The 57,671-nt window shown below is 51.4% G+C and carries 47 protein-coding genes and 4 pseudogenes (2 of these 51 cut by a window edge); 31 read left to right on the forward strand and 20 right to left on the reverse strand.

Annotation, left to right across the window (positions count from 1 at the left end; genetic code table 11):
• From AACH44_RS13910 to AACH44_RS13925, 4 genes are all read right to left on the reverse strand, one after another.
• Nucleotides 1-1,053, reverse strand: the 5' end (the start) of a protein-coding gene (locus AACH44_RS13910) for an RHS repeat-associated core domain-containing protein (RefSeq protein ID WP_338659291.1). It extends 3,315 nt beyond the left edge of the window; only the first 1,053 of its 4,368 coding nucleotides appear in the window; the start codon lies at nt 1,051-1,053; its stop codon lies beyond the left edge, outside the window.
• Complete coding sequence (locus tag AACH44_RS13915) at nt 1,046-1,489, reverse strand: DUF1795 domain-containing protein (protein ID WP_338659292.1); 444 nt, start codon at nt 1,487-1,489, stop codon at nt 1,046-1,048. The genes AACH44_RS13910 and AACH44_RS13915 overlap by 8 nt, the downstream gene beginning before the upstream one ends.
• A gap of 25 nt (nt 1,490-1,514) precedes the next feature.
• Nucleotides 1,515-3,365 (reverse strand): type VI secretion system tip protein VgrG, encoded by a 1,851-nt coding sequence (locus AACH44_RS13920; protein ID WP_338659293.1) that lies wholly within the window; start codon nt 3,363-3,365, stop codon nt 1,515-1,517.
• A 112-nt stretch (nt 3,366-3,477) separates the two neighbouring features.
• The gene (locus AACH44_RS13925; RefSeq protein ID WP_338659294.1) at nt 3,478-3,996 is read right to left on the reverse strand and encodes an Hcp family type VI secretion system effector; all 519 of its coding nucleotides are present in this window, start codon (nt 3,994-3,996) and stop codon (nt 3,478-3,480) included.
• Between the two features lie 1,075 nt (nt 3,997-5,071).
• Between AACH44_RS13925 and AACH44_RS13930 the strand changes: the two genes are divergently transcribed.
• Both AACH44_RS13930 and AACH44_RS13935 read left to right on the forward strand, forming a co-directional pair.
• Nucleotides 5,072-6,049 carry a DUF1852 domain-containing protein gene (locus AACH44_RS13930; RefSeq protein WP_261850035.1) on the forward strand — a complete coding sequence of 326 codons (978 nt, stop codon included), beginning with the start codon at nt 5,072-5,074 and terminating at the stop codon, nt 6,047-6,049.
• Between the two features lie 27 nt (nt 6,050-6,076).
• Entirely contained in the window at nt 6,077-7,108 is a 1,032-nt protein-coding gene (locus AACH44_RS13935; RefSeq protein ID WP_261850036.1) for a methionine synthase, read from the forward strand.
• A gap of 90 nt (nt 7,109-7,198) precedes the next feature.
• Here the strand turns inward: AACH44_RS13935 and AACH44_RS13940 are convergent, their stop codons facing one another.
• From AACH44_RS13940 to AACH44_RS13965, 6 genes and pseudogenes are all read right to left on the reverse strand, one after another.
• Nucleotides 7,199-7,420 carry an acyl carrier protein gene (locus AACH44_RS13940; protein WP_005970017.1) on the reverse strand — a complete coding sequence of 74 codons (222 nt, stop codon included), beginning with the start codon at nt 7,418-7,420 and terminating at the stop codon, nt 7,199-7,201.
• A gap of 17 nt (nt 7,421-7,437) precedes the next feature.
• Complete coding sequence (locus AACH44_RS13945) at nt 7,438-8,871, reverse strand: AMP-binding protein (protein WP_338659295.1); 1,434 nt, start codon at nt 8,869-8,871, stop codon at nt 7,438-7,440.
• Nucleotides 8,868-9,986 carry a membrane-bound O-acyltransferase gene (locus tag AACH44_RS13950; protein WP_261850057.1) on the reverse strand — a complete coding sequence of 373 codons (1,119 nt, stop codon included), beginning with the start codon at nt 9,984-9,986 and terminating at the stop codon, nt 8,868-8,870. Before AACH44_RS13950 ends, AACH44_RS13945 begins: the two co-directional genes overlap by 4 nt.
• Before the next feature lie 129 nt (nt 9,987-10,115).
• Complete coding sequence (locus AACH44_RS13955; RefSeq protein WP_261850058.1) at nt 10,116-11,252, reverse strand: D-alanyl-lipoteichoic acid biosynthesis protein DltD; 1,137 nt, start codon at nt 11,250-11,252, stop codon at nt 10,116-10,118.
• 862 nt (nt 11,253-12,114) lie between these two features.
• Nucleotides 12,115-12,522: pseudogene (locus AACH44_RS13960) on the reverse strand (LysR substrate-binding domain-containing protein); the annotation flags it as partial.
• 91 nt (nt 12,523-12,613) lie between these two features.
• Nucleotides 12,614-12,937, reverse strand: coding sequence for a PTS lactose/cellobiose transporter subunit IIA (locus AACH44_RS13965; protein ID WP_261850039.1), 324 nt, complete (start codon nt 12,935-12,937; stop codon nt 12,614-12,616).
• Nucleotides 12,938-13,420: 483 nt separating this feature from the next.
• On the opposite strand from AACH44_RS13965, the gene AACH44_RS13970 reads away from it, so the two are divergent.
• The 6 genes from AACH44_RS13970 to ybcJ all read left to right on the forward strand — a co-directional run bounded on the left by AACH44_RS13970 (nt 13,421) and on the right by ybcJ (nt 20,160).
• Nucleotides 13,421-14,437 (forward strand): iron ABC transporter substrate-binding protein, encoded by a 1,017-nt coding sequence (locus tag AACH44_RS13970; RefSeq protein ID WP_338659296.1) that lies wholly within the window; start codon nt 13,421-13,423, stop codon nt 14,435-14,437.
• Nucleotides 14,438-14,576: 139 nt separating this feature from the next.
• Nucleotides 14,577-16,154 (forward strand): ABC transporter permease, encoded by a 1,578-nt coding sequence (locus AACH44_RS13975; RefSeq protein ID WP_261850041.1) that lies wholly within the window; start codon nt 14,577-14,579, stop codon nt 16,152-16,154.
• 2 nt (nt 16,155-16,156) lie between these two features.
• Nucleotides 16,157-17,197 (forward strand): ABC transporter ATP-binding protein, encoded by a 1,041-nt coding sequence (locus tag AACH44_RS13980; protein WP_261850042.1) that lies wholly within the window; start codon nt 16,157-16,159, stop codon nt 17,195-17,197.
• A 140-nt stretch (nt 17,198-17,337) separates the two neighbouring features.
• Complete coding sequence (locus AACH44_RS13985) at nt 17,338-18,885, forward strand: sensor domain-containing diguanylate cyclase (protein ID WP_261850043.1); 1,548 nt, start codon at nt 17,338-17,340, stop codon at nt 18,883-18,885.
• A 166-nt stretch (nt 18,886-19,051) separates the two neighbouring features.
• Nucleotides 19,052-19,915, forward strand: coding sequence for a bifunctional methylenetetrahydrofolate dehydrogenase/methenyltetrahydrofolate cyclohydrolase FolD (gene folD / locus AACH44_RS13990; RefSeq protein WP_261850044.1), 864 nt, complete (start codon nt 19,052-19,054; stop codon nt 19,913-19,915).
• Nucleotides 19,916-19,947: 32 nt separating this feature from the next.
• Nucleotides 19,948-20,160 (forward strand): ribosome-associated protein YbcJ, encoded by a 213-nt coding sequence (gene ybcJ / locus AACH44_RS13995; protein WP_261850059.1) that lies wholly within the window; start codon nt 19,948-19,950, stop codon nt 20,158-20,160.
• Nucleotides 20,161-20,252: 92 nt separating this feature from the next.
• On the opposite strand, the gene cysS is transcribed toward ybcJ, so the two are convergent.
• A complete protein-coding gene (cysS, locus tag AACH44_RS14000) occupies nt 20,253-21,638 on the reverse strand; it encodes a cysteine--tRNA ligase (RefSeq protein WP_261850045.1) in 1,386 nt (461 codons plus the stop codon).
• 288 nt (nt 21,639-21,926) lie between these two features.
• Nucleotides 21,927-22,358, reverse strand: a complete 432-nt coding sequence (locus tag AACH44_RS14005) for a DoxX family protein (RefSeq protein ID WP_261850046.1) — start codon at nt 22,356-22,358, stop codon at nt 21,927-21,929.
• A 414-nt stretch (nt 22,359-22,772) separates the two neighbouring features.
• Between AACH44_RS14005 and ppiB the strand changes: the two genes are divergently transcribed.
• The 6 genes and pseudogenes from ppiB to AACH44_RS14035 all read left to right on the forward strand — a co-directional run.
• Nucleotides 22,773-23,267: a peptidylprolyl isomerase B gene (gene ppiB / locus AACH44_RS14010; protein WP_338659297.1), complete on the forward strand. Its 495-nt coding sequence runs from the start codon at nt 22,773-22,775 to the stop codon at nt 23,265-23,267.
• A gap of 10 nt (nt 23,268-23,277) precedes the next feature.
• Nucleotides 23,278-24,000, forward strand: coding sequence for a UDP-2,3-diacylglucosamine diphosphatase (lpxH, locus tag AACH44_RS14015; protein WP_261850048.1), 723 nt, complete (start codon nt 23,278-23,280; stop codon nt 23,998-24,000).
• 178 nt (nt 24,001-24,178) lie between these two features.
• A complete protein-coding gene (purE, locus tag AACH44_RS14020) occupies nt 24,179-24,688 on the forward strand; it encodes a 5-(carboxyamino)imidazole ribonucleotide mutase (RefSeq protein WP_261850049.1) in 510 nt (169 codons plus the stop codon).
• On the forward strand, nt 24,685-25,755 hold the full coding sequence (gene purK / locus AACH44_RS14025) for a 5-(carboxyamino)imidazole ribonucleotide synthase (RefSeq protein WP_261850050.1): 1,071 nt from the start codon (nt 24,685-24,687) through the stop codon (nt 25,753-25,755). The genes purE and purK overlap by 4 nt, the downstream gene beginning before the upstream one ends.
• A gap of 534 nt (nt 25,756-26,289) precedes the next feature.
• Nucleotides 26,290-27,579, forward strand: coding sequence for an HAAAP family serine/threonine permease (locus tag AACH44_RS14030; protein ID WP_261850051.1), 1,290 nt, complete (start codon nt 26,290-26,292; stop codon nt 27,577-27,579).
• A 160-nt stretch (nt 27,580-27,739) separates the two neighbouring features.
• Nucleotides 27,740-27,859, forward strand: a pseudogene (locus AACH44_RS14035) (IS1 family transposase); the annotation flags it as partial.
• Nucleotides 27,860-27,916: 57 nt separating this feature from the next.
• Here AACH44_RS14035 and pstB read toward each other — a convergent pair.
• From pstB to AACH44_RS14050, 3 genes are read right to left on the reverse strand one after another with little or no spacing between them, the layout of a single operon-like run.
• A complete protein-coding gene (gene pstB, locus AACH44_RS14040) occupies nt 27,917-28,732 on the reverse strand; it encodes a phosphate ABC transporter ATP-binding protein PstB (RefSeq protein WP_261850052.1) in 816 nt (271 codons plus the stop codon).
• Nucleotides 28,733-28,747: 15 nt separating this feature from the next.
• Complete coding sequence (gene pstA, locus AACH44_RS14045) at nt 28,748-30,394, reverse strand: phosphate ABC transporter permease PstA (RefSeq protein WP_338659298.1); 1,647 nt, start codon at nt 30,392-30,394, stop codon at nt 28,748-28,750.
• On the reverse strand, nt 30,391-32,559 hold the full coding sequence (locus AACH44_RS14050) for an ABC transporter permease subunit (protein WP_338659299.1): 2,169 nt from the start codon (nt 32,557-32,559) through the stop codon (nt 30,391-30,393). The genes pstA and AACH44_RS14050 overlap by 4 nt, the downstream gene beginning before the upstream one ends.
• Before the next feature lie 216 nt (nt 32,560-32,775).
• Between AACH44_RS14050 and ppk1 the strand changes: the two genes are divergently transcribed.
• The 4 genes from ppk1 (at nt 32,776) to AACH44_RS14070 (ending at nt 37,250) form a co-directional block, all read left to right on the forward strand.
• Entirely contained in the window at nt 32,776-34,848 is a 2,073-nt protein-coding gene (ppk1, locus tag AACH44_RS14055) for a polyphosphate kinase 1 (RefSeq protein WP_338659300.1), read from the forward strand.
• Complete coding sequence (gene ppx, locus AACH44_RS14060; protein ID WP_261850056.1) at nt 34,848-36,383, forward strand: exopolyphosphatase; 1,536 nt, start codon at nt 34,848-34,850, stop codon at nt 36,381-36,383. Before ppk1 ends, ppx begins: the two co-directional genes overlap by 1 nt.
• Before the next feature lie 231 nt (nt 36,384-36,614).
• Nucleotides 36,615-36,803, forward strand: a complete 189-nt coding sequence (locus tag AACH44_RS14065; protein WP_005970064.1) for a YjfB family protein — start codon at nt 36,615-36,617, stop codon at nt 36,801-36,803.
• 231 nt (nt 36,804-37,034) lie between these two features.
• Nucleotides 37,035-37,250 (forward strand): YfgG family protein, encoded by a 216-nt coding sequence (locus AACH44_RS14070; RefSeq protein ID WP_261850082.1) that lies wholly within the window; start codon nt 37,035-37,037, stop codon nt 37,248-37,250.
• A 183-nt stretch (nt 37,251-37,433) separates the two neighbouring features.
• Here the strand turns inward: AACH44_RS14070 and AACH44_RS14075 are convergent, their stop codons facing one another.
• Nucleotides 37,434-37,859, reverse strand: a complete 426-nt coding sequence (locus tag AACH44_RS14075) for an organic hydroperoxide resistance protein (RefSeq protein WP_261850083.1) — start codon at nt 37,857-37,859, stop codon at nt 37,434-37,436.
• Between the two features lie 159 nt (nt 37,860-38,018).
• Complete coding sequence (locus tag AACH44_RS14080; RefSeq protein WP_261850084.1) at nt 38,019-38,468, reverse strand: MarR family winged helix-turn-helix transcriptional regulator; 450 nt, start codon at nt 38,466-38,468, stop codon at nt 38,019-38,021.
• A gap of 220 nt (nt 38,469-38,688) precedes the next feature.
• Between AACH44_RS14080 and mgtE the strand changes: the two genes are divergently transcribed.
• Nucleotides 38,689-40,167 (forward strand): magnesium transporter, encoded by a 1,479-nt coding sequence (gene mgtE, locus AACH44_RS14085; protein WP_261850085.1) that lies wholly within the window; start codon nt 38,689-38,691, stop codon nt 40,165-40,167.
• A gap of 64 nt (nt 40,168-40,231) precedes the next feature.
• On the opposite strand, the gene galK is transcribed toward mgtE, so the two are convergent.
• Complete coding sequence (galK, locus tag AACH44_RS14090) at nt 40,232-41,395, reverse strand: galactokinase (protein WP_261850086.1); 1,164 nt, start codon at nt 41,393-41,395, stop codon at nt 40,232-40,234.
• 9 nt (nt 41,396-41,404) lie between these two features.
• The gene (gene galT / locus AACH44_RS14095; RefSeq protein ID WP_261850087.1) at nt 41,405-42,445 is read right to left on the reverse strand and encodes a galactose-1-phosphate uridylyltransferase; all 1,041 of its coding nucleotides are present in this window, start codon (nt 42,443-42,445) and stop codon (nt 41,405-41,407) included.
• 529 nt (nt 42,446-42,974) lie between these two features.
• On the opposite strand from galT, the gene galR reads away from it, so the two are divergent.
• The 7 genes and pseudogenes from galR to AACH44_RS14120 all read left to right on the forward strand — a co-directional run bounded on the left by galR (nt 42,975) and on the right by AACH44_RS14120 (nt 46,179).
• On the forward strand, nt 42,975-43,985 hold the full coding sequence (gene galR / locus AACH44_RS14100) for an HTH-type transcriptional regulator GalR (RefSeq protein WP_261850088.1): 1,011 nt from the start codon (nt 42,975-42,977) through the stop codon (nt 43,983-43,985).
• Between the two features lie 454 nt (nt 43,986-44,439).
• Nucleotides 44,440-44,571: a hypothetical protein gene (locus tag AACH44_RS21260; RefSeq protein WP_261850089.1), complete on the forward strand. Its 132-nt coding sequence runs from the start codon at nt 44,440-44,442 to the stop codon at nt 44,569-44,571.
• A gap of 7 nt (nt 44,572-44,578) precedes the next feature.
• The gene (locus AACH44_RS21265; protein ID WP_425606579.1) at nt 44,579-44,851 is read left to right on the forward strand and encodes a carbohydrate porin; all 273 of its coding nucleotides are present in this window, start codon (nt 44,579-44,581) and stop codon (nt 44,849-44,851) included.
• Nucleotides 44,852-44,859: 8 nt separating this feature from the next.
• Nucleotides 44,860-45,085: pseudogene (locus tag AACH44_RS14110) on the forward strand (glycosyl hydrolase 53 family protein); the annotation flags it as partial.
• Nucleotides 45,072-45,443, forward strand: a pseudogene (locus AACH44_RS14115) (beta-galactosidase); the annotation flags it as partial. The pseudogenes AACH44_RS14110 and AACH44_RS14115, both read left to right, overlap by 14 nt.
• Before the next feature lie 92 nt (nt 45,444-45,535).
• On the forward strand, nt 45,536-45,679 hold the full coding sequence (locus tag AACH44_RS21270; RefSeq protein ID WP_425606654.1) for a Beta-galactosidase C-terminal domain: 144 nt from the start codon (nt 45,536-45,538) through the stop codon (nt 45,677-45,679).
• Nucleotides 45,680-45,831: 152 nt separating this feature from the next.
• Nucleotides 45,832-46,179 carry a glucose PTS transporter subunit EIIB gene (locus AACH44_RS14120; RefSeq protein WP_261850090.1) on the forward strand — a complete coding sequence of 116 codons (348 nt, stop codon included), beginning with the start codon at nt 45,832-45,834 and terminating at the stop codon, nt 46,177-46,179.
• Between the two features lie 319 nt (nt 46,180-46,498).
• On the opposite strand, the gene AACH44_RS14125 is transcribed toward AACH44_RS14120, so the two are convergent.
• Entirely contained in the window at nt 46,499-47,464 is a 966-nt protein-coding gene (locus AACH44_RS14125) for an aldo/keto reductase (protein WP_261850091.1), read from the reverse strand.
• A gap of 263 nt (nt 47,465-47,727) precedes the next feature.
• Here AACH44_RS14125 and AACH44_RS14130 point away from each other — a divergent pair, with 263 nt between their 5' ends.
• From AACH44_RS14130 to AACH44_RS14150, 5 genes are all read left to right on the forward strand, one after another.
• Complete coding sequence (locus AACH44_RS14130) at nt 47,728-48,918, forward strand: NupC/NupG family nucleoside CNT transporter (protein WP_338659615.1); 1,191 nt, start codon at nt 47,728-47,730, stop codon at nt 48,916-48,918.
• 246 nt (nt 48,919-49,164) lie between these two features.
• Nucleotides 49,165-50,400 carry an MdtA/MuxA family multidrug efflux RND transporter periplasmic adaptor subunit gene (locus tag AACH44_RS14135; RefSeq protein WP_261850093.1) on the forward strand — a complete coding sequence of 412 codons (1,236 nt, stop codon included), beginning with the start codon at nt 49,165-49,167 and terminating at the stop codon, nt 50,398-50,400.
• Nucleotides 50,400-53,522 (forward strand): MdtB/MuxB family multidrug efflux RND transporter permease subunit, encoded by a 3,123-nt coding sequence (locus tag AACH44_RS14140; RefSeq protein ID WP_261850094.1) that lies wholly within the window; start codon nt 50,400-50,402, stop codon nt 53,520-53,522. The genes AACH44_RS14135 and AACH44_RS14140 overlap by 1 nt, the downstream gene beginning before the upstream one ends.
• The gene (gene mdtC, locus AACH44_RS14145) at nt 53,519-56,599 is read left to right on the forward strand and encodes a multidrug efflux RND transporter permease subunit MdtC (RefSeq protein ID WP_261850095.1); all 3,081 of its coding nucleotides are present in this window, start codon (nt 53,519-53,521) and stop codon (nt 56,597-56,599) included. The genes AACH44_RS14140 and mdtC overlap by 4 nt, the downstream gene beginning before the upstream one ends.
• A 420-nt stretch (nt 56,600-57,019) precedes the next feature.
• Nucleotides 57,020-57,671, forward strand: partial view of an MFS transporter gene (locus AACH44_RS14150; protein WP_261850096.1) — the beginning only. 749 nt of this gene lie beyond the right edge of the window; 652 of the gene's 1,401 nt are visible here — the first part of the coding sequence; it begins with the start codon at nt 57,020-57,022; its stop codon lies off the right edge, out of view.

Raw genomic sequence — 57,671 nt, forward strand, 5'->3', positions numbered from 1 at the left:
GCTGAGGGTCGCGACTTCACTCCAACTATCGTGCCAGCCGTGGCCCAGCAAGCCAGTGTGGGGGCTACCAGAGCGGTAGGTGCGTTCAAACAACAGAGGAATGGTCTGGCCCAAGTCCAGATCGAGGCGTTTTTCAATGACCTCGCCACTGGCGATATAGACGGGGTCTTTCAGGAAGCCGCGAACGGATTCGGTGACACGCGCCAGTCCTTTACTGTTCTTAAAACCATTTTTGGCACACTCTACGGCACTACGGAGTCCTTTCAGGGCGAATGATGCCCCGGCCTGCATGCCCCTCAGCACCGCCATCGGCCCTTTAGTGAAGAGTTTGCCCAGTCCCCGAAACAGGCCCCGGCTGGGGGGCACCAGAAACTCCACCGCGAGTATCAGCGCCTTCTGCCAGCCACTGAACTCATCCTGAACCTTGAGCGGCGAAGCCTGACCGGAGCCGAAGAACACTGTTGAAGCCCCCTCTTTGAGGGTCGCGCCGCACACAGTTTTATCCCCCACCCGTGCGGCATGGTAGCCCTCAACGAACACGGTTTCACTGCCCTGGGCAATCAGTTGCGGGCCGTTATGTTTATCGCAAAGCACCGCATCGATTTCGGCGCGGGACACTGGGTTGCCCTCGACAAACACGGTCTTTGAACCACCTTTGACCATACCCGACGCAGGCATGACACTGTCTACCATGGCAGCGGTCTTTCGACTGACATCGGAGATTAAGCCACTCAACGCGAATACAGCCCCGAATCCAAGCGCCAGTTTGGCTGCACCGATAACCAGAGCCAGTCCTGCTCCGCCCGTTACCCCGGTTAACAATACCAGGCCGGCAACGACAGCAGAGGCAGCGGCAAACGCGACGGCGGCGACCAGCGCCCCAGCCACCGCACCAAGCAGCGCCCCCAGAAAGCTGCTGTGTTTGATAGCCTTGCCCGGTGAGGTCGGCGGCGAGCCGCTGCCGGGTGCCGGTAAATCAGGCGGTAACGTCGGTCGATTGCCCGCGTGCATCGCGCCCACCCGTGCAATACGGGAGAGGATTTCATCACGCATGGCGGCCAGCCTTATCCTCCGCTGTGGCAGGTTCAGCCGCATTAAACGTCTCAATCACGGCCAGCAGCTCCGCTTTACGGGCATCACTCAGCACCCCGGCAGCGGTAATGGTGAACGTCAGCAACAGGTTACCCCGCACCTGCATCACCACTACCTGATGCATTTTCCCTTCCGGTGACTGCCAGGTGTATTCCAGTGCGGGAGCAGGCACGCCTGCCAGCGTCAGTTCCCAGGACAGCACCTCGTTGTAACCCGTGAGATGGGTAGAAAACTGTTCCAGCGTTTTTTCATAAACCGTTTCCGCTGCCTGACCGGGTTCCGTCGGGGTGCGGTTCACCACCAGGTTAGTGGTTTCATCCGGCAGGACAAAAACGTGCAGGGATTCATCACGCCACTGCGCAGGAATAGCCAGCGTGCCTTCGTTCATCTGGTACATGTTCACGTGTCCTTGTTCTTGTTGTTCAGTTCAGGTCGATTTGCTGGCCATTGATGACAATGTGAGTGCCCTTGATGTTGATGACCCCGTCTGCACCGATACCAATAAAGCCCTTGTCCGTCGCTATCAGGATGCCCCCCTTCTGCGACTGGATGGCAATGTTGTTTTTCACCTGTAGGCTGTCGTGCGCCTCATCTTGTGCTTCCGTGTCACCAATGACCGTGCTGCGACCGCCGCTGATGGCGATGCCCTGTTGCCCCTGGATTTCGGTGGACTGGTCTTTCACCACCGACACCGCCTGATTACCGCCCACGCTTTCCTCATGGTCAGCCGTGACGGTGGTCTTACGGTTGTTCAGCACTACTGTGTTCATGTCTTTCTGAGCATGGATGAACACTTCTTCCTGCCCGGCCTGGTCTTCAAAGCGCAGTTCGTTGAACCCGGCCCCCTTGTGCGTTGAAGTGCGCAGTGAGGTGCGCGTCTTGTTGGCGGGCAGCGGGTACGGCGACGGATTGGTGGCGTGGAAGGTTCTGCCGGTGACAATCGGCTGGTCCGGGTCACCTTCGAGGAAGCTGACAATCACCTCGTGGCCGATACGCGGGATGGCTATCAGCCCGTACTGACCGCCCGCCCAGCCCTGACTCACCCGCACCCAGCAGGAGCTCTGGTCGTCACTGGCGCCGTAGCGGTCCCACGGGAATTGCAGTTTGATGCGGCCGTATTCGTCACAGTAGATTTCTTCCCCCGCCGGGCCGACCACGGTGGCAATCTGCGGGCCGTCCACCATCGGTTTGTACGGCAGGTCGGCACGCCAGGTCGATTTGGCACTGATAACCTCAAAGCTGTTGCTGTAGGTGGTGGGTTCGCCGCCGCTTTCCTCTTCCAGCGCCTGCGGTTGTTGCCCGCTGTGCGTTATCGCCACCAGTTGCCAGCCACTATTCAGCGTCGGGTTAGGGTGCTCCGTCAGGGTAAAGCTGCTGCCCGGCATCAGCATCGCGGCATTCGATTCGCCAGAGCCGGTCATCGCTCCTGCTCTTAACGCATCCAGCCGGTAGCCGGTAAAGGCTTTGCCGCTTGGGTCTTGCTTGAAGCGGCCGGGGTAGTCGAAGTGCTGATAACTTTCGCGCTGGTGTTCTAGCTCGCTGCCCATCTTGCTGTGCAGCAGACCATAGGCGGGGGTTTTGAAGCTGTAATCCTTGAGCGCGACTTCGGCGGTACTGACACGCTCGGCATAGCGGAAACGACGGACATAGTCGCCTTCGCTCAGGCCCTGTGTAGCAAGGTTGAAGAACAGTTCCGGGCCTTTACTGAGTGCGCCTGCATCATCCGCAAAAACGACGCGGTGTTTACTCTCTTCAAACTCATGGAAGAAATACAGCCCTTCCTCTGCCGCCAGTCGGGTGACAAACGCCAAATCGCTTTCCCGATACTGCACGCAGTATTCGCGCGGGGCGTGGTCGTGACGCAGTGCAAAGGCATAATCGGTAATGCCGGACTCTTCCAGCAATGTACCGATAATCGCCTCCGGCTTTTGCGCCTGAAAAATACGGGCGTTGGTACGCAGCCCCAGCCGCCACAGCGCGGGACGTACTTCTGCCTGATAGCGGGTGCGACGAAAGCCGGTGTCGCCCTGGGCAAAGGCGCTGACCATGCCGCTGACCCGGCGCTTCAGTTCGCCTTCGTACCACACCAGCAGCTCACAGGGCTGGTCGAGTACTGCACCAAAGTCGATGCTGGGCAACGGGCTGGCCAGATTCAGCGACAGGGCAAACGGCTGGTTCAGTGCCTCGCTGAGCTGAAAATCCACCACGGCAAAGGTCGAGGCAGGCAGGGCGCCGACCGTTACCGTGAACTGTAATCCTGTACTGTTTGCCACGTTGATTCCCTCGCTTTGAACATCGTGTTGTCTGCACTCAGGTCTGGAGAATCAGACCTCAGGACAGTACACGCAGAAAACCCGGGACAAGCCCGGGTTGAATACAACAGGATTACGCTTCGACCGGCGCACGCCAGTCATCAGAACCGGAAGTGCCGGCAACGGTGTGTTCCCAGTCGATTTTGCGGTAAGCCAGCGACACTTCGATTAACTGGGTGTAGTCCAGTTTGGACGGGTCCTGACAGTGTGGCATCTGGCAGTTGATGTCCACGATGGTGGCGTCGGTCAGCACGGTAGAGAAGAAGTGCTCCTGCTTGCCTTCCACGGAGGTGCGATACCACTTCAGGGTCACAGTGGGCAGCATTTCACCGGTAGACAGCGCGTTATACAGCAGCGGAACGGCTTTGTTCAGCGCCACGGTGAACTTGAACGGTTTATGCACACGCTGGCCGGATGGCTGACCGGACTGCGGGTCGGTTGGTACGGTGACGACGTGTTTGAATTCCTGTACCAGCATTTCATCTTCGTGGCCCTGCACGTAGATGTTGCCGACGGAATCAGAGGTGAACGCCCCTGCGGTGATGTTGCCCTGGGTTTTCCCTTCGATGCTGATATAGCATGGAGTTGGCATAGTAATGCTCCTTGTTGTTGAACGGACTGTGTTGTTAAACGGATTGAATAACTTCACACTCCGTATAGCAATTCCCATGCCAATTTTTATCTAATTGTTTTTACTATAAATTCACTTAACTCAAATTTCTCCTAAGCCAAATTTGAGCAAAAAGTTGCGCGGACTTCGCGAATCGTTTGCAAACATTGCGCAAAAAGTGATTTACACCAGAAAGTGAGCAAGAAGTTGCGCAGAATGTGCAGTTATGCTGAAAATTTGAGTTAGGGGTATGAGATGGCCGTCTATTTGAAAGGTATGAGCGATTAATGGAGAGAATATCCTCATAAATTTATCAATATAAAGCAGGGTAATAATCTCTCCAGTCACCAAAGCAGGCGAAGAAAACGTATTTCTCAATCATCGCCCAAAGGGTTGGCTGAGTCCTCAATATGGAGATCGGCTATGCCACTCATCTTCACCATCCGGATGATTCCACGGGTATGGCTACCTTTGCCTTCTTACCTCGGTTATTCAAACCACAATGAAGAAAGCTCTATCACCATCACAATGCCCAGAATCACCTGAATCAAGAGGATAAAAAATGCAAGAACGCCAAGCACTGTGATTTTTCTACGAAGGATAAACGTAATACCGGAAAGTACTGCGCTAAACAGGATGGTTGCACGGAGCCAGAAGCGCCCGCTTCCATGTCTTTTGATAACAGACAACGTGAGTCTGTTCTACGCGATGGGTGGCCGCTTTTCTCAGGTAGCTCAGCATCGGCGAGAACATCTTGTTGATCGCGTTATCGACAATCTGTCCAGCTATCCGTTCCTAATCGCATGGATTCCATGCGGTACATCCTGTAAGACAGAGGGCTTCTGCGCTAACGTTTCTCCCGCTCGCACACCTGATCATGAATATAATTCACGTTTGATGAAATTAACTCTCTTTTACTCATCCAATGACTCTGGCATAAAATGTGCAATATTAACTTATTAACAACATGAAGACTGCTGAATAAGAAACAAACAAAACCATTTAAATCAACAAATTAATTCAGCTTTCACATCAAAATTTAGGATGTAAGAACACAATGAACAAAGATTTTACATTTACCCTTAAAAGCATTTGTTTCGATGAAAATTATAACCCTTCTGAAAATACGCGCATCACGACCAACTTTGCGAACCTGGCCAGAGGAGAGAAGCGTCAGGAGAACTTACGCAACACGTTAGTGATGATTGACAAGCGTTTCAATTCTTTGGCGCATTGGGATAACCCCAAAAGCGATCGTTACTCTGTCGAACTTGAAATCATTTCCGTCGAGATTGATATTGAAGGCAATGGCGATACCTTCCCAGCCATTGAAATATTGAAAACAAATATTGTTGATAAAAAAACAAACGAACGCATTGAAGGCATTGTAGGGAATAACTTTTCTTCTTACGTGCGAGACTATGATTTTAGCGTATTACTGCCAGAACATAATAAGAGTCACCCCGGATTTAGCACGCCAGATAATTTTGGCGATTTGCACGGGAAATTATTTAAATGTTTCACAAATTCAATTTATTACAAAAATAACTTTAATAAACAACCCGTTATATGCCTCAGCATTTCAAGTAAAAACACTTATCATCGGACGGGAAATCAGCATCCTGTTTTGGGCATCGAATACCAGCAGAATGAACCTTCCTTGACCGATCATTATTTCGGAAAAATGGGATTACAGGCTCGCTACTTTATGCCTGCAAATAGTGTCGCACCTTTGGCTTTTTATTTTTCTGGTGATTTACTGAGTGATTACACAAATCTTGAGCTTATCAGTACCATCAGCACGATGGAGACGTTCCAAAAGATTTATCGACCTGAGATTTACAATGCTAACTCAGCAGCAGGGCAATGCTATCAACCTACTCTGAATCATCAGGATCATTCATTAACAAAAATTGTTTATGATCGGGTAGAACGCAGTCAGTTGGCTATTGAGCAAGGAAAGTTTACTGAAGAGCAATTCATCAAACCCTACAAAAATATTCTTGAACAATGGTCTGCTCACTACGCGCTTTGATTCACCAAAACAATAAGGTCACCTGTTATGAAAAGATTGCTCCCCACGTCAACGGCTGGCAGTTTGCCCAAACCCTCTTGGCTCGCAGAGCCTGAGAAACTGTGGTCTCCCTGGAAATTACAAAACGACGAGTTAATTGACGGGAAAAAAGATGCTCTGAGTTTGTCGCTGTTTGATCAACTGCGCGCAGGTATTGATATAGTCAGCGATGGTGAACAAACGCGCCAACACTTTGTGACAACGTTCATTGAGCACCTTAGCGGCGTGGACTTTGAGAAGCGTGAAGTCGTTAAAATTCGTAATCGCTATGACGCAAGCGTACCGACCGTGGTCGGTGCGGTGACACGTCAAAAACCCGTTTTTGTTGAAGATGCCAAATTCTTACGTCAACTTACTAAGCAGCCGATTAAATGGGCTCTGCCAGGGCCGATGACGATGATCGATACGCTGTATGATAACCACTATAAAAGCCGCGAAAAACTGGCCTGGGAATTCGCCAAAATTCTCAATCAGGAAGCGAAAGAGCTAGAAGCCGCGGGTGTGGATATTATTCAGTTCGATGAGCCAGCCTTTAATGTGTTTTTTGAAGAAGTGAATGATTGGGGTATCGCCGCGTTAGAAAGAGCGATTGAAGGGCTGAAATGTGAGACGGCGGTACACATTTGCTACGGGTATGGCATCAAAGCCAATACCGATTGGAAAAAGACGCTGGGATCAGAGTGGCGGCAATATGAAGAAGCGTTTCCTAAACTGCAAACATCCAATATCGATATCATCTCGCTGGAATGCCACAACTCGCGTGTTCCCATGGATCTGCTTGAACTGATTCGCGGTAAAAAAGTGATGGTTGGAGCCATTGACGTGGCAACCAATGCCGTCGAGACACCAGAAGACGTCGCCAATACGCTACGCAAAGCACTTCAGTTTGTCGATGCCGACAAACTCTACCCTTCAACCAACTGTGGTATGGCTCCTTTATCTCGTCGGGTAGCTACAGGCAAGCTTAATGCGTTAAGTGCTGGCGCAGAAATCATCCGAAAAGAACTCTCGGCTCAATAACACGATAGACACCTGTCTTATGTAAGAAAAAGACCCCAGATAAACCTATCCAGGGTCTTTATATCGTGTAAAACCGCCACCGTTTTAAGCTTAGCCGCGGTTCTCTTCAATGTAGCGTGCCAATTCTGCTGGGGTCTTTAGAACAGTAGCGACTTCAGTTGGCGGGATCACGCAGCCGTAGACGTCCTGCACTTCCAGCACCAGATCGACCGCCAGAATCGAGTCGAGAATATCGGACTCAATCAGTTCATCATTAAAGCCCACTTTACGGGATAAGATCTTTTCAAACAGCGCGAGTATTTCTTGTTCCATAATTTTTCCTGGGATAATTAAATCGTGCGGGCATGGGTATCCAGCAGTTTACGGTCAATCTTGCCGTTAGGATTCAGCGGCAACGCATCTTGGATAATAATTTGGGAAGGCACCATATAGGGCGGAATCACCTTAGAGAGCGAGGTTTTAATCGCCTCTGGTGCTAAGTTCGTCACGCAGAACGCGGCAATACGCAGTACGCCACCGCCCGATTTCATCAGCGGCAGGACAACGGCTTCGCTGATGTCGGATATCGCCAGCAGACGGTTTTCAATTTCGTTGATTTCAATACGGTAGCCATTAAGTTTGATCTGGCTGTCATTTCGCCCCTGGCAGTACAACAACCCGTTCTCATAGCCCAGATCGCCGGTTCGGTAGCCTCGGAACGCCTCGCTTTTGCGATGAAGCAATTTCTCCGCGTTCTCCTGCACCAGCCCAAGGTAGCCACGCATCACGTTTTTCCCCCAAATGATCAGCTCACCTTCAGCAGTAATTTCCATTCTGGAGTCCGGCATCATCGCGCCGACGGGCAGCAGGTCGTTGTCGTTGTGCAGGATATCATCCGTGATTTCGATGACGGTGGTGGCGATAGTCGCTTCCGTTGGGCCATAAGAGTTGAGAATTTTGGCGTGCGGAAAGCGGCGGCGTAGCTGTTTTACTAACGCTTTATTGAGCACTTCGCCAATGAAGACGAAGACGTTAAGTTCAGGTAAGTATTCACTGTTGAACTGAGGAGAAAGCAGCTTCTGATAGGCGAAAGAGGGCGTTGAAACCCAAACGGAAACGCCGTTATCTTTCAGGCGATCGAGCCAATTTTCTGCTGCAATATCCTCTTTCGCATTCAGGACGATGTGCCCTCCGGCTGCCAGATTCGCCAACAGCGGGATCAGGGAGAGATCGAAGCTGAACACGGCATGGTTCATCAGCACCGGCACATCTGGCAGCGAAAAGTCCTCACGTACCCATTTCATAAAGTGCCACAGGCTTTCACGCCCGATTTGCACTCCTTTCGGTTTTCCGGTACTGCCGGAGGTGAACATGATATACGCGAGATCCTGCTCGACTAACGCCTGACCCACCTCACCCGTAGCAATAAACTGCCTCGTCACGACATCGTAGTAGTAAGGAGCGTTCGCCAGATGGAAAATCTCCTTGAGCCGCTCCTGCGGGTAGATACAGTCCACTGGGATATACGGAATGTTATGTAGCAGGCAGCTATAGATCGCCACAGCGAATTCTGCCTGCTGGTGTCCATATAACACCACTGGCGAACCCGCGGGCTGCTGGCATTGCTGATAGCGATGCGACCAGTCAGTAACGGCAACGGATAGCTGTTGCCAGGTCATCGCTTCATCGCTGCCGCTAATCGCCAACTGATTGGGGTTAGCGGGCTCAAGTAATGTCGCACGCAGGAAATCTTGTAGTTCCTGAAGTTCTGAGTGAAGGTTCATAGAGGAGACATTCCGCTAAAGATGTAGAGGGAGGCCGCTGCGCTTGTCAGCGTCAGAATTCGACCGATGAGCACAATAACCGAGTGATGCAGAAAATTATTCAACGCTGGACTACGTTTGGCAGACCACTGCAACATGTTATGAACAACGGAAATGGCACCAAACAGCGCGCCGCTAATAACATAGTGTCGTTCAAGTCCATTCCATGCCCCCATACAGAACAGGGTGCAGAAAATGCCAATATTCTGCGCCAGCGTTTTGTTCTGTCGGAAAAAATCGAGCTTCATCAGATTCATATAAATCGGCATAAAGACCACGTCCCTCAGCCATTCCGACAGGCTGATGTGGAAGCGCCGCCAGAAATCCTGCGGGTTTTTAGCCAGAATGGGCATATTGAAGTTCGCTGGGATATTCAAGCCAAATAAGCGCCCTGCCCCGATAGCCATATTGCTGTAGCCAGCAAAATCAAAGTAGAGATAGGCGCTGTAGGCCAGCGACATCACCACACCCACGTTTAATGTAAACGGGCGATGGCTCCACGACTCAATCACCAGATTATTGATCAGCATGGCAAATAAGAACTTCTGAATAATACCGGTAAAGATTTGCTCCATGGCCACTAAAAACTGCTCACGGGTAATCATGAAGGCCGGTTTATTAATGTCAGTAAGCCACGTCCGCCAGCGATACATGGGGCCCGCCAGAATAATGAAGGGCATAAACAGATAGCAGAAGTAATGCAGGAAATTCTGGCCGTCTTTTTTGCTGCGATACAGCAGAACATCAATGGCGCGGAAGGTCATAAAAGACAAACCAATCATGCCCCAGTGGTTGTTTAGGTGTAATTTCACTAAAAACAGCGGGAGCAACGTCAGGCTGACCGCCTGCCAGGTTCTCAGCCAGCCTTTCTCTTTTAAGGTAACGAAAATATAAAAACTCAGGAAAACCGCCACGGGAATAATGTAATCCCCCTGGAAAATATATCCCCAGCCTAACACCGCCAAGACGGAAAAGGCGGATAAATACGTCAGTCGATAACTGAATACGCGATTAATCAGCGCAAACAACAATGCTGATGAAAACAGAAGGAAAAAAAACATTCCGGAGCTGTACATCATTCATCCTTCAGAATTTTTGATATTCAAAATGCACTTTTAAACTCATGCTTTCGTCAACAGAAGTCCAGGCGACGATAGTGACTGCCAAAAAGAGATAAAGGAAAAAAAGGCGAATGGCGGTTTTCATCATTTAAAACTCTCAGCAATAAAATGATCCATCGTGACCCAGGCTGGCTCGGTTGGGTGCAGACGATCCCAATTCCAGCCGTTTTGGTAAGGCTGCGCATACATATCAAAATAGCGAACCTGATTTTCCTCCAGCACCGACCGGATCTGACGATCGACTGGCTGAAATTTCTCGGAATTCTTAATTGCCCACGGATTGATCGGATCGACAATGACGACAAACTGCGCATTGCGCGCTTTCAACAGTTTTATCGTCGCGGATAACGCCTCCATTTGCGCAGGAAAAATCGGTGCGTCATCCCACTCTTCCCGCGTTTGATCGTCTGCAAAAACAGACTTATCCATCCACAGCGTCGCTGCGCTTTGCTGGCGAGATTTATTCAGCTCGTGAGCCTGAGCCAGCTCGCGATCCCAGTCGGGAATCACATGGGTGGCGAGTGGATGCGGCCATGGTTGTGTGGGCTGAGGGACAATGCGTAGCATCGCTAACCAGTCGTTTTTTATCAGCTCGCAGAAATTAGCAAATTGATAACTCACTTCCTGCCAGATAATTTGCGGATCCCAACCATAGACTTTCATTTGGCCGAAAGTTAGATGGCTTATCTCTTCTTTGTCGATATGTTGTAAGTAATTGACCAGAAAGGATCGCGTCTGGTCGTCCTTCATCAACGGATTGAAAATAGATGCCGGAAAATTGTTGGCAAAAATGGCCGGGGGAATACCGTCCGAATAAAAGCTATCGGGCGCAAGCAGCAAAACAACTTTACTGTTAGCGTTAAGATCATTTTTAAAACGTGAAAGCAGTAAAAAATGCGTGACGCTATCGACATAACTATCGCCATAAGCCACAACCGGACGATGCAGTTGGTTATTAAAATAGTTATAGACCGCGTAATGTTCGTCTTCAGAAGTAGAAACTTCGGATGCACCAAGAAAGAAAATCGCATTTCCCTGCAAAGCATGAGAAATAGTCGCTATTTTTTCCCTTTGTTCTTTCGGCGTTCCTTCCATGGTGTTTATCAGCGGTTGGAATGTTAACGCAGGATCAACACTTGTTGCTAGCGGGTGAGCACTAAGAAACAGGATGGCGAGGGTAGCCATCAGGATATGTAGACAGAGAGTATTTTTTATTTTCATTATATAAAGTAAGACTACATGATATTTATTGTTTGAAATTTGTGAATTTTTATCTTCACAGTAAATCGATCCCTGTATTTTTGGATTATATACCAGGCTTATCTTCGATGATGAGCGTTGCTGTGTAACGGTATGTACAGTGTTTATGTCCGTCACAATAATCAGATTGGCGACCAAGCAGGAGAAGGATTTTCAGACCTCTCTTCTTGCTTACGTAGCCCGAATGTGGGGAAGTAGAGGCTCGATAACAGGAGTCTCACCGCACGCGGTTTGGACGTAATGCCGGGGTGATGGCGTTCAAAAACCGTTGAGCGCTGACCGAGAAAAAAATTAAACGGAGAGTTTATGAAAAATTATCAGGCCACTATCCATCAGCTATTGATTGCGTCGGTGGCGCTGTTAGTTATCGCCTGTTCATCCAGTACGAAAAAATCCCCCACGGATGAAACGCCGGCATGCATGAAGTACCGTTTAATGATGACAGCACCTTTACCGCCAGCGGAAACGGTGAGGTTAAAAAATCAGTGTGAGCAATCAAGGCATTAACGTAATAGCATGTTTTTATCGTGCCGATGATTCAAAAAAATAAAAAATGCCCTCATCAATAAAGCAAAAAAATAGCGTTCATCATTGAAAATGATCGCTACTCGTTTCAATTCTCCACGTATTCCTCATCGCCGTAGCATGTATTACGAAACTTTTGATTTTGTATTCTAAGCGAGCATTGTCATCGGTAATCGAGCCTCTGCCAACGTCGTGCTCAAGAACTTCCGTCATAATAGCTCAATTAAAGACCATTCATTATTATCAGAGCACATTAAAGCCGTTGCCGATGCTTCGCTAAAACGCCTGAAAACAGACACTACTGACCTGTTCTATCAGTACCGAGTCGATCCCGATAATACAGATAGTAACCCGGAAACGGCGGGCACCATTCCGTCAGCACCCGAATCAGGCGTCCACTGGCGATAGCATCCTGCACCGAATCTTCCGGTACGTAGGCCACGCCTAGCCCGATTTGCGCGGCATCGACCCGCTGGCGCAGGCTATTCATCGTCAACGGCCCTTCAACACGCACCTTGATTTCTCGTCCGTTTTTTTCGAATTCCCATGCGTAGATACCGCCCATTGTTGGCAGACGCATGTTAATACAGCGATGCTGCTGTAAATCTTATGGCGTTGTGGGCGCAGGATTACGTGCAAAATAGTTCGGAGAACCGACCACCGCCATGCTCATTTCTGGCGCGATACGTACGGCTACCATATCTTTTTTTAGCTATTATACACACTCATGGATGATATCTATGTAAAGCCACTCAGCGTGAAGACTGAATGGCTTTTCCCTTTGCTCAACGATGTGGCTAACGCGTGTGCATATTAACGCCTGAGACCTCTTTCCTGAGTTCAATAATTTCCTCAGCCAGCTCACGGCACAACATCGCATTCATCAGGTGATCCTGTGCGTGCACCACGATGAGTTCAAGGTTGGTTTTTTCCTTACTCTGGTGGCCAATAAATTCGGTCTGGATCAACTGCGCTCGGTTTAGCGCTACCGCCGCCATTTTTAATAGTTCATCGACGTGTTCCCACTCGCCTCGGCGGGCGGATCTGAGTGCTTCCATTGCGCAGGAACGTGTTTCGCCAGATTTAACAATAAGCTCAATCATCCGCGTATCTACATCCATTATCCCATCCCCCGAATATCAGTTGCTGTGTCACTTTTCTGTCGGTCAATTAGCCCCAAATTGCAGACAAGCGCACGTGACACCGAAGAGATACGGTGTATTTGTTGTATCGCTACTCACAGCCTGCATAGTAAATATAGACGACGAACCAATATTTGTTGCTGTAAATCATGGTGTTATATCTCATATTCGATGAAATAAATTTCACCGCGACACCAGCCCATTTTTAACGACGGCTTTATCCCCTTCCACACCACGACACATGCTGGAATAAAGTAATGGGAAAAATATCACATTCACCGAAACCTTAATTTAACCTTAAGAAAGAGAAATAATAATAACTATCATTATTATTATCGATATGTAGAATCCATTTTCGACTGCCGCTACATCCCTGTCTGTGTCACTAAAATAATGTGATACGGGGAGTCAATGTCGGCCAGCAATATTCAAACATAACGGGTATTGATAAGGGTAAATACTATGAAGCTTGGTTTTGGATTACTGAGTTCTGCCGTTTTATTGGCTTCCGGCCTGACTCTCAGCGCATCGGCAAATGCAGCAGAAAACGATGAAGGGATTGTGATTTACAATGCCCAACATGAAAACCTTGTAAAATCGTGGGTAGATGGTTTCACCAAAGAAACGGGTATCAAGGTGACGTTGCGCAGCGGCAGCGACACCGAATTAGGCAACCAACTGGTGCAGGAAGGGAAATCGTCTCCTGCCGACGTGTTTCTGACCGAAAACTCACCGTCGATGGTGCTGGTCGATAATGCCGATCTCTTTGCTCCGTTGGATAAAGCGACCCTTGCGCAGGTCGCGCCTGACTATCGCCCGTCCCACGGACGCTGGATCGGTATTGCCGCGCGATCCACCGTATTTGTCTATAACCCAACCAAATTTACCGACGCGCAGCTGCCAAAATCCTTAGCCGATCTGGCGAAGCCAGAATGGAAAGGTCGCTGGGCAGCGTCGCCATCGGGTGCAGATTTTCAGGCCATCGTCAGCGCCTATCTGGAGCTGAAAGGCGAAAAAGCCACGCAAGAATGGTTGAAGGGCATGAAAGAGAACTTCACTGCCTACAAAGGCAACAGCACGGTGATGAAAGCGGTGAATGCAGGTCAGATTGATAGCGGCGTGATCTATCACTATTACCGTTTTGTCGATCAGGCTAAAACTGGTGAAAACAGTAACAACACGAAGCTGTACTACTTCAAGCATAAAGATCCGGGCGCGTTCGTCAGTATTTCCGGCGGCGGCGTACTGGCCTCCAGCAAGCACGCCAAAGAGGCGCAAGCTTTCATTCAGTGGATCACGGGTAAATCTGGTCAGGAAATCTTGCGTACCAACGATGCGTTTGAATATGCCGTTGGCGTCAACGCGGCCTCAAATGACAAACTGGTTCCGCTGAAAGATCTGGATGCACCGAAAGTTGATGCCGCCAGGCTCAACAGTAAGAAAGTCGTGGATCTGATGACGCAGGCAGGCCTGTTGTAACGGATTGATGGTAATACGCAGATTGTAATGATAGCGCCTTCGTCAGGGCGTTTAGCCCTGACGAATCATCACGAGAATGGCCGCTCAACGCGATTTTACCGTCTAAGAATATCGTCCTGACGAGGCAACTACAGGCAGTATGACAAACGTTAGCTACAGCAAAATAACCACCTTTCCCGCATCCTCTCCGCCATTACGTAAACCTGTCGCGGTGCTCACGATCGTCGCTTTAGTGTTATCCCTATTGGGCTTCGTTCCGCTGGGCTTTGTGATTGGCGTCAGTATTGATACCGGCTGGGAAACGGCTCGTGCTCTGTTATTCCGTCCACGCGTCGGCGAACTCCTGGCAAATACCGTACTGCTGGTTGTCCTGACGCTACCGATTTGTACGGTGCTGGGCGTACTGTTGGCCTGGCTGACGGAACGGACTACTCTGCCTGCCCGACGCCTGTGGTCACTGCTGCTCACTGCCCCGCTGGCGATCCCCGCGTTCGTACAAAGCTACGCCTGGATCAGCGCTGCGCCCAGCCTGCATGGCCTTCCGGCTGGCGTATTTTTATCCGTCGTCGCTTACTTACCGTTTATTTATTTACCCTGCGCCGCGATGCTACGGCGTCTTAACCCGGCGCTGGAAGATGTCGCCGCCACACTGGGCGTGCCTCCCGTTACCGTATTTTTCCGCGTGGTGTTGCCGCAGCTAAAACTGGCTATTGGCGGCGGGCTGCTGCTGATTGCCCTGCACCTGCTGGCGGAGTATGGCCTGTTCGCGATGATCCGCTTCGATACCTTTACTACCGCAATTTTCGATCAGTTTCAGTCAACGTTTAATGGTCCGGCGGCCAACATGCTAGCCGGCGTGCTGGCGTTGCTGTGTCTGTTTCTGCTGTGTGCGGATGCCCGCATGCGAGGTGTCACGCGCTATGCGCATGTGGGGTCTGGCGCGCCGCAGGTTGTTACACCGATACCTTTGTCGCCGCGTTCTCTCGCGCTGGCGCTACTGTTGCTGACAACGCTCGTGCTGCTAACGCTCGGCGTACCTTTTATTACACTATTTCGCTGGCTAGGGTTTGGCGGCTGGGAAGTGTGGCTACGCCGTGAACTGTTTGATGCCTTTAGGCAGACCATGACGCTGGCGCTGGGCGGTGCTGCACTCACGACGCTGGCGACGATCCCGATGGCCTGGCTGACCATTCGTCACCCCAATCGCCTGTATCGATTTTTGGAAGGATGCAATTACATTACCAGTTCTCTGCCAGGCATCGTCGTCGCACTGGCGCTGGTGACCACCACCATTCACATCACCAGGCCGCTCTATCAGACCGAGTTTACCGTGCTGTTAGCTTATCTGTTGATGTTCATGCCACGGGCGATGGTTAATCTGCGCGCTGGCATCGCACAGGCACCAGTAGAGTTGGAACAGGTTGCTGCCAGCCTGGGTCGCTCCCCTTTGCGGACGTTAATGACCGTGACCATCCGGCTGGCTGCGCCCGGCGTCGCGACGGGGGCAACGCTCGTGTTTCTGGCGATCGTCAATGAGTTAACCGCCACGCTGTTGCTGGCACCGAACGGCACACGCACGCTGGCGACCGGATTTTGGGCGCTCACCAGTGAGATCGATTATCCTGCGGCGGCACCCTATGCACTTATTCTGATCTTACTGTCACTACCGTGGACCTGGTTTCTCTACACGCAATCACAAAAAATGGCGGGGCTGTAATCATGTTGGAACTTCATCGCGTCAGTAAAAGCTTCAACGGACGCACCGTGCTGTCTGACATTCGTTTAACGTTAGAAAATAGCCGCCGCACGGCGATTGTCGGCCCGTCCGGTTCAGGAAAGACCACCCTGCTGCGCCTGATCGCCGGGTTCGAAAAGCCAGATACTGGCGTTATTACGCTAAACGGGCAAACGCTCTGCGATAACGGGCTGTCCATTCCTGGCCATCAGCGCGGAATCGGCTACGTTCCGCAGGACGGCGCGCTGTTCCCGCATCTCTGTATCGCAGACAACATCGCCTTTGGGCTAAAAGGCACAAAAGCGGAAAAACAAAAACGCGTAGATGAGCTGATGGCGCTGGTTTCCCTTCCCACACATTTACAGCGGCACTCGCCGCACGAAATTTCCGGTGGTCAACAGCAGCGTGTCGCACTGGCTCGCGCACTGGCGCAGCGCCCTGCATTGATGCTGCTGGATGAACCGTTTTCCGCCCTGGATACCGGACTGCGTGCCGCCACCCGTAAAACGGTGATGGACGTCTTGCAGCAGGCTAACGTAGCGTCGATTCTGGTGACCCACGATCAGGGGGAAGCGCTGTCTTTTGCCGATCGGGTCGTCGTGATGCGCGACGGTCAGCTGTCGCAATCGGGTTCGCCATGGACGCTCTACCACCAGCCCAATAGTGAAGACATCGCCACCTTTCTCGGTGAAACGCTGATTCTCGACGCACAGATTGACAACGGTCAGGCTGATTGCCTGCTTGGGCGCATCACGGTGGATCATCCAGCCGTAAGCGGTCGGGCAAGAATCATGCTCAGGCCGGAGCAGATAACGCTTCAGGATACCGAAACAACGGGCACGACGCCCATTCGCGCCACCATCCGTAACGTCGAGTTTTCCGGCTTTGTCTCTACGCTGACGCTCTGCATCCACAACGCAGAAGCCGATGTCATTGAACTGAAAACCGTCAGCCACGCCGCTTTCACCCTCGGCCAACAGGTTAGCCTAAGCGTGACTGGTGCTGCACACGTTTTCAGTCAGTAATCGGTGATGCGTCCAATTAGTAGAAATAGGTGAACAATACGATTGGAGTTACTACCGCTAATGTCATCAACGGCAGCGCAAATGGCAGGAACGTCTACACTTATCCTCAGTCATCTCTCTGGCTAAGGATGGGAAGGACAATGAAGGTCAGCACGCGCGACAGAGCCAGCCACTACCAGATGCCACTGCAAAAATTGATGATTGTATTTATGCTTTTCATCATCACCACTGTCGTGGCGCTGAACGGATGGGCGGTATTCAATTCTCACCAACAGCTTATTGATTCCACTGAACGAAACGCCAAAAATCTGTCGTTGTCGTTGGCACGCCATGCAGAAGATACTTTTTTACAAGTCGACATCCTGTTACAGGATTTACAAGAGCGTATCGACAAAGATGGCTTATCACCCGCACAAATAATCAGGCTCGGCGATATTTTAAAAAACAGAAAAGCCACGCTGCCACAGCTACACGGTATCTTTATCTATGATGAAAAAGGCGAGTGGCTGGTCAATTCCGGGGTCGCTAAACCCGCACAGGCTAACAACGCTGACAGAGAGTATTTCAAATATCATCAGAGCAATGTCAGCAAAGACTTGCACATCGGCAGCGTGATTCAAAGCCGCTCCACCGGTGATTTGATCATTCCAGTCTCCATGCGTATCAATAAGCAGGATGGCAGCTTTAACGGCGTGCTGCTCGCTACCCTCTCGTTGAACTATTTCAAACAGTATTATGGCTACTACTCCATGGGGAATATGGACGTACTCGCCATTCTGCTTTCTGATGGACGAATCCTGTACGGCCGCCCTTACGACGATTCGTACATTAACCGTAATGTGTCCAACGGCCCGCTGTTTTCAGAACACTTGAAACAGTCCGAAAGCGGAACGGCGACGTTTATCTCTACGCTCGACCACATCGAGCGGATTTACGGTTACACAAAATTAAAGCGTTACCCCATCGTCATCGCCGCGGGTTTCGATCTTGAATTGGTTCTCAGTAAATGGCGAACGGACAGTCTGGTCTACGGTGTCATTACGCTCATTCTGTTGTTCACTATTACCCTGCTCGGCCTGATCGTACTGCGGCAGATTCGCATGAATTTAAAAAATCAGATCGATTTAACCATCGTGCGTGATGAGCTGACGTCGGTTAACCACACCTTGCAAACGCTGGCATTGTTCGATGGCTTGACGGGCTTAGCCAACCGCCGTCAGTTCGACATTTTCTTGCAACAGACCTTAATGCAGGTTGCAGAAACACGGCAGTGCATGGCGCTGATCATGATGGATGTCGACGCCTTCAAGAAATATAACGATCACTATGGGCATGTGGCCGGCGATGAGTGCCTGCGCAAGATTGGTAACATTCTGGGTAATATGCCAAGACGTAAAGAAGATTTAGTCGCCCGCTATGGCGGTGAAGAGTTCGCCATCATCATAACCGATACCGACAAGCAAGGTGCCACTACGCTTGCTCAGCGTGCTCTGGATTTAGTACGCGCGGAAAAAATCCCACATGAAATGACGCTGTTCCCAGAGAAAATCGTCACCATTAGCGCTGGTGTCTATGTATTCTGCGTCGATAACCCACCACCAACAGCGGCATCCGTTGTCGATATTGCCGATGCCGCATTGTATCGTGCCAAACATAGCGGTAAAAATCGGTTCGAGATCAGTGAATAGCGAGATCAATAGGCGCATATGCCCTAAATAATTCGAGTCACGCAGCCAACGTGAGGAATGACGGGTATAGAAATAATTAATATTGATGCAATACCTGACAGCACACGCAGGTTCTGACAAAATAGCGGCCATCCCCCCTATTTCAAATTGATGGGTCTCATCTCAGATGGCAGCAAAGATTATTGATGGTAAAACGATTGCGCAGCAGGTCAAAGACGAAGTTGCCGCACGAGTCACGCAGCGTTTAGCTGAAGGAAAACGCGCGCCGGGTCTGGCTGTTGTACTGGTCGGCGATAATCCAGCGTCACAAATCTATGTCGCCAGCAAGCGTAAGGTATGTGAAGAAGTCGGTTTTATCTCCCGCTCTTATGATTTACCCATCACCACCACGGAATCAGAGCTGTTGGCGGTGATCGATCAGCTCAACGCCGACCAGACGATTGACGGTATTCTGGTTCAGCTTCCGCTGCCTGAAGGTATCGATAATACAAAGGTGATTGAACGTATCGCTCCAAGTAAAGATGTTGATGGCTTCCACCCTTACAACGTGGGTCGTCTGTGCCAACGCGCTCCACTGCTGCGCGCCTGTACGCCACGCGGCATCATCACGCTGCTGGAGCGTTACAATATAGACACCTTCGGGCTGAATGCCGTTGTGGTCGGCGCGTCCAATATTGTTGGCCGTCCGATGAGTCTGGAACTGTTGCTGGCGGGTTGTACCACCACCGTTACGCATCGTTTTACCAAAAATCTGCGCCACCATGTTGAGAACGCCGACCTATTGGTTGTCGCCGTGGGCAAGCCGGGCTTCATCCCTGGCGAATGGATCAAACCGGGCGCCATCGTGCTGGACGTGGGTATCAACCGTCTGGAAAGTGGTAAAGTGGTTGGCGATGTGGAATTTGAAACGGCACAGGAAAACGCGTCTTACATCAGCCCCGTACCGGGCGGCGTCGGCCCGATGACCGTTGCCACTCTGATTCAAAACACGCTACAGGCGTGCGAAGAGTATCATGACCACGCCGAATGATTGGCGAGCCAAACACCGATAAGCAGGAATTTATGGCAACCTTTAATCTTGAAAAACATCCGCACGTTGAACTGTGCGATCTCTTAAAATTGCTGGGTTGGAGTGAAAGTGGCGCAACAGCCAAACTGGCTATCGCCGCAGGCAACGTGACCGTTGACGGCCAGACGGAAACGCGCAAGCGCTGCAAAATCGTCGCCGGGCAAACCGTTCAGTTCAATGGCGAGAAGGTAACCATCGCCGAGTAATCCTTACCACGTCGATGATGCCGAAAAAAAGCCCGCGATTTATACTCTGCGGGCTTTTTGTTGACTGAAAGTGTGTTGGCTGAGAGAAAAGATTACTTACGGCGCCAAATCGTTCCCTGTGGGCCATCTTCCAGCACAATTCCCATTTCGTTTAACCGATCGCGTGCCTGATCGGCCAGCGCCCAGTCTTTCGCCACGCGTGCATCTTTACGCTGCTGGATTAACGCTTCGATTTCTTTCACTTCATCGTTATCCACCTGCGCACCATTTTGCAGGAACTGCTCAGGATCTTGTTCCAACAGGCCAAGCACTCCAGACAGTTTACGCAGTGCCGATGCCAGCTGGTTCGCCGCCTGCACATCTTCCGTTTTCAGGCGGTTAACTTCACGCGCCATGTCAAACAGCACGGAGTAGGCTTCAGGCGTGTTGAAATCGTCATCCATTGCTTCGCGGAAACGGGCTTCAAATTCATCACCACCGTGCGCCGCAACGCTGAGATCCATGCCGCGCAACGCGGTATACAGGCGCTCCAACGCCGCACGCGACTGTTTCAGATTATCTTCGCTGTAGTTCAGTTGGCTACGATAGTGGCCTGACATCAGGAAATAACGCACAGTTTCCGGGTCGTAATACGCCAACACATCGCGCACGGTGAAGAAATTGTTGAGTGATTTTGACATCTTTTCGCGGTCAACCATCACCATACCGGAATGCATCCAGTAATTCACATACGGACCATCGTGCGCGCAGCTGGATTGTGCAATCTCGTTTTCGTGGTGCGGGAACATCAAATCTGAACCACCGCCGTGAATATCAAAGTGTTCACCGAGCTGCTTGCAGTTCATGGCAGAACATTCGATATGCCAACCAGGACGCCCTTCTCCCCACGGAGAAGGCCAGTGAGGCTCACCCGGCTTGGACATTTTCCACAGCACGAAGTCCATCGGATTACGCTTCACCTCGGTAATTTCAACGCGCGCACCAGCCTGCAACTGATCCAGATCCTGACGCGACAGCACACCATAACCCGAAGCAGTATCAACGGAGAACATCACATCGCCATTACTCGCCACATAGGCATGACGGCGGGCAATCAGTGTTTCCACCATTTCGATGATGTCAGCAATATGGTGCGTCGCACGTGGCTCGGCATCCGGGCGCAGAATATTCAAGGCATCAAAATCAGCGTGCATTTCTGCGATCATACGAGTCGTCAGTTGGTCGCTGGTTTCCCCATTTTCGATCGCACGCTTAATAATTTTGTCATCAATATCGGTGATATTACGCACATACTTCAGTGAATATCCCAGATACCGCAAATACCGCGCCACCACATCAAACGCCACGAAAGTACGCCCGTGACCGATATGACACAGGTCATAAACGGTGATGCCACACACATACATTCCCACCTGCCCGGCGTGGATAGGTTTAAATTCCTCTTTTTGGCGACTCAGCGTATTAAAAATCTTTAGCATCGGGGCGTTCCAGTGTTTTTATAAAAAAATGGTTTTCACAAAAAATGGTCTTCACAAGAAAAAATCGTGTTCACTCGATAGGTCAATTACCGTCGCGGCTAGCGCTAGTAACATCAATGTATTCAGGGTTTACACCCTAACGGCGTATTGAAACCTGAACCCCACTGTATTGCAAGGTTAAGAAGAGGGAATAAGCGAGAAAGGATAAAAATGAAATGGCCCGGAAGATCCGGGCCATTTCACACAATCGGTGTTATTGATGAAAAATACGCGGCTAACAAAAAACAATCAGCGCCAACGTGGATTCGACATCACAGAATATTTACCACTACCCAGCAAGGCAATCGCGATACCCGCAAAGAAGAACACGGCCGTGCCTTCAACACCCCAGGCACCGGATTTTGCCAGCGTGACAAAACCATCCGGGTGAACCAGTAACGTCGCCACCACCATCGTGAAAGAGAAAATCAGCGCGGCAGGACGTGTAAAAATCCCAAGAATCATCAGAAGCGGGGTAATGACTTCGCCGACATAGACGCCGTAGCCAATGAAAGCAGGAAGCCCTGCACCAGCAAGCATACCTTCAATAGCACCAATCCCGCCGTGCACTTTGTGCCAACCGTGGAACAGCATCAAAACGCTGAAAGATACGCGCAGAAACAGCTTACCAAAATCCGGTTTGTCTAATAAACGATTAACACCATCCAGAATACCCAGCATAGTTCACCTATCTCTTTAGAGTTATTTGGGAAAATAAGAGTTACTCTCAGATTAATCTGAGTCGAAAAAAAAGAATACGTTGACTATGCAAAACCTTGATCTGGGGCAATAAAAATCTCATTCAAATAAATTAACTATGAATTCATTAATTAATCAATTTATTTGCTTTTAAAATCCACATTACATAATTAATGTGTTCATCAATGTATACTTAGTCGCCACCGCGCTCCCTTACCTACGGTTGCCTAAATCAGAGTAGCACACGACTTTTCAATCCCCCCGTCGCCAACAAACACGCCGCAAGCGCGAAATACTGACTCAATCGACCAGTTATGCTATAACAGCGCTCTTGTTTGTTCACCGCCTTTTGTGGACAGCACTCTTAATCACTAAGGCTATCTAGGGTTCATTATTATGATTACGCTTCATACCAATCACGGCGATATCGTTATTAATACGTTTGCAGACAAAGCGCCAGTTACCGTAGAAAATTTCCTGAACTACTGCCGCAGCGGTTTTTATGACAACACGATTTTTCACCGTGTCATTAATGGTTTTATGATTCAAGGCGGTGGCTTCGCTCCCGGTATGGATCAAAAAGAAACCAACGCGACAATCAAAAATGAAGCCAACAATGGCCTGAAAAATACGCGTGGCACGCTGGCAATGGCTCGTACTAACGATCCGCACTCTGCGACTGCCCAGTTCTTTATCAACCTCGTTGATAACGATTTCCTGAACTTCCGTTCAGAACGTGCCGATGGCTGGGGCTACTGCGTTTTCGCTGAAGTGACCGACGGCATAGACGTTGTTGATAAAATCAAAGGCGTGGCAACGGGTCGCAGCGGCATGCATCAGGACGTACCGAAAGAAGACGTGGTGATTACCCACGTAACGATCAGCGAATAATCCGACCTGCATGGCAACGCTGTTCATTGCCGATCTGCATTTAAGCTTTCATGAACCGGCGATTACCGCCGGTTTTCTGCGTTTTTTACGCCATGATGCGATTCATGCCGATGCGTTGTACATTCTGGGTGATCTGTTCGACGCCTGGATTGGTGACGATGATCCGCAACCGCTGCACGTGACCATCGCCGCTGAACTGTATGCCTTACATGAGCGCGGTATTCCCTGTTATTTCGTGCACGGTAATCGTGATTTTTTGATCGGTAAACGTTTCGCCAAACAAAGCGGAATGACGCTGCTGCCGACGGAAACCGTGCTTGATCTCTACGGCCAAAAGATTCTCATTCTGCACGGTGATACGTTGTGCACTGACGATCGGCATTACCAGCAATTCCGCCGTCGGGTACACAACCCAGTTATTCAGCGACTCTTCCTGCTATTACCGTTGTCATTACGTATGAAAATTGCGGCGAAGATGCGGGCCACCAGCCAGCACGAAAATCAAAATAAGTCGCAGCAGATTATGGATGTGAATCACGGCGCTGTACTTGAACGCTTGCGACATTATCAGGTGGAAACGATGATCCACGGTCACACTCACCGTCCGGCCATTCATCAGGTCGATCTCGGTGAATCTTTTGGTCGTCGTGCCGTTCTCGGTGCCTGGCATAAAGAAGGGTCGATGATTAAGGTCACACCACAAAATATCGAACTGATTTCCTTCCCATTTTAATGCGTTTCCTGCCATTGATTTAACGGTTCTTGATCTAGTCCCCTTAGCATCTCCGCATACGCAACCGTTTTCCTCGCCATAATGGCGTGATATGCTCTACGCCCTCAACGCCAGACCCTCTCTGTCTGGCCGACGCAAAATCGTCACGAACACGCACAATCACAGGAGCGTCACAGGCATGTCATCCAACGTTGCCCCGGCTAAAATTGCCATCGTCATGGGTTCAAAGAGTGACTGGGCCACTATGCAGTTTGCTGCGGAAATCCTCACCACGCTGAGCATTCCTTTTCATACCGAAGTCGTTTCCGCACACCGGACGCCAGATAAGCTGTTCAGCTTCGCTGAGCAGGCGGCAAAAAATGGTTTTGATGTGATTATCGCAGGCGCAGGCGGCGCAGCACACCTACCGGGTATGCTGGCAGCAAAAACGCTGGTTCCGGTGCTTGGCGTACCAGTACAAAGTTCAACGCTGAGCGGTGTAGACAGCCTGTATTCCATCGTCCAAATGCCGCGAGGTATCCCGGTCGGCACATTGGCCATTGGCAAAGCGGGCGCGGCGAATGCGGCTCTGCTGGCCGCACAAATTCTCGCTCTGCATGATAATGGCATCGCTGGCCGACTGGCCGACTGGCGTCAGGCGCAAACTGATGATGTGCTCTCTCATCCCGATCCGCGGGAGGAGGCATGAAACCGGTCTGCGTATTAGGCAATGGTCAATTGGGCAGAATGCTGCGTCAGGCTGGCGAACCGCTAGGCATTGCGGTTTATCCAGTGGGGCTGGATGCAGAGCCGGAATCGGTTCCGTTTCATAACAGTGTCATTACCGCCGAGATCGAACGTTGGCCGGAAACCGCCCTCACCCGTGAGTTAGCCGGGCACACGGCGTTTGCGAACCGCGACATTTTCCCACGTCTGGCCGATCGCCTGACGCAAAAGCAGCTGCTGGACTCGCTGAATCTGGCAACCGCGCCTTGGCAACTGCTGGCTAGTGCCGATGAATGGCCACACGTCTTCGCCTCATTAGGTGAACTCGCTATTGTTAAACGTCGCGTCGGCGGTTACGACGGCCGTGGACAATGGCGCTTGCGTGACGGCGAACAGCTGACGCTGCCTGCTGACTGCTACGGCGAGTGCATCGTTGAGCAAGGCATTAATTTTTCCGGCGAAGTCTCGCTGGTGGGTGCCCGCAATACGCATGGCAAGTGCGTGTTCTACCCGCTCACTCATAACCTGCATCAGGATGGCATTCTACGTACCAGCGTGGCTTTCCCTCAGCCCGATCCGCAGTTGCAGCAGCAGGCTGAACAGATGCTGTCTGCAATAATGAATGCACTGGGTTATGTGGGTGTGATGGCGATGGAATGCTTTATCGTCGGCGACCACCTGCTCATTAACGAGTTGGCTCCACGCGTACACAATAGCGGGCACTGGACGCAAAATGGCGCGTCGATCGGCCAGTTCGAGCTGCACCTGCGCGCTATTCTGGACCTGCCGCTGCCGGTACCGGTTGTCGAAACACCGTCGGTGATGGTCAACCTGATCGGCACTGACGTGAATATCGACTGGCTGGCGCTACCGCTAGTACATCTGCACTGGTATGAGAAAGACGTTCGTCCTGGCCGCAAAGTTGGACACCTCAATTTGCCGTCGTCGGACATCGCACAATTGCGGCACACGCTGCAATCGCTGGCGCCGCTATTACCAGAGGAATACCACAGCGGCTTGGCGTGGGCAGAAGAAAAACTCACTGCCTGACGATCGGTGAGCGTTATCCGGCAGGCTGCAATCTGTCGGGTAACATCATCGAATAACAATGCATCAGGTTGTGATGCGATACAACAACAGAAACGGCACTGTCGATGCGTCCGCAAAAGAAAAAAAACATCATTACGCGTGACATCAGAAAATTTGCGTTTATTATTTCAGCTGCCATTTTTTCATATATTGTTCACTTTTCACCATTCAGTAATTAAATAAATCATCAATAACGAGCCGTTAAAAATATTTAAAATAAAGTATCAACATTGATATTTTAATTTCCTCGATAATTTATTAAAATACTCCCCGTCAATTCATTTCTGTGAACGCTTCAATATTATTCGCTGACCGCCACGATATAGAATGCCGCCACAAAACAACATTGGCCTGCTGACATAATTAGCACTATGTCTCGTTCGTTTTTTAAACTCCGTAACGGCAGCTTGCCGATACTGTAATTTTTATAATCCACATCATGTGGCAATACCTTTGTAACAAGGTATTAATATGCTCACCGAGGAGAATCAGTATATGAGCACCATTCAAGATAGCAGCCAGGTGTTAGAACCGGCTTCAGGATGGCGTAAAAGCGACACCGTCTGGATGCTGGGTCTCTATGGCACGGCTATCGGCGCTGGCGTATTATTCTTACCTATCAATGCGGGTATTGGTGGGTTAATTCCGTTAATTATCATGGCACTGATTGCCTTCCCGATGACATATTATTCTCACCGTGCCTTATGCCGCTTTGTATTATCCGGCAAGAAAGGTGGCGAAGATATAACCGAAGTCGTTGAAGAACATTTCGGCGTTGGTGCAGGTAAATTAATCACTTTGCTCTATTTTTTCGCTATTTATCCGATCCTATTAGTTTATAGCGTTGCCATCACCAATACGGTTGATAGCTTTATTACTCACCAATTGCATTTACCTTCTCCACCGCGTGCCGTACTGTCATTAATATTGATCCTTGGGTTGATGTTTATTGTTCGCTTCGGTGAGACGATGATCGTCAAGGCCATGAGCATTCTGGTTTATCCTTTTGTTGCCGTGCTGATGCTACTGGCGCTTTATTTAGTTCCGAACTGGAATACCTCTGTTTTTGAAAACATCGCTTTGAGTTCCAGCGTAACGGACAACGGTCTGTTAGCAACATTATGGCTGGCTATTCCGGTGATGGTTTTCTCTTTCAACCACTCGCCAATCATCTCCTCTTTCGCGGTTGCCAAGCGTAAAGAATATGGCGATGACGCAGAGAAAAAATGTTCACGCATCCTGTCTTATAGCCACATCATGATGGTGATAACGGTGATGTTCTTTGTTTTCAGCTGCGTATTAAGTCTTTCTCCAGCTGAGTTGATGGAAGCGAAAACACAGAATATTTCTATTTTATCCTATCTGGCGAACCATTTTAACAACCCGGTAATCGGCTATTTGGCTCCGATTATTGCTACCATCGCGATCTCTAAATCGTTCCTGGGTCACTATCTTGGCGCTGGCGAAGGTTTTAACGGCATGATCGTGAAAACCCTACGTAGCAGAGGAAAAACCATTTCCAATACCACGTTGAACCGCATCACTGCGCTGTTCATGCTGATCACCACCTGGATTGTCGCAACGAAAAACCCCAGTATTCTGGGTATGATCGAAACGTTGGGTGGCCCGGTTATCGCCTGCCTGCTGTTCCTGATGCCGATGTACGCCATCCAGAAAGTCCCAGCGATGAAGAAATACAGCGGCCACATCAGCAACGTCTTTGTTACCCTGATGGGACTGATCGCTATTTCCGCCATTGTTTACAGCCTGCGCGATCTGCTGTAAGCCCCCTAACCTACCAGAGAGCGTAAACAAGGTGCCGGAGCGAGACGAACATTGGCTGGAAGATGAATTACGGCGTAAAGGCTGGGCTGGTGAAACGGCAACAACTCGCGCCAAAGCGAATAACATCATCTCCGGTTGCGCATGCAGATATGGCACACCCGACCTGACGTTGAGAACCCGCATCGAGCGTCTGGCTCGCCACACTATCTGTTTATCTCGCTCTGTTGAGTTACATGAAAAAGTCATCGGAGCCTTCATTGAGAAATACACATTCTACTAATTAGAGGCATCACAAATTATATGCACGGTAATGATATTGCGTTATTTAAATAATAATCTAACCAAACCGTCCGGTAATATAGTCTTCTGTGCGACGCTGCATTGGCGAGGTAAATAAATCGTCCGTGCGGTTGTATTCAATTAACTTACCCTGATTGATAAACGCGGTGTAATCTGATACGCGAGCCGCCTGCTGCATATTGTGCGTCACTAACACCAACGTAAAATGCTGCTTTAGCGTTCCCATCAGTTCTTCAACAATCAGCGTCGAAATCGGATCAAGTGCAGAGGTCGGTTCATCCAACAGCAACACTTCTGGTTCAATGGCGATAGCACGAGCAATCACCAAACGCTGCTGCTGTCCGCTGGATAGCGTCAGCGCGTTGTCACTCAGCCGATCCTTTACCTCATGCCATAGTGCCGCTGCCCGCAACGCACGCTCGACGGCATCATCCAATAAGCGACGATCGCGCAACCCTTGCAATCTCAGGCCATAAATGACATTTTCATAGATCGACTTGGGAAACGGATTGGGGCGCTGAAAGACCATGCCGATGCGGCGACGTAACACGGCAACATCCAGTTGAGGATCGTTAATTGGCATACCGTTCAGCCTGATATCGCCTTCGGTACGGCAGTCATCCACCAGATCGTTCATCCGATTAAAACAGCGTAACAGGGTAGATTTTCCACAGCCAGACGGCCCGATCAGCGCCGTGACCTGATTCTTCGGAATGCGAATCGAAATATCATTCAATGCCTGTTTATTGCCGTAGTACAGATTCAGATGTTCCACGGTTAACGTCGTCTGCTCATCACTCAGTTGATGAACATCAGGCAGCAGTGCCATCTCCTTTTGTGTCATAAATCCCATAACTTCATCCTACTTTCAGAGTGATAACGAACGGTATTTCTCACGCAAAACATGGCGAATCCCAATCGCCGCAAGGTTCAACCCGACAACAATCAATACCAGCAGCAGCGCGGTGATGTACACCAGCGGTCTTGCCGCTTCCACATCCGGGCTTTGGAACGCCAGATCGTAGATTTGGAACCCTAGATGCATAAATTTTCGCTCAAGATGCAGATAAGGGAAAATGTCATCAACCGGTAAGACGGGCACCGACTTTACCACGCCGACCAACATCAGTGGCGCGGTTTCCCCTGCGGCACGCGCCACCGCGAGGATCAACCCCGTCATCATTGCGGGAACCGCCATCGGCAAGACAACGTGCCACAGCGTTTCAGCTTTGGTTGCCCCCAGCGCTAACGAACCGTGGCGCACAGACTGCGGAATCCGTGACAACCCTTCCTCCGTCGCCACAATCACCACGGGCAACGTTAGCAATGCCAGCGTCAGTGACGCCCACAGCAGCCCCGGCGTACCAAACGTTGGGTTTGGCAACGCTTCAGAATTGAACAGCTGATCCAGCGTGCCGCCGATGAGATAAACAAAAAAACCTAATCCGAATACACCGTAAACAATTGATGGCACACCAGCCAGATTGACTACCGCAATCCGCACCCAACGCGTTAAGCTATTTTTCCCTGCATATTCATGCAGATAAACCGCAGCAACCACTCCCAACGGCATCACGACAATGGACATCAGCACCACCATCAATACCGTGCCAAAAATGGCAGGAAAAAGTTGCCCCGCGTTGTTACTGTCCGGTGAGTAGTGCACCAGCATATATTTCGCCTGCTCGCCCCAGTGGCGGACTTTTTCCCACAGGTTCATGGCATTGGGATACCAGACCTGCTCAATGTCTCTGAGCGGGATAAGATGGACGCTACCGTTCGCATCCCGTAACTGCACGGTATCGCGATTAATGTCCAGATTGAGTACGGTTAACTGGCGCGATAGCTCATCAAAGCGGCGTTGCAGTTCGATACGTTCTGCCTGAAGACGAGCCAATGTCTGATTGTCCAGCGTCTTTGCCAGTTGTCGTTTTTTCTCTTCCAGCCGTAGCGCCTCAAACTGCTGGTTGATCTTTGCCATCTCGCCCATGCGGATGGCCTGCGTCTTCGCAAGCAATCCCTGCACCTGCTCAACGCGATGCTGTAGGGTTGCGGGGAGATCCGTCGCCACTAGCAGTTGTTCTCCCTCCAGCATCCCAGCCAGATAACCGTAGGCGGTGCCATTATTGGTTCGCTTTAACACCAGAATGTCAGCAGGCTTATCAACGCGAACAATGTCGCGGGACAGCAGCGTGCGAAAGCTTTGCCCATGAATTTCACGCTGGCCAATTTTGATCAAATAGCGGGTTTCTTCCTTCCCAGACGACGGCGCTAAATTAGCCTGTTGCAACTGTGGAGGCGACAGCGTCTGCTTGGCATAAATTTCTCCCATCAACATACGTTGCCCCCCCTGTTCAGGCTGTAACGTCAGTAGCCAGACGGGCTGCGGCCACAGATAACGCATCCCCTGCCCAGCCAACAGCACGATAATCGCCAACATGGCCAACAGGCTGATAGAAATTGATGATGCCGTCAGCCACACCCACGGTCTTCCTGAACGGAACCAGCGCTTCACGCGTTTTCTCCTTCATCACGGTAACGTTGGCGCAAACGCTGCCGGATAGTTTCAGCCAGCGTATTCACGATGAATGTGAATACAAACAGCGTGAGTGCCGTTAAAAACAGCACCCGATAGTGGCCGCTGTTCGTTACGGCTTCCGGCATTTCAATAGCAATATTCGCTGCCAGCGAACGTAAGCCCTGAAGCAGACTTTCATCCATAATCGGGGTATTGCCCGTCGCCATCAGTACGATCATGGTTTCCCCCACGGCGCGACCAAAACTTAACATCAGCGCGGCAAAAATTCCGGCGCTGGCGGACGGCAATACAACGCGCCACAAGGTTTGCCACGCTGTCGCACCCAGTGCTAACGATCCCTGACTTAAACGCGTCGGCACGCTGAAAAGAGCATCTTCTGCCAGCGAAAAAATCAACGGAATCAACGCAAAACCAAGGGCAACGCCCGCCACCAGCGTATTACGTTGAGCAAAATCGTCACCCAACCATTGGTACAGCGGCTGCCCCAGTAGCGCTATTTCGATATGTGGTGCGACCCAGCAGCCAACCACGAATGTTAATAAAATGGCGGGAATGAGAAATAGCACGTCCCAGCCCACAGGGAAACGGGTACGCCAGCGTGTCGGCAGGCACTCAATTAACCAGCCGCAGCCGAGCACGGCCAGTATCCATAACACCGGCATGACCAGAATAGCGGACAAATACGTCGCAAAGTGCGGTGCCAACCAGATGGCCGCAATCAGGCCGACGACGACTGTCGGCAGTGCGCCCATGATCTCCAGCGTGGGTTTAATCCAGCGTCGTAGTGTCGGCGACATAAAGCAGGCGGTATAAATCGCGGCGGATAGTGCCAGCGGCGTGGCAAACAACATGGCATAAATCGCCGCTTTCATGGTGCCCAGCATCAGCGGCATCATGCTGAATTTTGCCTGATAGCTGTCATCCGCAGACGTGGATTGCCAGATATAAGCCGGTTCCGGGTAGTTCTCATACCACAGCTTTTGCCACAGCCCGCGCCAGCCAATATCGGGATACGGATTATCAACCTGATAGCGATGCCAACCCTGTGCCGTTTCAATCAGCAGGGCAGAACCTCGCGGCGAAAATGCCATCCCCAACGCTTGAGTGGGTAATATCTGCGTCAGCAGCGCATGCGATTGTTTACTGGCAAACAGCGACAGTTCTCCCTGAGCGTTCAACGTGGCAAAAACCCGCCGCTGCGCTTCCGTTGCCAGCAGTACCGACGCCCCTGTAACGTGCGGAAACTGACGCGTTTCCGTCAATCTGGCGCCCTTTTCACTTGGGACGTCAAACCATTGGCTAATTCGCCCGTCAGCGGCCTGCACCAACAATGAGCGCCCGCCGGACAACAACGCCAGATGCAGGGGTTCCGCCAGTTGCAATTGCCGTTCTTCCCGCAGCGTCAGTGCATTCGTATCCACCTGCCACAATGTTAATGTGTTGCCGCTGAGCAAATACACTTGCTGTCCGTCTGGCGTCAGCAGTAGTTGGCTGATTGTACCGGTTGGAAGCGGAATAGGTGCCCGTTTCCGCACGCCGTTTTCATCAATATTGGCAATAATCAGCGCATTTTCCTGCCCAATCGCAGCGACAACAACCTGTTTTTCACCTACAGCCGCTATCGCCAAATGACGCAACGGCTGTACGGGTAGCCCAAGAGAATACGTCTGTTCACCCAGCGGATACACCCAGGCAGGAGGACGGTTTTCCGTCCGCGACAATGCAGGCTGAACAAAAAGCAAACGGCCATCAGGTTGGCTCAAGGCATAAATCTGTCGCTCGCCCTGACTTTGCGCCAACAAGCTCAGCGCAGGAACCAGTTGAATACGCAACATAGGCTGATTTTCTGCAAACGGAATAAATTCGCCATACCCCTGAGCGTCGATACGAAACCCGATTTGCCCATTATCACTGAGCCCCAGTGCCAGCGACGGTTCCGCACTGTGGCGTTGAACCGTTTTTTGCCCGTTGACCGAAGGGGAAAGGAACAGTGGGATCACCACGTATAGTAGATAGAAGAAGATTAACAACAGCATAGCTAACACCAGCAGCCCGCTGCCCGCAACAATGCGGTGAACCAAACGATCTACCCACGCTCGTCGGCGATCTCGATACTGTAATGTGCTGCCTGCTTTGACCATTATTCTCGCCGTTAAAATGAAGCCGCAGAGTCGTGTTGCTAACGTATTGCGGGTAGCATATGTTGCCTTTACGCCCATAATATGACAATGGTAAGTCTGTCTATGAATTAGATTTTATCGTCATCAACACGCCATAATGTTGTTGTACCCTATCTCCACACAGGAAGGGTATGAATATTGGATGAACCTTCAGTACATGAGTTGAGCGGAGTGACAATGGGTCAGGACAAACTCTATATAGAGAAAGAATTAAGTTGGTTATCCTTTAATGAGCGAGTGCTTCAGGAAGCAGCAGATAAAAGCAATCCGTTAATCGAACGTATGCGCTTTCTTGGCATTTACTCCAGCAACCTTGATGAATTTTATAAAGTCCGTTTTGCCGATTTGAAAAGACGCATTCTGATTAACGAAGAACAAGGTCTGGACGGCAATCTACGGCATCTTTTAGGCAAAATTCAGGCGCGTGTACTCAAAACCGATCAGCTCTTTGACAGCTTGTATAACGAACTGCTATTGGAGATGGCGCGGAACCAGATTTTTCTGGTCAACGAGCGTCAGGTTTCACCGAATCAGCAGGAGTGGCTGAGGGACTACTTCCGGCAATATCTACGCCCGCACATCACGCCAATACTTATCTTTAACGAAACCAATCTGGTGGAGTTCCTGAAAGATAACTACACCTATCTTGCCGTCGAAATTATTCGTGGCGATGAAATCAGTTATGCCCTGCTGGAAATTCCTTCGGATAAGATACCACGCTTCGTTAACCTGCCAGCGGAAGCGCCACGCCGTCGTAAGACCATGATCCTCATCGATAACATTCTGCGTTACTGTCTGGATGATATCTTCAAGGGCTTCTTTGATTACGATGCGCTGAACGCGTATTCCATGAAGATGACGCGCGATGCGGAATACGATCTAGTGACGGAAATGGAATCCAGCCTGCTGGAGCTGATGTCCTCCAGTCTTAAGCAGCGCCTGACCGCCGAACCCGTGAGATTTGTGTATCAGCGCGATATGCCGGACGCCATGGTTGCGATGCTGCAAGAGAAACTGGGGATCTCTTCCTTTGACTCTGTTATACCCGGCGGGCGTTATCATAACTTCAAAGACTTTATTTCTTTCCCGAACGTCGGACGCGCCAATCTGGTCAACAAACCCTTGCCCCGCCTACGGCACACTGGGTTCAACCATTTCCGCAATGGGTTTGATGCGATTCGTGAGCGTGATGTTCTACTTTATTATCCGTACCACACCTTCGAACATGTATTGGAACTGCTGCGACAAGCCTCCTTCGACCCCAATGTGTTGTCCATCAAAATCAACATTTACCGTGTCGCCAAAGACTCACGTATCATTACCTCAATGATCCATGCGGCGCACAACGGCAAGAAAGTGACGGTTGTTGTCGAGCTACAGGCACGCTTTGACGAAGAGGCAAATATCCATTGGGCGAAACGCCTGACGGAAGCTGGCGTGCACGTCATTTTCTCAGTGCCTGGGCTGAAGATTCACGCCAAACTGTTCCTGATTTCCCGCCGCGAAGGGGAAAATATCGTGCGTTATGCGCACATCGGCACCGGTAACTTCAACGAGAAAACCGCCCGCCTGTATACCGACTACTCGCTGCTGACCGCCGACGAACGCATTACCAACGAAGTCCGTCGCGTCTTCAACTTCATTGAAAACCCTTACCGTCCGGTCAGCTTCGAGCACCTACTGGTATCACCACAAAACTCACGCGACAAGCTCTACCAATTGATCGATATCGAGATCGAAAATGCGCTGGCGAATCGTGATGCAGGCATTACGCTTAAGGTAAATAATCTGGTGGATAAAGGGCTGGCGGAAAGGCTGTATCAGGCCTCCTCGGCAGGTGTAAAAATTAATCTGCTGGTACGCGGCATGTGTTCATTAATTCCTAACTTGCCGGGGATCAGCGAAAATATTCAGGTCATCAGTATCCTTGACCGCTATCTGGAACATGATCGGGTGTATGTCTTCAACAATGGCGGAGACAAAAAAGTCTACCTCTCTTCCGCAGACTGGATGACACGCAACATTGATTATCGCATTGAAGTGGCAGTGGAAATCCTTGATCCCATTTTGAAAAACCGCGTACTGGAAACGCTGGACATCCTGTTCAGCGACACGGTGAAGGCCCGCGTCATTGATAAAGAGTCGAGCAACCGCTATGTATCACGTGGCAACAAGCGTAAAGTACGCGCGCAAAATGCCATTTACGACTACATCAAGGCGCTGGAGCAACCTGGAGATAAGCCTGAATAATGCCGTTAACGAACAATGAAAAAACTGAGATGAAGCCACAAGAATTCGCGGCTATCGACCTGGGCTCCAATAGTTTTCACATGGTGATCGCACGCGTGGTAAACGGTGCGCTTCAGGTGTTGGGGCGTTTAAAACAGCGGGTGCATCTGGCTGATGGGCTGGACAACAAAAATGTGCTCAGTGAAGAGGCGATTCAACGCGGCCTAAGCTGTCTGGCGCTGTTTGCTGAACGTTTGCAAGGCTTCCCCGTGGTGAACGTTTCTATCGTCGGAACGCACGCGCTGCGTCAGGCGATTAACGCACAGGAATTTTTGCGCCGTGCAGCAGATATCATCCCCTATCCGATCGAGATCATTTCCGGCCACGAAGAAGCCCGCCTGATTTTTATGGGCGTGGAGCATACACAGCCGGAAAAAGGCCGCAAGCTGGTCATTGATATCGGTGGAGGTTCCACGGAGCTGGTTATCGGCGAAGATTTCGAGCCGATGCTGGTGGAAAGCCGACGTATGGGGTGTGTCAGCTTTGCCCAGCAATTTTTCCCCAATGGTGAAATTAGCGAAGCCAACTTCAAGCGCGCACGACTGGCGGCGGCACAAAAGCTGGAGACCCTGTCCTGGGAATACCGCATTTATGGATGGAAATTCGCCCTTGGTGCGTCTGGAACGATCAAAGCCACGCATGAAATTCTGGTGGAAATGGGAGAAAAAGACGGCCTGATTACCCCCGAGCGTCTGGAAATGCTCCGCACGCAGATCTTGCAGTTTAAGCACTTCAAAGCGCTGAGCCTACCGGGACTATCCGAAGATCGGCAGTCGGTGCTGGTGCCCGGTCTGGCTATACTGAGTGGTATTTTTGATGCACTGGCGATCAAAGAACTGCGCTTATCCGATGGTGCGCTGCGCGAAGGCGTGCTGTACGAAATGGAAGGCCGTTTCCGCCATCAGGATATCCGTATCCGTACCGCGCAGAGTCTGGCGACCCATTACAATATCGACCGTGAGCAGGCGCGACGCGTGCGAGAAACCACGCAACAGCTTTATGCGCAATGGGCAGAGCAAAATTCTAATCTGGTGCATCCACAGCTTGAGGCCATCTTAAACTGGGCTTCTATGCTGCATGAGGTCGGATTAGGCATTAACCATAGCGGCATGCACCGTCATTCTGCTTACATTCTGCAAAATACCAACCTGCCCGGCTTCAATCAGGAACAGCAACTTGTGTTGGCGCTCATCGTGCGTCTACACCGTAAGGCTATTAAGCTGGAAGAATTGCCACGACTGAACTTGTTTAAAAAGAAACAATATTTGCCGCTAGTGCAGTTGCTGCGCCTTGCCACGCTGTTAAACAACCAGCGGCAGGCAACGACCACTCCGGAATCATTGCGATTACATACCGATGACAATTACTGGACGCTCACCTTCCCGTACGACTTTTTTACCAATAACACGCTGATACAGCTCGATCTGGAGCGCGAACAGGAATATTGGCAAGACGTCACCGGCTGGAAGCTGATGATTGAGGAAGAGAAAGCCTGATTACCGAAAGTGTTGTGCAAGAAATGTGGCACACGTCGGACACTATAATAAAGCCAAATTGCACCACCGCGTTGGCGGGTTCACGCTGGTTAACATAAAGTTAACCAGAATGGGGCCGATACCATATTGATGGCTGGTGAGAATGTTCACCAACATCGTGCAACCTCGGTGGAAAGGCGCGCTTCCTTTCCATACCGGATAGTAATCCAACTCAACGTTAAGGAGAGTGAAATGGATGTATCACAGATTGCATCACTCGCGACCGACCTCAGCAACCTGCGTACCAGCAGTGAGGCCAGTACGCTTGTGATGAAGAAAGCGCTCGACAGCCAAGAGGCTGTTGCTTTAGGTATTTTGCAAGCATTACCCCCGCTGCCAGCAAACCCGGCGATTGGGCGTAACGTTAATACCACGGCGTAATTCCGCCGTACTACACAACCCGCTTATCCGTTTTGAGCGGGTTTTTTATACCATCGCCCCTACCCTCACTCACTTTCCTCTCAGTGCTCGTTCCTAAAACCCATCCTTGCACTGAACGTGCGGAAACCCGTTCGGCCCTCACCTTTTTCACTGCGGCAGATTGACCTCGGCCATCGCTTGTGCCTAAATAAACAACAGCGAATGTTCGCTTTCACAAAGGATTTACTGGTAATGTCCACGCTTACCCACAAACGACGATTATCGATACGCCCGCGACGAAGTGGTTCTCGGATCGCCCGTGCCGTTTTGCTCATCAGCTTCATTATTCTTTTAGGTCGTTTTGCTTACTCCACTGTTACCGCGTTTGCCCACCATCAAGATAAGCAGCAGCAACGTGCTGAACAATTACTGCTTCCTACCAACGTACTCGTCAATCAGAAAGAATAGCGCTTAACCAATCCGTTCCTTATATTCTGCTTTTCCTCGTCAGGCTTTATTGCCTTTGCATTTTTGTGCCCGTTATTCGCGCCTGCACATGTTGCCCATTCCGCTTATGTCGCACAAATAAAAAAAACGGCAGCGCGAATCTTCGCAGCCACCGTTTTCATCAATCAATCATGTAAGCCAGGCTTAGACGATAGTCAGGGTCACATCGATGTTACCACGCGTTGCATTGGAATACGGGCAAACGATATGAGCTTTCTGCACCAGATCTTCAGCCACGGCACGATCCAAGCCTGGCAGGGAAATTTTCAGTTCAACTTCAATACCAAATCCGGTTGGGATGGCACCGATACCTACGCTACCGTTCACCGTGGTATCAGCCGGTACGGCGATTTTCTCACGCGCACCGACAAATTTCATTGCACCAAGAAAACAGGCAGAATAGCCAGCCGCAAACAGCTGCTCTGGGTTCGTCCCCTCACCGCCTGCGCCGCCCAGTTGACGTGGCGTCGTCAATTTAATATCAACCGCGTTGTCAGAAGATACCGCACGACCATCACGACCACCCGTGGCTTGAGCATGAGCAACGTATAATACTTTTTCAATAGACATAATGTGACTCCAGGTCATTAAGGAATTAGGGATGCTGCTGTTATTTCATTTACATAGCGGAAAACTAAATCGCACACTACTTAATTGCGTAAAAATAAATGACTTAAAAACATGATGCTATATAACAAATCTTACAATGTGCATAGAACAGGCGCGTGTTTAAAGATGTCCGATAAGGCTCTTACGCAGCATTTCCAGATCCATTTTGATCGTCTGTAACTGTTCGAGGTGACATTCCGTCGCACAAAACACGCTTTCAGGAACCGTTCGCGCCCGTTGCTGAAGAGCACGACCTGCTTCAGTTAAGCCGATCAGCACCTGACGCTCATCTTCCGTCCCCCGGTTACGCACCACCAGTCCTGCACTTTGTAAGCGCTTGAGCAATGGCGTTAGCGTAGCGGAATCCAAATACAGCCGCTCGCCCAGCTCAGATACCGTCAATCCATCACGCTCCCACAAAACCAGCATCACCAGATATTGGGGATAAGTCAGATTTAGCTCAGACAGTAAACGACGATACAGCTTATTCATTGCCAAGTTGGCAGAATACAGTGCGAAGCACAGTTGTCCATCCAGTTTGTAAGCGTTGTCGTTCATGGTCTCTACCATCGGTATCTGTTACGTTTCTGGGACTGAATTTATATTGCTCAACATTAAATAGCAAGCGATTTAATATCACATAAAATAAAAATCATCCTGAAAAACACGTTATCCCAGTATCAGTTCGTTTTCCAGACGGCGATTCGACAGTAATCCTATTCTTAATCTACTGATTTTGCGCTACGTTTAATAAAACATGGATAAAAAAACAGACCGAGCATAAAACATTATGTCGAGTGTAAAAAAACTTACCGACCTCCGGCGCCGTATCTCCCTTCTGCTCCTAGAAAATAAAGCGCTGGTTGAAGACATCATCAATCGACAACCCCAGACCACAGAACATAACCAAACCACGTTAAGCGACAAAACAGTATCAAGTCACAAAGTCAGGCTACGTGAGAAAAGTATCCTGCTCGATCAAACCGCAGAAATCAGCGAACTGATCGTCAATCTACATGCTGCTGACCTGGCTGATTTGTTGGAATCGTTACCACAGGATGAACGTCTGGCGCTCTGGCGGCTTATCCCTATCGCAAAGCGCGGCCACGTTTTGATTGAGGCCTCAGACAGTATTTCCGACGATCTGATCGCCGATATGCAGGATAAGGACATTCTAAGAGCCGTACGGGTTCTGGATGTGGATGAACTGGCCCAGTTGTCTCGCCTCGTCCCCCGCCATTTACTGGGGCGAATACTGACCTCGCTTGAACCGAAACAACGAGCACAGCTACGCGCCGCCATCAATTATGATGAAGATTGCCTCGGCCACATGATGGACTTCAAACTCATCACCGTGCGTGCCGACGTCACGCTCGCGGCCGTACAGCGCTATCTGCGCTACCGCAAAACCATTCCTGAATCTACCGATAAGCTATTCGTGACCGATCGCAAAAACACGCTGATCGGTGAACTGTCGCTGGCAAGTATTTTGCTCCACTCACCTCATGCATTGGTGACTGACGTGATGGATGCTCAGCCGCTGAAATTTCAGCCTGAAGAGAAAGTCGAAGAGGCCGCCGGCGCCTTTGAGCGCTATAACTTAATCTCTAGCGCCGTCGTGGACAGCAAAGGCAAGCTAATGGGACGCCTGACGATTGAAGATATTGTCGATGTCGTGAACCGGGAAAGTGACAGTAACCTGCGGCGTTCTGGCGGGTTAACCCCTTCTGAAGATGTCTACGCGCCCGTGTATAAATCGTTCCGCAATCGCTGGGCGTGGCTGGCTATCAACCTGTGTACGGCGCTCATTGCCTCGCGGGTTATCGGGCTGTTTGAGCACACATTATCTCATTTGGTGGCGCTCGCAACGCTCATGCCGATTGTTGCCGGCATCGGTGGAAATACCGGTAACCAAACAATCACCATGATTGTACGCGCACTGGCGCTGCATCAGCTTGAACACGGCAAGAAATCGTACCTGCTGCTTAAAGAATTAGGCGTTGCACTGGTGAACGGGGTGATTTGGGGCACGATCATGGGCGTAGTGACCTTCCTGCTCTATGGCAATCCCGCGATGGGTGGCGTGATGATGCTGGCAATCCTGCTGAATTTACTGCTCGCCGCGCTGATGGGGGTCGCGATTCCGCTGGTCATGATGAAGCTTGGACGCGATCCGGCCATCGGTTCCAGCGTGATGATTACGGCAATCACCGACACTGGCGGCTTCTTTATCTTCCTCGGGCTGGCAACGCTGTTCCTGCTGCCTTAAGCATGTGAATGTAAAAAGGGCTTTACGCATAAAGCCCTTTTCGCTTGCGATTACTGACCGAAACTTAACTCAACCGCCCCGCACCATCGGATGCCTGGCACAGATAGATTGACGGTTTGAGCCCGGTGCGCGCCGGATATTCACGTTCGATCACCTGTTTGACTTCATCAGTCAGCGCCGAGGGGATAAGGGCAACAATACAGCCGCCGAAACCGCCACCGGTCATGCGTACACCGCCCCGCTCACCGACATAGTTTTGAATCAGAGCCACCAGGGTATCGATAGGCGGCACGGTAATTTCAAAATCGTCACGCATGGAGACATGCGATTCCGCCATCAGCGTAAACAAGCGGCGAGCATCCTGACGCGCCAGCGCATCGGCGGCTTCCAACGTGCGGCGATTCTCGGTAATGACGTGCCGCGCACGACGCACCGCCACGGGGTCCAGCCCCTCGATTCCCGCTTCAAACTGTGGCAGCGAGACATCACGCAGGACTTTGACGTTAAAGTGACGCGCCGCCGCTTCACACTGCTGACGGCGCGTGTTGTATTCACTGTCCACCAGCCCACGGCGCACATTGGAATTCACGATCAGGACGTCGACACCATCGAGCATACGCACAGATCGTCCTTCCAGAGAGCGGCAGTCGATCAGCATCGCCTGACCTTCACGCCCCTGAGCAGAAATAAACTGATCCATAATACCGCAGCTACAGCCGACAAAATGGTTTTCCGCCTGCTGGCCGTTTAACGCCACATCCAGCTGGCTGATATCCAGATTATTCAATTCTTTGAACGTCTGCCCGATCACCACTTCCAGCGAGGCCGACGAGCTTAGCCCGGCACCGGAAGGCACATTTCCAGAAACCACCATATCCATACCGCTGAGCGGCAGGTCACGCGCCAGCAAGAACTTCACCGTTCCACGGATATAGTTGGCCCAGAGGTATTCCGGATGAGGTTCTATTTCTTTAGCAAGATCAAATTCATCCTGCTGATTATCATAGTCCACCGCCACTACCCGCACGATGCCATCCTGACGTACCGCCGCGCTGACGACCGTCTGGTAATCGATAGCGCAAGGCAAAACAAAACCGTCGTTATAGTCGGTGTGTTCACCAATCAGGTTAACCCGGCCAGGAGCCTGAATAGCAGCATGCGGCGCATAGCCAAATAATCGGACAAAAACAGACTCGGTTAACTGACGTAGAGAATCAATACGGCTCATAAAATGACCTCAAATTTGCTCACGAAAATGGATATCACTCACGCTGCGTAAACGTTCAGCGGCCTGTTCTGCCGTCAGATCACGCTGTGCTTCAGCCAGCATTTCATAGCCGACCATAAATTTGCGCACGCTGGCAGAACGTAATAACGGGGGATAAAAATGGGCATGCAGTTGCCAGTGTGCGATGTCATCACCCTTGAACGGCGCGCCATGCCATCCCATCGAATAAGGGAATGAACATTGGAACAAGTTGTCGTAACGGCTGGTCAGCTTTTTCAGGAGCAGTGCCAGATCGTCACGCTGAACGTCATTTAGCTGTGGCAACCGCTGTACAGCGAACTTGGGCAGCACCAGCGTTTCAAACGGCCACGACGCCCAGTAAGGGACAACCGCCAACCAGTGCTCCGTTTCCACCACGATGCGTGAACCGTCAGACTGCTCCCGCTGCACATAGTCCAGCAATAATGGCGAGCCATGGCGAGTAAAATAGTCACGCTGCTGTTCATCCTCACGCAACACTTCGTTCGGCAGAAAATCGTTAGCCCAAACCTGACCGTGCGGATGGGGATTAGAACACCCCATCATCGTCCCTTTGTTCTCAAACACCTGAACCCACGGGTAGCGCTTGCCTAGCTCTTCAGTCTGATCGCTCCACGTATCGATCACCGCTTTCAGCGCTGGCAGTGAAAGCTGCGGCAGACTTTTACTGTGATCGGGAGAAAAACAGATGACACGACTGACGCCCCGTGCTTGCTGTACGCGAAAAAGTTCGTCGTCGCCCGACGGGGCATCCGGCGTATCTTCCATCAGTGCCGAAAAATCATTGGTAAAAACAAAGGTGCTCTGATAATGCGGGTTGATATCGCCCGTAATACGTTTATTGCCCGCACACAGATAACAGGTCGGATCGTAAGGCGGCGGAGTGGCACGATCGGGTTCATCCTGCTGGCCTTGCCAAGGACGTTTTGCCCGATGCGGGGAAACCAGAATCCACTCGCCTTTCAGCGGATTAAATCGGCGGTGCGGATGTTCAGTTGGCTCAAACTGCATAAGCTATTCCTCAATACAAAATACAAATTCGGTACAGCAGCGGACGCCATCCGCAGCCAATTGTATGGCGCTAACAGCCCGACAGCGGCAAGGAAGAGGCATCTGACCGACCGATAAAACCCAGCAAGGAAAACCCCTTCATGTAATCAGTTTCACACTATGTCATGGATAAAATAGCTCTAATAATGCTGAATATAGATAGATCGCTATCGTCAAACCATCACACAAGTGTAAACGGTTACCCTAAATTTAAACCTCAGAATGGTATTTTGGAAGAGAGAAATAGCCGATGATTGTTGATAGCGATCACATAAGTACGGTCTGGATCAAAAAGGAAAGGAGGTCGGATAGGTAACATCGCCAAAAAACCTGTACATTTATAAATATAAGTCATCGATTTTTTCTTTTAACTTGTGAGTTAGGCGACGACTCGCCTTAATACCTTAAATAATTCGGTTTGCTGAAAGGTTTAAACACGTGCAACCTGAAATATGGCGGGGATAACACATTTGACCGTTCAGGAATGCTAATGGCCACAATAAAGGATGTCGCTCGTCTATCAGGTGTATCCGTCGCTACGGTTTCGCGCGTAATCAATAACTCGCCCAAAGCCAGTACTGCCTCAAGAGAAGCTGTACACAAGGCCATGGCGGAACTGCAATATCATCCGAATGCCAATGCCAGAGCGCTGGCGCACCAAAATGCAGAGACAATGGGGTTAGTCGTTGCGGATGTATCCGATCCCTTTTTCGGGACAATGGTCAAATCTGTCGAACAAATTGCACAGGCAACCGGCAACTTCCTGTTAATTGGTAACGGCTACCACAATGCCGAGCAGGAAAAGAAGGCTATTGAGCAGTTGATTCGCCACCGCTGTGCGGGGCTGATCGTGCATGCAAAAATGCTTTCAGATGAGGAACTGGCGGCGCTGATGAGCCACATTCCTGATATGGTGCTCATTAACCGCACTTTACCGGGTTATGAAAATCGCTGCGTTGCGCTCGACGATCGCTATGGTTCTTGGCTAGCAACACGCCATTTGATTCAGGAAGGCCATCAGAAGATCGGTTTTCTTTGTTCCAACCACCAAATATCCGACTCCACCGACCGCCTGCAAGGCTATATGGATGCACTGCAAGAGCACGGCATCGCACGGGATGAGCGCCTCATTGCACGCGCTTCACCGGACGAAGTGGGCGGCGAGTTGGCCATGACGGAATTGTTGAGTCGCGGTGGTAATATGACAGCGGTGGTGTGCTACAACGACTCCATGGCCGCAGGTGCCCTTTCCGTTCTGAGCGATAACAGCATCAACGTACCGCAGGATATGTCGGTGATAGGGTTTGATGACGTCTTGATTGCCCGCTACCTTCGCCCCCGCCTGACTACCGTGCACTATCCGGTTTCCGCCATGGCGATTCAGGCGGCAGAATTAGCTATCGCGTTATCCCACGGTACACAACTCAGCGAAACGACGAATATGTTTAGCCCGACGTTGGTACGTCGCCATTCTGTTAGCCCCCCCACCCGCAAGCAATAACAACCGACTGCAATACAGCTTGCCCGATCGTTAGGCAAGCTGTAGTCCGCCCCTTCTGTTTTCATTCTCCCTGTAGCTGGCACACTTTCCCTCTATTCCTGAAACATTTCCTATCCAATATCGAATCACACCTTTTCTGAAACGTTTCTGACCCTGCTATAAAAAAATTTTATGCTGCATTTGAAGCATGCATGCAAAACGTGTAACCAATTACACACCATTACATAGCGAACAACAGCGCAATAAAGCTAATAAATAATCAAAATGCAGACTATGGCATCGTTAAGTCAGTGCAAATTTTGATGTAACTCTTTTGTATTCTGTGAGAACAATCATGTCACGCCCCCTTTTATTCCCCCATAATCTTTCGTCATGAGTGGAAACGCTTTACCTCCTTTCACGTCATATTATTTGGAACATCCACATTCTTACCCGAATAAGCGAAAAGTATATTATGAAAAGAAAACTGCTGACGACATCCATTGCGCTAAGTTTGGCAATGCTGGCAACTCCTTCTTATTCTGTTTATTTTTCAGGATACTTCCGTTCTGGCGTGGGGCATCAACCGATGGAAAACTGCAAATAAAAATCTAGTGGGGAGATTAGGTAACAAAGATGACACCTATGGCGAAACTCAATTAGGGCAGCAACTGTATAACGAAAATAGGAAAACGTTTTACTTCGACAGCATGATTTCCATGTTTTCCAACGACTCAAACGATAATGAAACCACCAAAGATGATGATGCCGAGTTTGGTTTACGCCAGTTGAATCTTCAGGCGAAAGGCTTTGTGCCAAAGCCACGATTAGCGAATTCCAGAAAGCGGGCGTCATGCCGGATATGGTGCAAATCGGTAACGAACTGAACGACGTCACCAAACGCTACCATAAAGACATCATCGTGGTTGAAGCCGCCTATGCTTACACGTTGGAAAACTGCGTATAACGCGGAAAACAGCTTCCAGCAAAAAGAGTTGGATGCAGGCGGCTATCCGGCTTCCGTTCAGGCCAATTACCTGCACGACCTGATGCAGAGCGTCATCAACGTGCCCAGTCAGCGTGGTAAAGGCGTCTTCTATTGGGAGCCAATTTGGCTGGCTGGATGGCATCCTCGACACGCTGTATGCCAACGGTATCTTCGTTTTTCTGGCAACACCGAGCGGCGCACGCCCAGCTTGGCTATCGCAGAAATACCCGGACGTACTGCGCGTAGGCAGCAACCGCGTGCAAGCACTGCACGGTGGTCGCCACAACCATTGCCTGAGTTCGCCGAACTATCGCGAGAAAGTAAAACAAATCAACACCCAGTTGGCAAAACGTTACTCACACCATCCTGCGGTGATCGGCTGGCATATTTCCAACGAATACGGCGGCGAGTGCCACTGCGATACCTGCCGCAGCACCTTCCAGCGCTGGCTGAAAGCGCGCTACGGCACGATAGACGCATTGAATAGTGCGAACTGATTCATCTGGAAGGTGCGCGGGCGCTGCCGACCGACCTGCCTTACGGCGTTGTCGCTCATCGTCGTGATAACGGGGAAAGTGAGTTCATCTTCGTACAGAACTACACGGCAACAGCGCAACAGATCGCGCTGCCTGCCACCTACGAGGAAATGACCACGGGCAGCACGCTTTCAGGGTTTATTGACCTGTCAGGCTATGGCTGCCGGATTCTACGCCGCGCGCTACAGTAAAGCTCATGCTTGGCGCTTAAGCATTAGACTACTGGGCGATCACGGGTGCGGACGTTCCTACGGAACCTCATCACCGTGTGTTGCCTAACAGTAATATTACGTGGACAGCATTATCATACGTACGCTGATAAACAAACGAAGAGGTGACTACGATGGGCAAGATTCACAATTTTCGGAAATTGTTCGCATCAATGTTGGGTAAGCAAATTACCGAAATTGAAATCGCTTCACCGCTAGACAAAGAGAATTTGCAGCAGTTGGTAACCGCCTTTGGCGGCAAAGAAAATATTGTCAGCCTGGATGCCTGCATCACCCGCTTGCGGGTCGAGGTTCACAGCCTGCGGCTGGTTAATAGCGACAACCTGCAAAAACTGGGCGCTATCGGCGTGATTATTGTCGGTCATCAGGTACAGGCGATTTTCGGCACCCAGTCAGATAACCTGCGGCGCGAGTTAGCCGCCTGGTTTGAGGATGATGGCGCAAACAAAGAAGTACGCTAACAGTTTTACGAATCCCAATGAGTTTTGCCGTTATCCGGCGTAAAAATTATGCTGAGGAGATAGCAGGCTTAGGATGAGCCGCATGGACGCGGCTCAAGCTTGCGCCACGTCGGGAACGTGTCGCAAGCGGTCCTCTAAGCCTGATACCGACGAAGGCACCGCTTTAGCGGCATAATTCCCGCCAAAAGCCGGGGTTCACAGGGGGCTGGCGTAGCCCCCTGTGTCGGGCGCGTGCTACGACGTAGCATGAAAATGGCGGTATGATGGCGCACGAAACCATTTCCAAGCCTGCATAGAATGTGACGAAGAAAGCCGCTTCCTAATAGCGACTCGCATGATCCAACAGCTCAATATCTTCTGCCGGCAGCACCAGCCGCGTCGCACTCGCCAGCTCAACAACCTGCTCCAGCGATGTCGCACTGGCAATTGGTGCCGTGATGCTCGGACGAGCAATCAGCCATGCCAATGCAACCTGTGATGGCGTCGTCTGATGCGCATTCGCCACGCTATCCAACGCTTCCAAAATGGTGCGACCGCGCTCGTTCAGGTATTTTTCTACGACACCCTGCCCGCGTGCGCTTTTCGACGCATCCTTCGGCTGACGATACTTGCCAGACAAGAACCCGCTAGCCAGCGAATAATAGCTAATCACCCCGACGCCTTGCTCACGCACCAGCGGTTCCAGTGCGGCTTCATAGCCCTGCCGATCGTACAAATTGTATTCCGGTTGCAGCGTTTCATACCGCGCCAGATGATTGGCTTTACTGACTTTCAGCGCTTCCGCCAGACGCTCAGCACTGTAGTTAGACGCCCCAATCGCGCGTACCTTACCTTCTTTAATCAGCGCATCAAACGCGGCCAGCGTCTCTTCCAACGGCGTTTCTTTGTCATCCGTGTGTGCCTGATAGAGATCGATGTAGTCCGTTTGCAAGCGCCGTAATGAGGCCTCGACCGCCTGACGAATATAAGCAGCAGACAGCCCTTTCTTGCCCTCGCCCAGATCCATGCCGACTTTGGTGGCAATAATCACCTTGTCACGCTGGCCGCTTTTTTTCAGCCAGTTGCCGATGATGGTTTCAGATTCACCACCCTGATTACCGGGTGCCCAACGCGAATAAACATCGGCGGTATCAATGAAATTCAGCCCGTGCGCTAGCAGCGCATCCAGCAGGCTGAACGACGTCGATTCGTCAACCGTCCAGCCAAAGACGTTACCGCCGAAAGAAAAAGATGGAACCACGATCCCTGAACGTCCAAGCTCACGTGTGGTATCTGATACTGACATAATCACTCTCCTTTTAAGTCATGCAGAAAACATCATAAAAAATCCCGCCTACCTGCAACCTAAAGTAGGGTGACGCAACTTTCTGTATGGGATAAGAATAATGAATGAACAGAAAGGCGCAAATAACGAGACGTAGCATTTAGTTTAGATAAAATCCCAAGGTATAATTGTTTTTTTGCGTTCTTCCTCTCATTTTTAGTGCATGCGTTACATAAAATGACGTGGAAAATTTGGCCTGCCTCATATTTGGAGCACACATGTCCTTGTCCCATATCGCGCAATTTATTCTGGCGCTGGTTGTTGTTGCGGCGCTATCGCTACTCGTCTGCCGCGATCGTAAAAGTATTCGTATTCGTTTTATTATTCAGCTACTCGTCATCGAAATTCTGCTCGCTTACTTCTTCCTGTACTCAAACATTGGGTTAGGTGTGGTCAAAGGGTTCGCAGCAGTCTTCGACAAACTACTCGGATTTGCGGGCCAAGGGACGGACTTCGTATTCGGTGACATGGTGAATAGTGAGAAGAACCTGATTTCCTTCTTCTTCAAAGTGCTCTGCCCTATCGTCTTCATTTCTGCGCTGATCGGTATCCTGCAACACATTAAAGTGCTGCCAATCATCATCCGCGCTATTGGTACGATCCTGTCCAAAGTGAACGGCATGGGCAAACTGGAATCCTTTAACGCAGTCAGCTCACTGATTCTCGGCCAGTCCGAAAACTTCATTGCCTACAAAGACATTCTGGGCAAGATGTCCGAAAAACGTATGTACACCATGGCCGCTACCGCCATGTCCACCGTGTCGATGTCCATCGTCGGTGCGTACATGTCTATGCTGGATGCCAAATTCGTCGTTGCCGCGCTGATTCTGAACATGTTCAGTACCTTCATCGTGCTGTCACTGATTAACCCCTACAAAGTCGGTGAAGAACCGGAATTGCAGTTGGGTAATCTGCATGAAAATCAGAGCTTCTTTGAAATGCTGGGCGAATACATTCTGGCGGGCTTCAAAGTTGCCGTCATCGTGGCCGCCATGCTGGTCGGTTTCATTGCACTGATTGCGGCAGTCAACGCCATTTTCAGCGCCATTTTCGGTATCAGCTTCCAGGAAGTCCTCGGCTACGTGTTCTATCCGTTCGCCTGGATCATGGGTATCCCGTCTCATGAAGCGCTTCAGGTGGGTAGCATCATGGCAACCAAACTGGTTTCTAACGAATTTGTCGCAATGCTGGAACTGCAAAAAGTGGCAGGCGAACTGTCTCCGCGCAGCGTGGGTATTCTGTCCGTGTTCCTGGTGTCTTTCGCCAACTTCTCGTCCATCGGTATTATTGCGGGCGCGATTAAAGGGCTGAATGAGCAACAGGGCAACGTCGTTTCCCGTTTTGGCCTGAAACTGGTTTACGGTTCTACGCTGGTGAGCATCCTTTCCGCCGCTATCGCGGGTCTGGTGCTGTAACCCCAGATCACGTTATAAAATTCTTATCCCAGTCCGGCAGGCTTACACTGCCGGATTTTTTTTCCTACAAACCCTGACACATCTTCCATATTTCCTTCATTTTTGTCCGGCATCCACTGTTTAAACTAGTAAAATGCGGCCATTGGTCCAATAACGTGCTGGGTATAACTGCCAACGCACATGCAGCTTGAAGTATGACGGGTAGATCGTGCTTCCCGCGCAACCTGGAGAGAGTAATCCACCACTATGAATGCTAAACGTATCCGAGGCCTGCTGGTACTTGCCGCCGTTATCGCTATTGCTGTACTGATCTGGCGCCATTTTACCCAGACATCGCCTGCCGCCAACGGCACGAGTGAACAGCACGCCGCCCGTACGTCACATTCGGGAAATAACGCCGCTGGTGGTGGACGCAGAGCGGCCATGCGCACGCTGGCTCCCGTGCAGGCGGCGCTGACGCAATCCGCCTCCGTGCCTTATTATCTCTCCGGTTTAGGCACCGTAACGGCGGCCAATACTGTGACGCTGCGCAGTCGGGTGAACGGGCAACTGATGGCGCTGCACTTTCAGGAAGGGCAACAGATTAAGGCTGGCGATCTGCTGGCAGAAATCGACCCGCGTCCTTTTCAGGTCGAACTGACGCAGGCACAGGGGCAATTGGCAAAAGATCGTGCCGTGCTGGCTAACGCTCAGCAGGATTTAGCGCGCTATCAGCAACTGGTGAAAACCAACCTGATCTCCCGTCAGGAACTGGATGCGCAGACCGCCGCGGTGCGTCAGGCGGAAGGCTCGCTAAAAGCCGATGAAGGTGCCGTCGCCAGCGCACAACTCCAGTTGGATTACAGCAAGATCACCGCGCCTATCAGCGGTCGGATCGGTTTAAAACAGGTCGATGTGGGGAATTACATCACCAGCGGCGACACCAATGGCATTGTCGTGATTACGCAAACGTACCCTATCGATGTCGTCTTTACCGTGCCGGAAGCGGAAATCGCCACCATTATTAGCGCACAAAAATCAGGGCAGCCGCCCGTGGTCGAAGCCTGGGATCGCGCCAATCAGAAGAAACTCTCGCAGGGTAGCCTGCTCAGTATGGATAACCAGATCGACACCACCACCGGTACGATCAAGCTCAAGGCGCGTTTTGACAATCTAGATGATACCCTGTTCCCGAACCAGTTCGTGAATATCCGCATGAAGGTCGATACGCTGCAAAACGCCGTCGTCGCCCCCTCCGCCGCGGTGCAAATGGGTAATGAAGGCCGCTTCGTCTGGATTCTGAATGATAAAAATGAAGTCAGTAAGCGTCAAATCACGACCAGTATTCAGTACGGTCAGTTGGTTGTGGTGACCGCCGGACTGGATGCCGACGTTAAGGTTGTCACTGACGGCATCGACCGTCTGACTGAAGGAACCAAAGTGGAGGTCGTTCCCTCTACGCTAACGGAGAAAACACCTGCCATCACTGGGGAGAAATCCTGATGCAGGATACCGTTCCAGCCAGCGGCGGCGGGCCGTCACGCCTGTTTATTCTACGCCCCGTCGCAACTACGTTGTTAATGTTCGCCATTCTGTTGGCCGGTATCATTGGCTATCGGGCGTTGCCAGTGTCCGCGCTGCCTGAAGTCGATTATCCGACGATTCAGGTCATTACCCTGTATCCCGGTGCCAGCCCCGACGTGGTGACCTCGGCGATTACCGCGCCGCTGGAACGGCAGTTCGGCCAGATGTCCGGGCTAAAACAGATGTCGACACAGAGCGCAGGCGGCGCATCCGTCATCACGCTTCAGTTCCAACTTGAGCTGTCGCTGGATGTCGCGGAGCAGGATGTACAGGCCGCCATTAATGCGGCAAGCAATCTGTTGCCAAGCGATCTGCCCTACCCACCCACTTACAGCAAAGTGAATCCAGCCGATCCGCCGATTATGACGCTGGCTGTCACCTCCACCGTAATGTCGATGACGCAGGTACAGGACATGGTGGACAATCGCATCGCGCAAAAAATTTCGCAGGTCGCGGGTGTCGGGCTGGTGTCGTTAGCCGGTGGCCAGCGTCCTGCCGTGCGGGTAAGGCTGAACGCGCCAGCGCTGGCGGCTTACGGCCTGACCAGCGAAACCATTCGCACCGCCATTACCGCTGCCAACGTGAATTCCGCCAAGGGGAGTCTGGATGGCCCAACGCGCTCAGTGACGCTCTCTGCCAACGACCAGATGAAATCTGTTGATGATTACCGCAAGCTGATTGTTGCGTGGAAAAACGGCGCACCGGTAAGGCTTCAGGATGTAGCCACGATTGAGCAGGCCGCCGAGAATATTCATCTCGGCGCCTGGGCGGATCGACAGCAGGCGATCATTATCAACGTTCAGCGCCAGCCAGGTGCTAACGTCATCACGACCACGGACAGCATTAACAAGATGCTGCCCGCGTTAAAATCCAGCCTGCCAAACGCCGTCGAAGTCACCACGCTGACCGACCGCACCACCAGCATTCGTGCCTCAGTAAAAGATGTCCAGTTCGAGTTGCTACTGGCGATCGCACTGGTTGTGATGGTGATTTACCTGTTTTTGCGTAATGCCGTTGCCACGCTGATCCCCAGCATTGCCGTACCGCTGTCGCTGGTCGGCACCTTTGCCGCCATGTATTTCCTCGGTTTTTCCATTAATAACCTGACGCTGATGGCGCTCACCATCGCGACGGGTTTCGTAGTAGATGATGCCATTGTGGTGATCGAAAATATCTCACGGTATATCGAAAAAGGGGAAAAGCCGCTTAACGCCGCGCTGAAAGGGGCGGGAGAAATCGGCTTCACCATCATTTCCCTGACCTTCTCACTCATCGCCGTGCTGATCCCCCTGCTGTTTATGGGTGATATCGTCGGACGCCTGTTCCGAGAGTTTGCCGTGACGCTAGCGGTATCGATCCTGATTTCTGCCGTTGTTTCACTCACGCTGACCCCCATGATGTGCGCACGGATGCTGAGCCATCAGTCGCTAAGTAAACAGAACCGTTTTACGCGTGCCAGCGAGCGTTTCTTCACCCGTCTGATCAATGTCTACGGCGTCTGGCTACGCAAAGTACTCAATCATCCGTGGCTGACGCTCAGCGTCGCACTGGGTACACTTCTGCTCACTATCCTGCTCTATATCTGGATTCCGAAGGGCTTCTTCCCGCTACAGGATAACGGCATCATTCAGGGCACAATACAGGCGCCGCAGACGGTGTCCTTCAGCAATATGGCCGACCGCCAGCAGCGCGTCGCATCCATCATCATGAAAGATCCGACGGTGGAGAGTGTGTCCTCGTTCATCGGCGTTGATGGCACGAATGCCGCGCTAAACAGCGGCCGACTGCAAATAAACCTGAAACCGCTCAGTGAACGCAGCGAACGTATTCAGGCGATCATCAGCCGCCTACAACAGCAGACCGCCCAAATTCCCGGCATCCAACTGTATCTGCAACCGGTGCAGGATCTCACCATCGACACCCAAATTAGCCGCACGCAATATCAGTTTACCTTGCAGGCGATGTCGCTGGACGAGCTGAGCCAGTGGGTGCCCAAGCTGATGACTGAGCTGAAAAAGCTGCCGCAGCTAGAGGATGTCAGCAGCGACTGGCAAGACGGCGCCGCGGTCGCCTACGTCAACGTGAACCGCGACAGCGCCAGCCGTCTGGGCATCACCATGTCACAGGTCGATAGCGCGCTGTACAACGCTTTTGGTCAGCGTCTGGTTTCCACCATCTATACGCAAGCCAGCCAGTACCGCGTGGTGCTGGAGCACGATACGACCAACAATACCGGTCTGGACGCGTTGAATGACGTGCGTCTCATCAGCAGCGACGGCGGTACGATCCCACTCAGCAGCATTGCCACCATTGAAGAGCGTCAGGGGCCGCTGGCGATCAACCATATCGACCAGTTCCCGTCGACGACAATTTCCTTCAATGTCGCCAGCGGCTATGCGCTAGGCGAAGCGGTTGATGCCATCACGCAGGCCGAGCAGCAGATGAATCTGCCTGCGGATATCACTACCCGTTTTCAGGGCAGTACACTGGCGTTTCAGTCGGCGCTGAGCAGCACCGTGTGGCTCATCGTGGCGGCGATTGTCGCGATGTACATTGTACTCGGCGTGCTGTACGAAAGCTTTATTCACCCGATCACCATCTTGTCTACATTGCCAACGGCGGGCGTCGGTGCGTTGTTGGCGCTGATGATGGCGGGGAATGAGCTGGATGTGATCGCCATTATCGGGATCATCTTGCTCATCGGGATCGTGAAGAAAAACGCCATCATGATGATCGACTTCGCGCTGGCGGCGGAACGAGAGCAGGGCATGACACCGTATGACGCGATTTATCAGGCCTGTCTGCTGCGTTTCAGGCCAATTTTGATGACCACCATGGCGGCGCTGCTGAGTGCGCTGCCACTGATGCTGAGCACTGGCGTCGGCGCGGAACTGCGCCAGCCGCTAGGGGTCTGCATGGTTGGTGGCCTGATCATGAGCCAAATCCTGACGCTGTTTACCACACCGGTGATTTACCTGCTGTTTGACCGTCTGGCGATACGTTTCCGCCATACGCCACGTCAAGAGGAAGAAACCGAGTGAAGTTCTTCGCCCTGTTCATCCACCGCCCCGTCGCCACCCTGCTGCTGACGCTGGCCATCGCGCTTTGTGGCGTATTAGGTTTCCGCCTGTTGCCCGTGTCGCCGCTGCCGCAGGTGGATTTCCCTGTGATCTCGGTCAGCGCCTCGCTGCCCGGTGCTTCACCGGAAACCATGGCCTCAGCCATTGCCACACCGCTGGAACGTGCGCTCGGTAGAATTGCAGGCGTCAGCGAAATGACCTCCACCAGCTCGCTCGGCAGTACGCGCGTCATTCTGGTGTTTAACCTCGACAGGGATATCAACGGCGCAGCGCGCGATGTACAGGCGGCCATTAACGCCGCGCAGAACCTTCTACCGTCCGGCATGTCCAGCCGCCCAACCTACCGCAAAGTCAATCCGTCCGACGCGCCGGTCATGATTTTGACGCTGACCTCGGACACCTACAGTCAGGGGCAGCTGTACGACTTTGCCTCTACCCAGCTGTCGCAGAAAATTTCGCAGATGGAAGGCGTTGGCGATGTCTCCATCGGCGGGAGTTCACTCCCCGCCGTGCGCGTCGCGCTGAATCCGGTGGCGCTGTTTAATCAGGGCATTTCCCTTGATGAGGTACGACAGGCTATCGCACAGGCGAACGTGCGTCAGCCGCTGGGGAATGTGGAAAACAGCCAGAAAAGCTGGCAGATACAAACTAACGATGAACTCAAAACGGCTGATGCCTACGCGCCGCTGATTATCCACTACAACAACGGCACCGCCGTCCGTCTGAGCGACGTCGCCACGGTAGAAGATTCAGTCCAGAACGCCCGCAATGCAGGAATGGCGAACGCGAAGCCTGCGATTCTAGTGATGATTCGCCGTGCGCCGGATGCCAACATTATTACCACGGTAGACAATATCCGCGCCGCGATGCCGGAACTGCGCGCCAGCCTGCCAGCCGAAATACAGTTGGATGTCGCACAGGATCGCTCCCCCACCATTCGCGCCTCGCTGGCGGAAGTAGAGCAATCGCTGATTATTGCCGTCGCACTGGTTATTCTGGTCGTCTTCCTGTTCCTGCGTTCAGGGCGGGCGACGGCTATTCCGGCGCTGGCCGTCCCAGTCTCATTGATTGGCACCTTCGCCGCCATGTACCTGTGCGGCTTTAGTCTGAACAACCTGTCGCTGATGGCGCTTACCATTGCCACTGGCTTCGTGGTGGATGACGCCATCGTAGTGTTGGAGAATATCTCCCGCCACATCGAAGCGGGCATGAAGCCGCTCCAGGCGTCACTTCAAGGGGTGAGAGAAGTCGGGTTCACCGTTTTATCGATGAGCCTGTCGCTGGTGGCGGTATTCATCCCGCTGCTGCTGATGGACGGGTTACCGGGGCGGTTATTCCGCGAATTCGCCGTCACACTGTCGGTGGCGATCATGATTTCCCTGCTGATCTCGCTCACGCTGACGCCGATGCTGTGCGCACGACTACTGCGAGCGGTTCCCAAGCGCAGCCAGCCGCGCACTCAGGGGTTTAACCGCGTACTGCTCGCCATGCAACAAGGCTATGGGCGATCGCTGAAATGGGTACTTAACCACGCATGCTGGGTTTTGCTGCTCCTGCTGGGAACGATCACGCTCAACGTCTGGCTGTATATTAGCATTCCGAAAACCTTCTTTCCTGAGCAGGACACGGGCAGGCTGATGGGCTTCATTCAGGCTGACCAGAGCATTTCTTTTCAGGCCATGACGGTGAAGCTCCAGAATTTCATGACCATTGTCAGCAGCGATCCCGCAGTGGATAACGTGAACGGATTTACGGGTGGGTCGCGCACCAACAGCGGCTCGATGTTTATCTCGCTTAAGCCACTGTCCGAGCGCGATGTTTCCGCACAGCAGGTCATTAGTCGCCTGCGCATCAAGCTGGCAAAAGAACCCGGTGCCAGCCTGTTTTTAATGCCCGTGCAGGATATCCGTATCGGCGGTCGGGAATCGAGCGCCGGGTATCAGTACACGCTCCTGTCTGATGATTTGAGCGAACTGCGTACCTGGGAGCCAAAGATTCGTGCCGCTTTCAGTAAACTGCCTGAAGTGGCCGATGTGAACTCCGATCAGCAGGATAAAGGCGCAGAAATGGCGTTAACCTATGATCGTGATGCGATGGCACAGTTGGGCATCAATGTCTCTGCCGTCAATGCGTTGCTTAATAACGCCTTCGGCCAGCGTCAGATTTCGACCATTTATCAACCGTTAAACCAGTACAAGGTGGTGATGGAAGTGGACGATGCCTACACGCAGGATGTCAGCTCACTGAATAAGATGTTCGTCATCAATAAAGAAGGTAAGCCAATTCCGCTTTCTTATTTCGCCAGTTGGAAGCCGATCAACGCGCCACTGTCGGTAAACCATCAGGGACTCTCTGCCGCGTCCACTATCTCTTTTAACCTGCCAGAAGGCACCGATCTTTCCACTGCCACAGCGGCAGTAGAAAGAACCATGACGTCACTGGGTGTGCCATCCTCGGTACGCGGTCAGTTCTCCGGTACGGCGCAGGCGTTCCAGCAATCACAGTCTTCTCAGCTGTTGCTGATTCTGGCGGCGATTATCACGGTGTATATCGTGCTGGGTGTGCTGTATGAGAGCTATGTGCATCCGCTGACGATTCTATCCACCCTGCCCTCAGCGGGCGTGGGGGCACTGCTGGCGCTAGAATGGTTTGGCGTACCGTTTAGTCTGGTGGCGCTGATTGGGATCATGCTATTGATTGGGATCGTGAAAAAGAACGCGATCATGATGGTGGATTTCGCACTGGTGGCGCAGCGCAGCGACAAGCTGAACGCGCAAGACGCCATTTTTCAGGCCTGTCTGCTACGCTTCCGCCCGATTATGATGACCACATTAGCCGCACTGTTTGGCGCACTGCCGCTGGTGCTGACCAGCGGTGACGGTGCAGAGTTGCGTCAACCGCTCGGCATCACGATTGTCGGCGGGCTGGTGATGAGCCAAATCCTCACGTTGTATACCACCCCGGTGGTGTATCTGTTTTTCGACAAGCTGAGGAATATTCGGCGCAAAACACCGGAGAAGGATTTGTCACTGTCGTGACGGAACATGAGTAACGGTAAAGATCTAATAACATGCTATTTCTGGGGAGGTTTCGTGCGCTTAACTCGCAACGAACTCCCACCTTGGCGTAAATTATGCTGAGGGAAAAGCATACTCTCGGATAAGCGGCATGGATGCCGCGCAAGCCGATGCCGCGTCGGGAACGCGTCATCGGCGGTCCGCAAAGAGGATGCTTTTCCCGAAGGCACCGCATAGCGGCATAATTTCCCGCCAAAAGCCAGGGTTCCAAGGGCGACGGCAATTGAGCCGCCCTTGGTCGGGCGCGTTCGGAACGCTACTAGAAAAACGGTGATGCTTGAGCGCACGAAACCTCCCCCTAATATTTAAAAACACCATGTGCAATGTGAGGACATCACCGACTATGCCCAATGTATTCAACAATCAAGAAGGTCATGAAATATGACCCAACCCGCCTCCGTTCGCTGGCAGCTCTGGATTGTTGCCTTTGGCTTTTTTATGCAGACGCTGGACACCACCATCGTGAATACCGCGCTGCCTTCAATGGCGGCGAGTCTAAATGAAAGCCCGCTGCATATGCATTCGGTGATTGTTTCCTATGTACTGACCGTGGCGGTGATGCTACCCGCTAGCGGCTGGCTGGCGGATCGCATCGGCGTGAAGAACATCTTTTTCGCCGCGATTCTACTGTTTACGCTGGGGTCGCTGCTGTGCGCCCGTTCGGAAACATTGGATGAGCTGCTGCTCTCCCGCGTGATTCAAGGCATTGGCGGCGCAATGATGGTGCCGGTAGGCCGTCTGACGGTGATGAAAATCGTCCCACGCGATCAGTATATGGCAGCAATGACCTTCGTGACGCTGCCCGGCCAGATCGGTCCGTTACTGGGACCCGCGCTCGGCGGCTTTCTGGTGGAATACGCCAGTTGGCACTGGATTTTCCTTATCAACCTGCCGGTTGGTATTATCGGCGCACTGGCAACCTGGTTTCTGATGCCCAATTACACCATGCAAACTCAGCGCTTCGATGTTAGCGGTTTCCTCTGGCTTGCCGTCGGTATGGCAACCCTGACGCTAGCGCTGGACGGTAACCGCA

Origin of the sequence: Pectobacterium araliae (assembly GCF_037076465.1) — a bacterium.
Classification (GTDB): domain Bacteria; phylum Pseudomonadota; class Gammaproteobacteria; order Enterobacterales; family Enterobacteriaceae; genus Pectobacterium; species Pectobacterium araliae.

What these genes read in the sequence shown, in the direction of transcription:
- AACH44_RS13985 (WP_261850043.1), top strand. Translation starts at nt 17,338, where the DNA reads ATGAAGGTCAGCACGCGCGACAGAGCCAGCCACTACCAGATGCCACTG.
- AACH44_RS13945 (WP_338659295.1), bottom strand. Translation starts at nt 8,871, where the DNA reads ATGAACCTTCACTCAGAACTTCAGGAACTACAAGATTTCCTGCGTGCG.
- AACH44_RS13925 (WP_338659294.1), bottom strand. Translation starts at nt 3,996, where the DNA reads ATGCCAACTCCATGCTATATCAGCATCGAAGGGAAAACCCAGGGCAAC.
- purK (WP_261850050.1), top strand. Translation starts at nt 24,685, where the DNA reads ATGAAACCGGTCTGCGTATTAGGCAATGGTCAATTGGGCAGAATGCTG.
- galK (WP_261850086.1), bottom strand. Translation starts at nt 41,395, where the DNA reads ATGAGCCGTATTGATTCTCTACGTCAGTTAACCGAGTCTGTTTTTGTC.
- AACH44_RS14030 (WP_261850051.1), top strand. Translation starts at nt 26,290, where the DNA reads ATGAGCACCATTCAAGATAGCAGCCAGGTGTTAGAACCGGCTTCAGGA.
- AACH44_RS14125 (WP_261850091.1), bottom strand. Translation starts at nt 47,464, where the DNA reads ATGTCAGTATCAGATACCACACGTGAGCTTGGACGTTCAGGGATCGTG.
- AACH44_RS14135 (WP_261850093.1), top strand. Translation starts at nt 49,165, where the DNA reads ATGAATGCTAAACGTATCCGAGGCCTGCTGGTACTTGCCGCCGTTATC.
- AACH44_RS13970 (WP_338659296.1), top strand. Translation starts at nt 13,421, where the DNA reads ATGAAGCTTGGTTTTGGATTACTGAGTTCTGCCGTTTTATTGGCTTCC.
- pstB (WP_261850052.1), bottom strand. Translation starts at nt 28,732, where the DNA reads ATGGGATTTATGACACAAAAGGAGATGGCACTGCTGCCTGATGTTCAT.
- galT (WP_261850087.1), bottom strand. Translation starts at nt 42,445, where the DNA reads ATGCAGTTTGAGCCAACTGAACATCCGCACCGCCGATTTAATCCGCTG.
- AACH44_RS14070 (WP_261850082.1), top strand. Translation starts at nt 37,035, where the DNA reads ATGTCCACGCTTACCCACAAACGACGATTATCGATACGCCCGCGACGA.
- AACH44_RS14120 (WP_261850090.1), top strand. Translation starts at nt 45,832, where the DNA reads ATGGGCAAGATTCACAATTTTCGGAAATTGTTCGCATCAATGTTGGGT.
- AACH44_RS14140 (WP_261850094.1), top strand. Translation starts at nt 50,400, where the DNA reads ATGCAGGATACCGTTCCAGCCAGCGGCGGCGGGCCGTCACGCCTGTTT.
- AACH44_RS13935 (WP_261850036.1), top strand. Translation starts at nt 6,077, where the DNA reads ATGAAAAGATTGCTCCCCACGTCAACGGCTGGCAGTTTGCCCAAACCC.
- purE (WP_261850049.1), top strand. Translation starts at nt 24,179, where the DNA reads ATGTCATCCAACGTTGCCCCGGCTAAAATTGCCATCGTCATGGGTTCA.
- lpxH (WP_261850048.1), top strand. Translation starts at nt 23,278, where the DNA reads ATGGCAACGCTGTTCATTGCCGATCTGCATTTAAGCTTTCATGAACCG.
- galR (WP_261850088.1), top strand. Translation starts at nt 42,975, where the DNA reads ATGGCCACAATAAAGGATGTCGCTCGTCTATCAGGTGTATCCGTCGCT.
- AACH44_RS13980 (WP_261850042.1), top strand. Translation starts at nt 16,157, where the DNA reads ATGTTGGAACTTCATCGCGTCAGTAAAAGCTTCAACGGACGCACCGTG.
- AACH44_RS14050 (WP_338659299.1), bottom strand. Translation starts at nt 32,559, where the DNA reads ATGGTCAAAGCAGGCAGCACATTACAGTATCGAGATCGCCGACGAGCG.
- AACH44_RS13965 (WP_261850039.1), bottom strand. Translation starts at nt 12,937, where the DNA reads ATGGATGTAGATACGCGGATGATTGAGCTTATTGTTAAATCTGGCGAA.
- ppiB (WP_338659297.1), top strand. Translation starts at nt 22,773, where the DNA reads ATGATTACGCTTCATACCAATCACGGCGATATCGTTATTAATACGTTT.
- AACH44_RS14065 (WP_005970064.1), top strand. Translation starts at nt 36,615, where the DNA reads ATGGATGTATCACAGATTGCATCACTCGCGACCGACCTCAGCAACCTG.
- AACH44_RS13950 (WP_261850057.1), bottom strand. Translation starts at nt 9,986, where the DNA reads ATGTACAGCTCCGGAATGTTTTTTTTCCTTCTGTTTTCATCAGCATTG.
- AACH44_RS21260 (WP_261850089.1), top strand. Translation starts at nt 44,440, where the DNA reads ATGAAAAGAAAACTGCTGACGACATCCATTGCGCTAAGTTTGGCAATG.
- AACH44_RS13915 (WP_338659292.1), bottom strand. Translation starts at nt 1,489, where the DNA reads ATGTACCAGATGAACGAAGGCACGCTGGCTATTCCTGCGCAGTGGCGT.
- cysS (WP_261850045.1), bottom strand. Translation starts at nt 21,638, where the DNA reads ATGCTAAAGATTTTTAATACGCTGAGTCGCCAAAAAGAGGAATTTAAA.
- ppx (WP_261850056.1), top strand. Translation starts at nt 34,848, where the DNA reads ATGCCGTTAACGAACAATGAAAAAACTGAGATGAAGCCACAAGAATTC.
- AACH44_RS13975 (WP_261850041.1), top strand. Translation starts at nt 14,577, where the DNA reads ATGACAAACGTTAGCTACAGCAAAATAACCACCTTTCCCGCATCCTCT.
- ppk1 (WP_338659300.1), top strand. Translation starts at nt 32,776, where the DNA reads ATGGGTCAGGACAAACTCTATATAGAGAAAGAATTAAGTTGGTTATCC.
- AACH44_RS13930 (WP_261850035.1), top strand. Translation starts at nt 5,072, where the DNA reads ATGAACAAAGATTTTACATTTACCCTTAAAAGCATTTGTTTCGATGAA.
- mgtE (WP_261850085.1), top strand. Translation starts at nt 38,689, where the DNA reads ATGTCGAGTGTAAAAAAACTTACCGACCTCCGGCGCCGTATCTCCCTT.
- folD (WP_261850044.1), top strand. Translation starts at nt 19,052, where the DNA reads ATGGCAGCAAAGATTATTGATGGTAAAACGATTGCGCAGCAGGTCAAA.
- AACH44_RS14005 (WP_261850046.1), bottom strand. Translation starts at nt 22,358, where the DNA reads ATGCTGGGTATTCTGGATGGTGTTAATCGTTTATTAGACAAACCGGAT.
- AACH44_RS13940 (WP_005970017.1), bottom strand. Translation starts at nt 7,420, where the DNA reads ATGGAACAAGAAATACTCGCGCTGTTTGAAAAGATCTTATCCCGTAAA.
- AACH44_RS14075 (WP_261850083.1), bottom strand. Translation starts at nt 37,859, where the DNA reads ATGTCTATTGAAAAAGTATTATACGTTGCTCATGCTCAAGCCACGGGT.
- ybcJ (WP_261850059.1), top strand. Translation starts at nt 19,948, where the DNA reads ATGGCAACCTTTAATCTTGAAAAACATCCGCACGTTGAACTGTGCGAT.
- AACH44_RS13955 (WP_261850058.1), bottom strand. Translation starts at nt 11,252, where the DNA reads ATGAAAATAAAAAATACTCTCTGTCTACATATCCTGATGGCTACCCTC.
- AACH44_RS14080 (WP_261850084.1), bottom strand. Translation starts at nt 38,468, where the DNA reads ATGGTAGAGACCATGAACGACAACGCTTACAAACTGGATGGACAACTG.